This window comes from Streptomyces sp. NPDC054887 (assembly GCF_053610585.1).
Genome location: NZ_JBSGYQ010000053.1, coordinates 1 through 51,677, shown reverse-complemented (window position 1 = coordinate 51,677; position 51,677 = coordinate 1). Strand labels below are relative to the sequence as shown.

Annotated in this window: 46 protein-coding genes, 1 tRNA gene and 3 pseudogenes; 26 read left to right on the top strand and 24 right to left on the bottom strand. The window is 68.5% G+C overall.

Annotated elements, in window-relative coordinates; all coding sequences use genetic code 11:
• Positions 1-383: 383 nt before the first annotated feature.
• Positions 384-986 carry a hypothetical protein gene (locus ACWGH0_RS26060; RefSeq protein ID WP_453406663.1) on the bottom strand — a complete coding sequence of 201 codons (603 nt, stop codon included), beginning with the start codon at positions 984-986 and terminating at the stop codon, positions 384-386.
• A gap of 356 nt (positions 987-1,342) precedes the next feature.
• Between ACWGH0_RS26060 and ACWGH0_RS26055 the strand changes: the two genes are divergently transcribed.
• Both ACWGH0_RS26055 and ACWGH0_RS26050 read left to right on the top strand, forming a co-directional pair.
• The gene (locus tag ACWGH0_RS26055) at positions 1,343-2,182 is read left to right on the top strand and encodes a hypothetical protein (protein WP_453406662.1); all 840 of its coding nucleotides are present in this window, start codon (positions 1,343-1,345) and stop codon (positions 2,180-2,182) included.
• A gap of 378 nt (positions 2,183-2,560) precedes the next feature.
• A complete protein-coding gene (locus ACWGH0_RS26050; protein WP_453406661.1) occupies positions 2,561-3,373 on the top strand; it encodes a hypothetical protein in 813 nt (270 codons plus the stop codon).
• A 301-nt stretch (positions 3,374-3,674) separates the two neighbouring features.
• On the opposite strand, the gene ACWGH0_RS26045 is transcribed toward ACWGH0_RS26050, so the two are convergent.
• Positions 3,675-4,538: an NAD(P)H-binding protein gene (locus ACWGH0_RS26045; protein WP_453406660.1), complete on the bottom strand. Its 864-nt coding sequence runs from the start codon at positions 4,536-4,538 to the stop codon at positions 3,675-3,677.
• An 87-nt stretch (positions 4,539-4,625) separates the two neighbouring features.
• Between ACWGH0_RS26045 and ACWGH0_RS26040 the strand changes: the two genes are divergently transcribed.
• The 5 genes and pseudogenes from ACWGH0_RS26040 (at position 4,626) to ACWGH0_RS26020 (ending at position 8,277) form a co-directional block, all read left to right on the top strand.
• A complete protein-coding gene (locus ACWGH0_RS26040; RefSeq protein WP_453406659.1) occupies positions 4,626-5,222 on the top strand; it encodes a TetR/AcrR family transcriptional regulator in 597 nt (198 codons plus the stop codon).
• Positions 5,223-5,544: 322 nt separating this feature from the next.
• Positions 5,545-6,039, top strand: coding sequence for a GNAT family N-acetyltransferase (locus ACWGH0_RS26035; RefSeq protein WP_453406658.1), 495 nt, complete (start codon positions 5,545-5,547; stop codon positions 6,037-6,039).
• Positions 6,040-6,286: 247 nt separating this feature from the next.
• Complete coding sequence (locus tag ACWGH0_RS26030) at positions 6,287-6,757, top strand: hypothetical protein (RefSeq protein ID WP_453406657.1); 471 nt, start codon at positions 6,287-6,289, stop codon at positions 6,755-6,757.
• 26 nt (positions 6,758-6,783) lie between these two features.
• Positions 6,784-7,635 (top strand): annotated as a pseudogene (locus tag ACWGH0_RS26025) (IS5 family transposase).
• Positions 7,636-7,680: 45 nt separating this feature from the next.
• Positions 7,681-8,277: a hypothetical protein gene (locus tag ACWGH0_RS26020; RefSeq protein WP_453406656.1), complete on the top strand. Its 597-nt coding sequence runs from the start codon at positions 7,681-7,683 to the stop codon at positions 8,275-8,277.
• Between the two features lie 615 nt (positions 8,278-8,892).
• Here the strand turns inward: ACWGH0_RS26020 and ACWGH0_RS26015 are convergent.
• Positions 8,893-10,947, bottom strand: a complete 2,055-nt coding sequence (locus ACWGH0_RS26015) for a neutral/alkaline ceramidase (RefSeq protein ID WP_453406655.1) — start codon at positions 10,945-10,947, stop codon at positions 8,893-8,895.
• A 363-nt stretch (positions 10,948-11,310) separates the two neighbouring features.
• Here ACWGH0_RS26015 and ACWGH0_RS26010 point away from each other — a divergent pair, with 363 nt between their 5' ends.
• The 3 genes from ACWGH0_RS26010 to ACWGH0_RS26000 are packed head-to-tail and all read left to right on the top strand — an operon-like array spanning position 11,311 to position 13,189.
• Entirely contained in the window at positions 11,311-12,744 is a 1,434-nt protein-coding gene (locus tag ACWGH0_RS26010; protein WP_453406654.1) for an FG-GAP-like repeat-containing protein, read from the top strand.
• A 26-nt stretch (positions 12,745-12,770) separates the two neighbouring features.
• A complete protein-coding gene (locus tag ACWGH0_RS26005; protein ID WP_453406653.1) occupies positions 12,771-12,923 on the top strand; it encodes a hypothetical protein in 153 nt (50 codons plus the stop codon).
• A 26-nt stretch (positions 12,924-12,949) separates the two neighbouring features.
• The gene (locus tag ACWGH0_RS26000; protein WP_453406666.1) at positions 12,950-13,189 is read left to right on the top strand and encodes an FG-GAP repeat protein; all 240 of its coding nucleotides are present in this window, start codon (positions 12,950-12,952) and stop codon (positions 13,187-13,189) included.
• Positions 13,190-13,562: 373 nt separating this feature from the next.
• On the opposite strand, the gene ACWGH0_RS25995 is transcribed toward ACWGH0_RS26000, so the two are convergent.
• A complete protein-coding gene (locus tag ACWGH0_RS25995; protein WP_453406652.1) occupies positions 13,563-14,366 on the bottom strand; it encodes a HEAT repeat domain-containing protein in 804 nt (267 codons plus the stop codon).
• A 341-nt stretch (positions 14,367-14,707) separates the two neighbouring features.
• Here ACWGH0_RS25995 and ACWGH0_RS25990 point away from each other — a divergent pair, with 341 nt between their 5' ends.
• The 4 genes from ACWGH0_RS25990 (at position 14,708) to ACWGH0_RS25975 (ending at position 17,926) form a co-directional block, all read left to right on the top strand.
• Complete coding sequence (locus ACWGH0_RS25990; protein ID WP_453406651.1) at positions 14,708-16,072, top strand: MBL fold metallo-hydrolase; 1,365 nt, start codon at positions 14,708-14,710, stop codon at positions 16,070-16,072.
• A 36-nt stretch (positions 16,073-16,108) separates the two neighbouring features.
• Positions 16,109-16,474 carry a rhodanese-like domain-containing protein gene (locus ACWGH0_RS25985; protein WP_453406650.1) on the top strand — a complete coding sequence of 122 codons (366 nt, stop codon included), beginning with the start codon at positions 16,109-16,111 and terminating at the stop codon, positions 16,472-16,474.
• Positions 16,471-17,214: a sulfite exporter TauE/SafE family protein gene (locus ACWGH0_RS25980; RefSeq protein ID WP_453406649.1), complete on the top strand. Its 744-nt coding sequence runs from the start codon at positions 16,471-16,473 to the stop codon at positions 17,212-17,214. The genes ACWGH0_RS25985 and ACWGH0_RS25980 overlap by 4 nt, the downstream gene beginning before the upstream one ends.
• Positions 17,215-17,350: 136 nt before the next feature.
• Positions 17,351-17,926, top strand: coding sequence for a rhodanese-like domain-containing protein (locus ACWGH0_RS25975; protein ID WP_453406648.1), 576 nt, complete (start codon positions 17,351-17,353; stop codon positions 17,924-17,926).
• 113 nt (positions 17,927-18,039) lie between these two features.
• Here the strand turns inward: ACWGH0_RS25975 and ACWGH0_RS25970 are convergent, their stop codons facing one another.
• The gene (locus ACWGH0_RS25970; protein WP_010358257.1) at positions 18,040-18,321 is read right to left on the bottom strand and encodes a metal-sensitive transcriptional regulator; all 282 of its coding nucleotides are present in this window, start codon (positions 18,319-18,321) and stop codon (positions 18,040-18,042) included.
• 908 nt (positions 18,322-19,229) lie between these two features.
• On the opposite strand from ACWGH0_RS25970, the gene ACWGH0_RS25965 reads away from it, so the two are divergent.
• Positions 19,230-19,988, top strand: coding sequence for a hypothetical protein (locus ACWGH0_RS25965; RefSeq protein ID WP_453406665.1), 759 nt, complete (start codon positions 19,230-19,232; stop codon positions 19,986-19,988).
• A gap of 76 nt (positions 19,989-20,064) precedes the next feature.
• On the opposite strand, the gene ACWGH0_RS25960 is transcribed toward ACWGH0_RS25965, so the two are convergent.
• A complete protein-coding gene (locus ACWGH0_RS25960; RefSeq protein ID WP_453406647.1) occupies positions 20,065-20,238 on the bottom strand; it encodes a hypothetical protein in 174 nt (57 codons plus the stop codon).
• Positions 20,239-20,401: 163 nt separating this feature from the next.
• On the opposite strand from ACWGH0_RS25960, the gene ACWGH0_RS25955 reads away from it, so the two are divergent.
• Positions 20,402-20,836 (top strand): VOC family protein, encoded by a 435-nt coding sequence (locus ACWGH0_RS25955; RefSeq protein ID WP_453406646.1) that lies wholly within the window; start codon positions 20,402-20,404, stop codon positions 20,834-20,836.
• A 965-nt stretch (positions 20,837-21,801) separates the two neighbouring features.
• Here ACWGH0_RS25955 and ACWGH0_RS25950 read toward each other — a convergent pair.
• From ACWGH0_RS25950 to ACWGH0_RS25940, 3 genes are all read right to left on the bottom strand, one after another.
• Positions 21,802-22,338, bottom strand: a complete 537-nt coding sequence (locus ACWGH0_RS25950; protein WP_453406645.1) for a DUF4240 domain-containing protein — start codon at positions 22,336-22,338, stop codon at positions 21,802-21,804.
• 513 nt (positions 22,339-22,851) lie between these two features.
• The gene (locus ACWGH0_RS25945; protein WP_453406644.1) at positions 22,852-23,184 is read right to left on the bottom strand and encodes a hypothetical protein; all 333 of its coding nucleotides are present in this window, start codon (positions 23,182-23,184) and stop codon (positions 22,852-22,854) included.
• 547 nt (positions 23,185-23,731) lie between these two features.
• On the bottom strand, positions 23,732-24,118 hold the full coding sequence (locus tag ACWGH0_RS25940; RefSeq protein WP_453406643.1) for a nuclear transport factor 2 family protein: 387 nt from the start codon (positions 24,116-24,118) through the stop codon (positions 23,732-23,734).
• Positions 24,119-24,361: 243 nt separating this feature from the next.
• Between ACWGH0_RS25940 and ACWGH0_RS25935 the strand changes: the two genes are divergently transcribed.
• Positions 24,362-24,435 (top strand) — tRNA-Ala (locus ACWGH0_RS25935).
• Between the two features lie 170 nt (positions 24,436-24,605).
• Here the strand turns inward: ACWGH0_RS25935 and ACWGH0_RS25930 are convergent.
• Complete coding sequence (locus ACWGH0_RS25930) at positions 24,606-25,412, bottom strand: pyridoxal-dependent decarboxylase (protein ID WP_453406642.1); 807 nt, start codon at positions 25,410-25,412, stop codon at positions 24,606-24,608.
• Between the two features lie 666 nt (positions 25,413-26,078).
• Between ACWGH0_RS25930 and ACWGH0_RS25925 the strand changes: the two are divergent.
• A pseudogene (locus tag ACWGH0_RS25925) lies at positions 26,079-26,849 on the top strand (MFS transporter); the annotation flags it as partial.
• 528 nt (positions 26,850-27,377) lie between these two features.
• On the opposite strand, the gene ACWGH0_RS25920 reads toward ACWGH0_RS25925, so the two are convergent.
• Together ACWGH0_RS25920 and ACWGH0_RS25915 are read right to left on the bottom strand one after the other, a co-directional pair.
• On the bottom strand, positions 27,378-28,124 hold the full coding sequence (locus ACWGH0_RS25920; protein ID WP_453406641.1) for a hypothetical protein: 747 nt from the start codon (positions 28,122-28,124) through the stop codon (positions 27,378-27,380).
• A gap of 293 nt (positions 28,125-28,417) precedes the next feature.
• On the bottom strand, positions 28,418-28,930 hold the full coding sequence (locus ACWGH0_RS25915) for a hypothetical protein (RefSeq protein WP_453406640.1): 513 nt from the start codon (positions 28,928-28,930) through the stop codon (positions 28,418-28,420).
• 385 nt (positions 28,931-29,315) lie between these two features.
• On the opposite strand from ACWGH0_RS25915, the gene ACWGH0_RS25910 reads away from it, so the two are divergent.
• Positions 29,316-29,726, top strand: a complete 411-nt coding sequence (locus ACWGH0_RS25910) for a WhiB family transcriptional regulator (protein ID WP_453406639.1) — start codon at positions 29,316-29,318, stop codon at positions 29,724-29,726.
• Positions 29,727-30,061: 335 nt separating this feature from the next.
• On the top strand, positions 30,062-30,589 hold the full coding sequence (locus ACWGH0_RS25905; protein WP_453406638.1) for a hypothetical protein: 528 nt from the start codon (positions 30,062-30,064) through the stop codon (positions 30,587-30,589).
• Between the two features lie 532 nt (positions 30,590-31,121).
• Here ACWGH0_RS25905 and ACWGH0_RS25900 read toward each other — a convergent pair.
• The 4 genes from ACWGH0_RS25900 to ACWGH0_RS25885 form a co-directional block, all read right to left on the bottom strand.
• Entirely contained in the window at positions 31,122-32,036 is a 915-nt protein-coding gene (locus ACWGH0_RS25900) for a hypothetical protein (RefSeq protein WP_453406637.1), read from the bottom strand.
• 82 nt (positions 32,037-32,118) lie between these two features.
• On the bottom strand, positions 32,119-32,253 hold the full coding sequence (locus ACWGH0_RS25895; RefSeq protein WP_453406636.1) for a hypothetical protein: 135 nt from the start codon (positions 32,251-32,253) through the stop codon (positions 32,119-32,121).
• 138 nt (positions 32,254-32,391) lie between these two features.
• The gene (locus tag ACWGH0_RS25890) at positions 32,392-32,943 is read right to left on the bottom strand and encodes a hypothetical protein (RefSeq protein ID WP_453406635.1); all 552 of its coding nucleotides are present in this window, start codon (positions 32,941-32,943) and stop codon (positions 32,392-32,394) included.
• 118 nt (positions 32,944-33,061) lie between these two features.
• Positions 33,062-33,703, bottom strand: coding sequence for a Crp/Fnr family transcriptional regulator (locus tag ACWGH0_RS25885; RefSeq protein WP_453406634.1), 642 nt, complete (start codon positions 33,701-33,703; stop codon positions 33,062-33,064).
• Positions 33,704-33,880: 177 nt separating this feature from the next.
• On the opposite strand from ACWGH0_RS25885, the gene ACWGH0_RS25880 reads away from it, so the two are divergent.
• The gene (locus ACWGH0_RS25880) at positions 33,881-35,920 is read left to right on the top strand and encodes a CHAT domain-containing protein (RefSeq protein ID WP_453406633.1); all 2,040 of its coding nucleotides are present in this window, start codon (positions 33,881-33,883) and stop codon (positions 35,918-35,920) included.
• A complete protein-coding gene (locus ACWGH0_RS25875; RefSeq protein ID WP_453406632.1) occupies positions 35,913-37,238 on the top strand; it encodes a hypothetical protein in 1,326 nt (441 codons plus the stop codon). Before ACWGH0_RS25880 ends, ACWGH0_RS25875 begins: the two co-directional genes overlap by 8 nt.
• Before the next feature lie 408 nt (positions 37,239-37,646).
• On the opposite strand, the gene ACWGH0_RS25870 is transcribed toward ACWGH0_RS25875, so the two are convergent.
• The 4 genes from ACWGH0_RS25870 to ACWGH0_RS25855 form a co-directional block, all read right to left on the bottom strand.
• The gene (locus ACWGH0_RS25870; RefSeq protein WP_453406631.1) at positions 37,647-38,030 is read right to left on the bottom strand and encodes a hypothetical protein; all 384 of its coding nucleotides are present in this window, start codon (positions 38,028-38,030) and stop codon (positions 37,647-37,649) included.
• A 74-nt stretch (positions 38,031-38,104) separates the two neighbouring features.
• Positions 38,105-38,950, bottom strand: a complete 846-nt coding sequence (locus tag ACWGH0_RS25865) for a hypothetical protein (protein ID WP_453406630.1) — start codon at positions 38,948-38,950, stop codon at positions 38,105-38,107.
• Between the two features lie 44 nt (positions 38,951-38,994).
• Positions 38,995-40,140, bottom strand: a complete 1,146-nt coding sequence (locus ACWGH0_RS25860) for a hypothetical protein (RefSeq protein ID WP_453406629.1) — start codon at positions 40,138-40,140, stop codon at positions 38,995-38,997.
• The gene (locus ACWGH0_RS25855) at positions 40,137-42,428 is read right to left on the bottom strand and encodes a hypothetical protein (RefSeq protein ID WP_453406628.1); all 2,292 of its coding nucleotides are present in this window, start codon (positions 42,426-42,428) and stop codon (positions 40,137-40,139) included. Before ACWGH0_RS25855 ends, ACWGH0_RS25860 begins: the two co-directional genes overlap by 4 nt.
• Before the next feature lie 454 nt (positions 42,429-42,882).
• Between ACWGH0_RS25855 and ACWGH0_RS25850 the strand changes: the two genes are divergently transcribed.
• Positions 42,883-43,161 (top strand): hypothetical protein, encoded by a 279-nt coding sequence (locus ACWGH0_RS25850; RefSeq protein WP_453406627.1) that lies wholly within the window; start codon positions 42,883-42,885, stop codon positions 43,159-43,161.
• A gap of 350 nt (positions 43,162-43,511) precedes the next feature.
• Complete coding sequence (locus ACWGH0_RS25845) at positions 43,512-46,487, top strand: AfsR/SARP family transcriptional regulator (protein ID WP_453406664.1); 2,976 nt, start codon at positions 43,512-43,514, stop codon at positions 46,485-46,487.
• Here ACWGH0_RS25845 and ACWGH0_RS25840 read toward each other — a convergent pair.
• The 3 genes from ACWGH0_RS25840 to ACWGH0_RS25830 are packed head-to-tail and all read right to left on the bottom strand — an operon-like array spanning position 46,484 to position 49,280.
• Positions 46,484-47,464, bottom strand: a complete 981-nt coding sequence (locus ACWGH0_RS25840; RefSeq protein WP_453406626.1) for an aspartyl/asparaginyl beta-hydroxylase domain-containing protein — start codon at positions 47,462-47,464, stop codon at positions 46,484-46,486. The two genes, ACWGH0_RS25845 and ACWGH0_RS25840, sit on opposite strands and share 4 nt — an antisense overlap.
• A 5-nt stretch (positions 47,465-47,469) precedes the next feature.
• Complete coding sequence (locus tag ACWGH0_RS25835) at positions 47,470-48,237, bottom strand: TSUP family transporter (protein WP_453406625.1); 768 nt, start codon at positions 48,235-48,237, stop codon at positions 47,470-47,472.
• Between the two features lie 53 nt (positions 48,238-48,290).
• Positions 48,291-49,280, bottom strand: a complete 990-nt coding sequence (locus ACWGH0_RS25830; protein ID WP_453406624.1) for a TauD/TfdA family dioxygenase — start codon at positions 49,278-49,280, stop codon at positions 48,291-48,293.
• Positions 49,281-49,467: 187 nt separating this feature from the next.
• Between ACWGH0_RS25830 and ACWGH0_RS25825 the strand changes: the two genes are divergently transcribed.
• The gene (locus ACWGH0_RS25825) at positions 49,468-50,160 is read left to right on the top strand and encodes a helix-turn-helix domain-containing protein (RefSeq protein ID WP_453406623.1); all 693 of its coding nucleotides are present in this window, start codon (positions 49,468-49,470) and stop codon (positions 50,158-50,160) included.
• A 575-nt stretch (positions 50,161-50,735) separates the two neighbouring features.
• Here the strand turns inward: ACWGH0_RS25825 and ACWGH0_RS25820 are convergent.
• Positions 50,736-51,236 carry a GNAT family N-acetyltransferase gene (locus tag ACWGH0_RS25820; RefSeq protein ID WP_453406622.1) on the bottom strand — a complete coding sequence of 167 codons (501 nt, stop codon included), beginning with the start codon at positions 51,234-51,236 and terminating at the stop codon, positions 50,736-50,738.
• A 175-nt stretch (positions 51,237-51,411) separates the two neighbouring features.
• Here ACWGH0_RS25820 and ACWGH0_RS25815 point away from each other — a divergent pair.
• Positions 51,412-51,591 (top strand): annotated as a pseudogene (locus ACWGH0_RS25815) (hypothetical protein); the annotation flags it as partial.
• Positions 51,592-51,677: the final 86 nt, after the last annotated feature.

Sequence of the window (51,677 nt, the reverse complement as noted above, 5' to 3'; positions counted from 1 at the left end):
ACCACTCCTCCCGGTCTGACCAACGAGCCAGACCCGTGGAGGGGGTCAACTTTCAAGCGCCGCTACCGGTCCACTTTTCAGCCGTCGCCGACAGACCGATCAGCACGACGAGTGGCGGATCCTGAGCGGCAGCACCCACTCACATCGATCAAGAGCGCGCCTGGTTCCGCTGGGACGGGGGCCCAGCAACAAGTTGAAGCTCAAGCCAGTGTTGTCGGGCTGCCGCAGTCCACAACCGGCGGAGCCAATCCCCGTAACTCTCCTCCAGACCCCACACACCCACGCGTAGCGGGAACGCTGACGGTACGCCAAGGACGCGGCTTCAAGCCTCTAACAGCCCTAACGGCGCAGAATGCCGGTGCGCGGCCAGGCTCGAAGGAGCCCTAGTAGGGGCCGCCGCGGAAGAACATGCTGCCGTGGTGGCGCGGTCGGTCGCCGCGTTCGTGGGCAGCGTCGGAGCGGTCGGCCGGGGTCGAGCACCGAGTCAGGGCCCGGAGGGTCGCCAGACCCGCCAGCACCTCGTGCCGGTTGCCCGCGGACTTCATCCAAGCCGGCAGCCGGGCGAACATCCCCCGCGTAGGGGAAGCGTGACGCTCGCGCAGCCGGGCACCGACGTAGGCAGCGAGGGCGTCAACGTGCTCATCGTCGTAGGCCCACAGGATCCGTCCAGCACAGCGGGTCTGAAGCCACAGCGGTCGCCGGAAGAAGGGGTCCTCGGTACCGCCGGGCACCGCGCCGACCAGGCCGGAACCCCGCTGCGCGGCTGTCCATTCGGCGACCGCGCCGCAGCCGGCGCAGGTGAGGCGGCGGGGCTGGAAGAGCAGTTCACCAAAGTTCTTCCGCGCCGCGAGGCGGGGCAGGGGCACGACGAGCGCCTGGCCACCGCACCTCGGGCACACCACGAGGATCCGGCTGGTGAACCGGGCGAGCCACTCGCCATGGTCACGGTGGCGGACTGGCTCGGGATGCGCGGACTCGGAGCTCATAACAGATACCTTGCCAGGCCCGCCCTGCACCGAACGACCGGGATTTTCCCGGCTCGGCAACAAGCGTGAAACCGGAACCGGAACCGGCGCTGGCGAGCCGGCGGGCACGTCAACTTCGGGCGTGTGTCGAAAGCCCTGGGCAGGCCGGGCGGCGCGTGCCAGCATGACGCCGTGACGCAGATCAGCAAGGGGGAGGACCTGCCAGCCCCCGGACAGTCAGGGCAGGCCGGACAGGTGCCGCTGGAATCCCGGCCGGAGTCGTCGGCAAGTTGTCGGGCCCGGGGACGGACACGGGTTCGGGCTCGAGGTCGGGCTCGGGGCCGAACGCCGGTGCGGGACCAGGCTCGGGTTCAGACATGGGTACGCACCGGGGTGCGGGCTCCGCCTCGGACGGCGCGTCGGCCGGGTCCGGATGCGGCGCGCGGGGTAAGGACCGCGCGCGGCCTCCGCGCCGGATCGACCTCGCGGACGGGGGACAGTGGGCGGGGCTGATCGCCCAATCGCCTGCTCCGTCCGCCGGGACGGCCCTGTCCGCCGGGACAGCCGCAGCCGTGGGGATCCTCGGCGGGGAGTTCGAGGACATCGTGTACGTCGGCAGGGGCGACGCCAAGTTCGCCATGGAGGAAACGCCTCCGCCCGGTTACGTCCTGGTCGACGTCGCCCGGACGGGCAGGGGCATCTTCTGGATGGACTCCCTCGACTGGAACGGCAAGGAGGCCGTCCACCTCGGCAGAAGCTTCCCGCCCCACCGGTTCGACAGGCGGGTGATGTGGTGCGACACCCTGTACCCCCTGCGCTTCCGCGTCCAGTGCGACAGCCGGGACGAGTGGGTGGTCGTGATACGGCCCCTCAGCGCGGTGCGCGCGCTCGGCGAGGGGGCCACCGGGCAGGGCTCCGACGTCCTGCTCCACACCGGGCCCGCGGGCGAGCTGGTCTCCCGGATGCGCTCGGCGGAGGGATCCGAGTGGCTGCGCGTCGAGGGCCACAGGCCGCGTCGCCCCGGCGCCCCGGCCCCATACCCGGACACGCTGGCGAGCGAGACGGGCCGGCGCCCGAAGGACGCACGGGTGCTCCCCGAGGGGCCCCTGGTCCTGGCGGTCGTCAACGGGGACGGCGACTGGTCGCTCGAAGTCCGGCCCGCTCGCCCCGCGGAGGAGAAGAAGCCCAGCCTCTGGAACCGTCTGCTCGGGCGCTAGCGAGCTCGTTCAGGTGAAGTCCCCTAAATATGGGGGAGTATCGAACGGCGGTGCCGGGGCCGTCACGGAAATGTTCCCAGGGCCCCGGTTCTCGATCCGGCGCATGGCGGGACGCGCGCCGACGATCTACCGGGTAGCCGATGTCGATGAGAGCGGGGCGCCCGCCTTCGCGCAGGCCGTCACCGCCGCCCTCCCCGACACCCGGCGCCCGAGAGCGCCGCACTCGTCACGACCAGCGCCCGCCCGGTGCCACGCAGCCGCGCCGGACCCGTCGGCCGGGCATCGCGGCGGCCCTCGCCGCCCCCTCCTCCGGAAGGGCCGGACGAGCGGAGATCCGAGGGGCTGACCGGGACGGCAGCCCGCTCTACGATCATGCCCATGTCGACCTCCATTTCCACCCTCCCGGTGCTCCGAGGCCGGGGCGGGGCCGTCCTGTCCGCCGAGGACATCGGACTGGTCCTCGACCTCCCGCGCGAGCAGGTCACCTTCACCCCCGACGGGTTGGGCCGGATACGCGCCGAGGGCCGCTCGGTCCTGATCGAACTGCGGGCGAAGGCCGGGGCGACGCCGCGCGTCCACCGCATCGACGACGTGGACGAGGCGGCAGCCACCACCTTCGCCGACGGGGTCAACGCGATCCTGGCGAACCGGACGGACAGCGACGACGTCGACGGAGCCCCGTTCGCCGTGACCCGCTCGCTCGCCCCCACCTGGCGGACGAGGTTCCACCGCCGGATCCTGCGGGGCACGCTGTGGCACCTGTTGGCGCTCGTCGCCCTCTGCGTGGTGGCCGGCTCACTGGGCAAGTGGGACCTGGTGCTCCTCACGGTCCCTCTCGGCGGCTTTGCCTGGCTGGGCCTGTGGCTGGGCCTGTACGGGGTGATCCGCGCGCGGCGGGAACGCTGGCTGTACTGGTACGGCGTCATGGTGACCGCCACCCGGGCCACGATGTCCCGCGGGGCGTACATCTACCCGGACGCGACCGGGACGTACCGCGGCTTCCTGCACGGCGAGGCCGGTCCCACGATCACCGTGGCCCACCCCCCGGAGGACCCGGCGGACGTCCTGGTGCCGGCGTCGCCGCTCACGCACCTGGTGAACACCTACGCGGGCGCCGTCCTGGTCGTCTGCTGCAGCGCCATGACTGTCCTCCACGCCGTGATGGCGGTGGACTTCCTCCTCGACGGCTAACCAACGGCTAACCATGCACGAGCTCTCAGTGCGGCGCCTACAGGCATCCCATGGGCAACCTGTTCCAGCTTGGGGGCACGCTGCCTGCTTGAAGGGCACCTGCAGGCGACGTGCACACCCTTTGCATCAAGTTTCCCATCGGCATCGCGCACTTGGACCGCAGGCTGCGCGCTCTGCCGGTACGCCGAAGCCCAGGCCGCTGTACCTCCCGCACGCACGCCCCAGGCACATTCCGGAGGCGGCGGCCGGTGCCACAGCGGACTGGGGCCGCGCCCAGAAGCGCAGATCGCGGTCAACGAAGTTACGACCCCTGCGACCCCTCGGTGAAGGCGGTGGCGTGGTCGGCGGCCCACTGGCGAAACGTTCGCGGCGCCGTACCGAGGATGTCGGCCACCGCAGTGGTGATGTACGCGGGCTGTCCGACCGCCGCGCTCCACGCGGCGAGCAGCATGTCTACGACCCAGCTGGGTGCCGTGCCCTGTGACAGGCTTCGGAACTCGTCCGGCGTCATCTCCTCGAATGCGATCCGTTTCCCCAGGGCGTCACCGATGACGCCCACCTGCGCGGCCTGGGTCAGCGATTCGGGGCCTGTAAGGACGTAGTCGCCTCCGGCGTATCCGTCCTGATAGAGCGTCCGCGCCGCGACGGCTGCGACGTCGCGGTCGTCAACCGGAGCCGACTCGGCACCGCCGTAAGGCCACCGGACGACCTCGTCGGTCCGGACCGCAGATGCCCACCAGGCCAGCGAGTTCGACGCGAGCATCCCCGGTCGGATGATCGTCGACTCGAGTCCGGTGGCCGCGATGAACCGCTCGATGTCGGCGTGCAGCACCGCCATGGGATTGGGCTGCTGGAAGAAGGGGTGTGGCGTCTGGTGCGGGGAGGAGAGGAAGGCGACCCGCCGCACGTGGGCTGCCAGCCGCTCGACGACTGCCGCGGCGGTCTGAGGCGGGGCGGTCCAGACGAGGAAGACCGCACCGGCGCCATTCAATGCCGGGTTGAGCGACTCGGGCACAGTGAGGTCGCCGATGAACACCTCAACCTTCGCCGGCAGCGTCGCCGCCGCCTCGGAGCGATGGGTGAGAGCGCGGACCGCGACGCCCGCGTCAAGGAGTTGGTCGACGACGACGCGGCCGATCCGGCCCGTCGCCCCGGTTACAAGCACGGGAGCAATGTCTCTCTGGTTCACGCCGCTCATGAAAACGTTACTCGGTTAAAAACGCAACCCGGCCACTAATGTTACGGTGGTCAGATGAGCGAGCCGACGGGGCTGCGGGCCCGCAAGAAGGAGCGGACGCGCGACGCCATCGGCGACGCGGCAATCTCACTGTTCCTGGAGCACGGCTTCGACCGCGTCTCGGTCAACGACATCGCCGCGGCGGCCGAAATCTCCAAGCCGACCCTCTTCCGCTACTTCCCCAGCAAAGAAGACCTGGTGCTGCACCGGTTCGCGGACCACCAGGGCGAGGCAGCACGCGTCGTACGTGGCCGCAAGTCCGGCATCGACCCGGTGACGGCGCTGCACCGACACTTCCGGGCCGGCCTCGATCGGTACGACGCCGTCACCGGCCTCAACGATCACCCAGAGGTGGTGGCGTTCCATCGGCTGGTGTTCACCACACCGAGCCTGGCGGCACGGCTCACGCGGTACCAGCTCGAGGACGAGGAGGCACTGGCGGACGCCCTCGGCGAAGGCATCCAGGCACGCCTGCGAGCCGCCCAGGTACTCGCGGTCCAACGGGTGCTCGCCCGGACCAACTGGCAGAAGATCGCCGACGGTCGAACCGCCCACGGCGTTCACCCCGAGGCCGTAGCCGACGCCGACCAGGCATTCAACCAACTGCGGTAGCAGGCGACATCCTCGGTCGAAGAACCCTCCGCAGCCTGGTGCACGTCCTGCCACCGGCCCGGTCAGGCCGCTTCCACGCTTGTTTCGATCCGTGTCGGCGTCCTTTGGTCATCACTGGAGGCGGCGACGGTCGAGGTCACGAGAACTCCAGCGGTGCGGCGACCGCAGCAGTGCGAGCAACTCACCCGGGAAGGCGGGAGTTGCCAGGTGACAGCCTCCTGCTTCCTGGCGGTCTCGCGCCCTTCGCGAAGCCGCCTTTCGACTCCCGGTCCGCCCGGTAAACGGCTCGCGCGAGGTAGCGTCCGGGATCTACCCTGCACCGGTGATCAGCCATGGACTCCGGGACAAAACAGGGCGACGCGTCGCCCTGCACGAGGTGGACGACGAGAACTGGCGCGCCGTCGCGGACCTCGCTCCCATGGACGACCAGCGCCGGTACGTGCCCGCCCTGGCAGCTCGCTACCTCCTGCTGTCTATGCGCGAGGGTGTGTGGCGCTCGCTTGCCGTCTGCGCCGACGACACGGTGGTGGGGCACATCATGTGGGGTCGCGACGAGGACGGCTCGTACTGGATCGGCGGGATGCTGATCGACGGTACCCAGCAGGGCAGGGGAGTGGGCCGTGCAGCGGCGCGCACCCTCATAGCATGGTTGGCGGCCCATGAGGACTGCTGGGTTGTTCGCCTGTCGTACCACCCCACCAACACGCCGGCCCGGGACCTGTACGCCTCCTTGGGGTTCCGGCCGACGACGGCTGCCGAGGGGGACGAGGTGGTTGCCGAGCTGCACGCAAGGTCGGCCGGCGCGACATCGCCTTGAACGGGTACTGACCGGGCCGGTGTTCCCAGCTTCGTGTGCAGCACCAAGTCCGGTGTGATCCGCGGCGCGCGGGGCCCGCGCCGGCCATTGCGAGCCGTGTCCCGGGGCGGATCACCGCCCAGACCTGGGGGAACCCGAGGGCCCCCGCCTGGCGGAACACCGTCTTCAAGCACGTCCGCCCCCAGGCCGTCTCTTTGGATCACCGACCGGCATACTGGGCGTCATCCAACGGCTGGAAGCAGACAGCGTGCAATTCGACATATTTCGCATCGGCGCAAGCCTTGCGACCGCCACCGTGATGGCATTCGCCCCGTCCGCTTGCGGGACAGCCAAACCCGCCCCCACTCCGAAGGCCGTCACTCATGGCGAATTGGTCGGCCGGTGGGACGGGGAGGGGGAATGCGGATCGCCGATCGTCCGCCTACGCGACGACTACACCTTCTCCAGCAAGGACTTTCCGGTCCAGTGGGACGGCCCCGTGCCGGGTTCGCAGGTGACACGTCGTTCAAGCGACGGGAAATGGCATGGGGTCAACAAGGACCCCGGCCTGACGCCTTATCTTGTACTCCGTTTCAGGAATCACAACGACCATCAGTTTCTACCGTTCTATCTGGAGCACGGAAAGCTGTGGATGAACGGGACTGTCCACGCGGACGGCGGGGACCCCTATCCCTACACATGTCACTACAAACGCACTTCCGCCGACCCTGAGGCCTAGGTGGCTTCGTTTGGATCAGTTGGTCGATGGTCTGGGTGTGGCCGTTGACTGCTGCGCAGTGGGCGCGGATTGATCCCTTACTCCCAGATCGCACTCCGAAGCGGGAGGTCGCTGGTGAGACCACCGTGAGGTGATCGACGCGATTGCCTACAAGTTCCAGTGCGGAACGCAGTGGGTTCACCTGCCGGAGAAGTACGGCAACTGGCGAGGTGTCTACGACCGGCTTCGGATGTGGGCCGTCGACGGCACATGGGAGCGGGCTTCCACCGCCCTGGAGGCTCAGGCCGACCCGGACGAGGACCTCAACTGGGCCGTCTCGGTGGACTGCACGCTCGTGCGGGGTCACCCGCACGCGGCCGGGGTCCGTAAAAGGGGGCCCCTGCCAGCGAACCCGACGACCATGCCATCGGCTGGTCCCACGGCGGGCTGACCCACGAAGATCCACCTTGCCGCCGACGACCGCTGCCGGCCACTGGCTTTCCACCTCACCGCCGGGCAGGCCGGTGACGCGCCCGCCTTCACCGGCGTCATAACCAGCCTGGGCGTTCCCCGTCGGCGAGGACGCCACGTACCAGGCCGGACCTGGTCTTGGCCGACAAGGCGTACTCGTCCCGCGTGATCCGCGAGCACCTGCGCAAGCGGGGCATCCGGGCAGTGATCTCCGTCCCCGCCGACCAGCGCGCACACCGGCTACGTGGGGCAGTCGCGGCGGCAGGCCACCGGCCTTAGACCAGACCTACAAGCAGCGCAACACCGTCGATCGGTGCATCAATCGCCTGAAGCAGTGGCGCGGCATCACCACCCGCTACGAGAAGACCGCCACCATCTACCTGGCCGGACTCCACGTCGCGGGCATCTTCCTATGGTCCGCCCGGTGATCCGAACGACACTGCCTACACCCGTAACGGCCCAGCGGGCGGTGTATGACCGGCTGGTCCGACGGTTTGAGCAGCAATTATGATGCGGGCTGCGCCGTTCGAAGATCTGGGGGATTCATGGGGTACCCGTTCGATCCGAAGGAACCGCTGCCCGTTCCGTTGTCTCCGGGTGCGGCGGCGGACGTGCTCGAACGGCGCCGGGCGCTGCTGCCCGAATGGATTGACGCGAGTCGGGCCCTGGTCGTCCGGCTGGGTGAGCTGTCCCGGTGGGAGCCGCCCGAGGTGCTTCTGGAGTCGCCGAGCCACGGGCTCACACACATGAGCACGATCAGCTCCAGTGGAGACCTGACTCCGTTCGAGATGATCGGTTACAAGCCCTTCGACCTGTATCTGACCGTGTACTGCGCCGAGTACATGTTCAGCGATGTCGGCGGCAGCTGGGTGCTCGATGAGGACGCCGGGTCGCCGACCTTGGGTCGTTTCGTCATCGGCGGGTACGACGGTAATGCGACGGTGGACGTGTACGCCGCTGTGACCGCTTTCCTCGACGAGCCCGAGGGCCGTCAACTGAGCTCGCTCCTGGAGTCCTTGCAAGAATCGATGGGCGCACCGGTGGGCGTCTGGGACACCTCGTACCCGTGAGGTGCATTCTCGCGGATGCCATCGCGAGGACGTTGCCGATGGGGGAACCGGTCGACTGCCGACAGGCCGGGCCTGTAGTACGTGACGTGTTCAGGTGGCCTGGGCCCTGGCCGCTGCCGTGCCCTTCGCGTCCGCGCCGTTCCCGTCCGGGCCACTAGCCCGGGCCGCCGCCCCGGGCCGAGCCGCCGCTGCCGGACGGCCCGGCCGCGCGTCGGCATCCTGGCCTCCGCCGCATCACTGCTGTCTGCCCGTGCCGCAGGCCTCACCCGGACCGCCGAGGAGCCGGCGGTCGCCGCGCAGGCCCGCCAGTAGGCTCATCGGCCTCGGCCGACGCGCCCACGGCCGCGGAGGCCAACGTGATCCTGAAGACGTGGCGCACCGGCATCCGGTCGCCCGTGCTGCCGTGCGGCGACGCGTTACCGGCCACTGGATGCGGCGCGGCTGCATCCAGGCCCTGCTCGCTGCCGCTTCGACGCGTCCCGGAGAAGGAAGATTGCCTGGTCGCACAAGCCGACCCGCTTCCGGGGCATTGCGGCCTGACCGCGCCACCGGACAATGAGCTGCGCTGACAGGGACCTGTGATGGAGTCGAAGCCGCGCTGTGCGTCGGGGCTTGTCAGCGCACCGTGAAGGTGGGTGATGTGCCGGTGAACGGGGTGATGGCGCCGGTGATGCTCCTGGAGTCGCCGTGGTAGACGATGCGGTGGCTGCCCGGGACGGCGCCTGGCGGGATGTCCCAGGTGACGGTGACCCGGGAGGCGGCGAGCCCGTCGCGTTTCCAGTGGAAGCGGGTCGCCCAGTCGCCGTCGTCGGCCACGGTGTACCAGGCCCCGCCGGGCTCCTGGCGCTGTACCTTGAGAAATGTGTGGCCCCGGTGCAGGTCGTTGCCCGGGTGGGCACCCGCGAAGACGACCTCGACCCGTTCACCGGCCCGGTAGGTCTCCCGCGCAGGAACCAGCACGTCCCCGAACTTGCGAAAAATGGGCGGGGCGTCGAGCACGACACCGGGCTGCAGGGCGAGCACTGTGGCGGACAGGTCCGGTGCCCCGGGGCCGGGGGACAGGTGGGTGCCGTCGCGCAGTGAGGTGGCCAGTGCGGCCGCGGTCTGCTGGAGTGCTGGGAGCTGCCAGCGGCCGAACAGTGTGCTCCCGCCCTCGTAGTGCTGGGCGTCGTACTCTTCGGGAGTGGTCACGTAGTGGAAGTACGCGTTGGCGTACCCGGCGACCAGCACGTCGTCGAGTGGTGCCCCCACGATGGCGGCGACCGTGCGGCGCAGCCGCAGGCCCGCGCAGATGGTGACCTCGCCCGGGATGCCGATGAGATACAGCCGACCGATCCTCACCAGCATCACGGGCACCCGCTCCTGCACCCAGGGGTAGACGCGGTTCATCTCCCCCAGGGGCACTACGACGTCCTTGGGCGCCTGCGCCTGTGCGAGCTCGGGCGAGACCGTGTACACGATCGAGTCGGAGATCGCGTCCCAGAAGGGGTTCTCGCCCTCCTGGAATCCGGGGAAGGCCGGACCGTCCTCCATGCTGCCGGCCGCCATGGACGCGCCGACGCAGGGCTTGGAGGTGCGGTGGGTGTGTCCGTCACCGGTGAACTCGGGGCGCACCGTGACGTCGGAGAGGTCGACGTACACCAGCCGGGAGTCCACCGGGCCGGACAGCCGGACGCCGGGCCGCTCCAACTGGGCTGCGGCGGCCTGGTACTGACGCAGTCCGCTGGCGCGGGCGCGCTCGAAGTCCTCCGGCGTGGTGGGTGGCTTCAGGTCGAGGTTGGGCGACATGTCACCGCTGTTGGTCTGGGCGAACGCCGACACGAACGCGGGGGAGCCGCCGGCCAGGTAGTCGACGTCGTGCACCTCGCGCTCCCAGTGGTAGGCCGCGTACCCCTTGTTGTCCGCGCTGATGAGCCGGCTGTCCCCGGACATGCTGGTGCTGTGCACCGGGAACCAGTTCACGGCGCCCACCGCCCGCCCGGCCCGCTCCACCCGCAGCAGGGTGGTGAGGGGGTCGACGGCGTCCGGGAAGTGGTCGCGTTCGGCCTTCGGGTTGCGCGCGAAGGCCGCCGGGGAACGGTTGACGCTCGCCCCGGTCAACGAGCTGTGGCTGAGCACCAATTCGGACGGTGCCAGATCGTCGTGGGCCCGCTGCGCGGCCTCGAACAGGCCGTCCGCCACCGCCTCGAAGGTCTTGCGGTGGAACCCGAACGTCGTCGTGTTGTACAGCAGGTGGTGCGAGTAGCCGCCCGGACCGGCGTGGGTGTGGGTGGCGGTGATCAGCACGTTCTGCTCGGTGTACAGGCCGCCGTACCGCTCGGCGAGCCGCCGCAGCACCGCCTGGTGCACGCTCGAGAAGATCATCGGCGAGTCGGCGACGATCAGCATCACCCGCCGCCCGCTCGCCCTGTCGGCCACGACGAACGCACGCGCCCGCAAACGGGTGTGCAGCCCGGCGGCCTGCTGGTCGAACCGGCCGTAGCCCATCATGCCGACCTCCGCCACCTCGCCGGTGGCGTCGGCGAGCCCCCGGCCGACGAGGTAGCCGGCCCCGTCCGCGGGCACGGCGGAGGCCCGGCCGGCCATCTGCGTGCCCACCAGCCCCAGGCCGGTGACGGCTCCCGCCCGCAGGACCGTGCGCCGGTTGTGAACGGGACGTTCCGCGGACATCTGCTGCTCCTCCGGCTCGGCCGGCCCGGCGGCACACGGGCTGAGCACGGTGCGGGAGTACCCGCCCCTCTCGCAGCCCTACCGGGGACCTGACGCTTCGTAAGGGGAATCCCGCGACCTGACGACCGCGCGAACATGAACGGTGTTCACGTTCCGCGTCGCCATTGGTACACCGTCCGTCACGGGTGCCGCAAGAGGTCCGACGACACAGCAGTGCCGCATGTCTGGGTAGTCGGGAGGTGAACGGCCGCTGTGCTCGATGAAACGTCCGCGTCTCGTAACACGGTTCCTGCGGTGTACAACCTTCACTCGAGGTGATGGGTCTCCTGTTGCGTCACACACATGTTCCGTTCAGGAGGCTCAGTGCCCCGCCGCACTCTCACCATCGCGATTGCCGTCACCGCGCTCGCGACTCCCCTCGCGTTCTTCGCCACCTCGCACACGGCGTCGGCCGCGCCGGTGCCGCCCCGTACGCCGGTGACCGACTTCGACCACGACGGACACGCCGACCTCGCGGTCGCGGCGCCCTTCGCCACGGTCGGCGGTGTGGAGAAGGCCGGTTACATCTCCATCGTGTACGGCACTGCCTCCGGGCCGGGGGCGGCGCGTCATCAGATGATCAGCCGGGCTACGCCCGGCGTGCCCGGCGACCTCCAGGGCAGCTTCGCCTTCGGTGCCCAGACGCTCCCCGGTGACCTCGACGGCGACTCCTACACCGACCTGCTCGTGGTTGGCGGCGGCAACGACGAGGGCCAACCGACGGTGCTCTGGGGCTCCAAGGACGGCCTGTCCGGCCAGAACACCGTTCTGCCGTACCACCCCTCCGAGTTCGCCCTCGGTGACTTCAACGGTGACGGCAAGCGCGACCTCGTCGTGAACTCCGACCCGAGCGACGACCCGAACTACTCCGGGATGACGATCCAGTACGGGCCCTTCACCCGGGACGGCAAGACGCGCACCCGCGACAGCATCACCACGGACGACAGCGGCAACTCGGGCCTGCGCTCCTTCATCACCGGTGACATGACGGGCGACGGCGTCGACGACATCGTCACCACGCACGGCTTTGAGGAGATGCAGCACGAGGCCCACTTCTGGAAGGGTTCGAGGACCGGCGTCAGCCACACCTCGAAGTACCTCGGCACGGCGTACAGCGGCACCGTCGGCGATGTCGACGGCGACGGCTACGGCGACCTGATCACCCGCGACAACGGCCACCTCACCGAGGACGTCGACCACCGGCCGGGCAGCATCACCATCCAGTACGGCACCTCCACCGGGCCGACCAACACGGGCAAGAAGGTCATCACCCAGGCCACCACGGGGGTTCCCGGGGCTAGCGAGACGAACGACGCCTTCGGCGCGTCCCTCAGCGCCGGTGACGTCAACGGCGACGGCAAGGCGGAGGTCGCGGTCGGCGTTCCCGGCGAGAGCCTCGACGCCGCCACCGGTACCGGCGCGGTGATCCTGCTCAAGGGCGCGTCCAAGGCCGCCGGCGGCATGACCGGCAAGGGCGCGATCGCCTACAACCAGTCCACCGCGGGTGTTCCCGGCGTCTCCGAGTCGGGCGACGACTTCGGCCGCCAGGTCAGCCTTGCCGACCGGAACAAAGACGGCAAGGCGGACCTGACCGCAACAGCCCCCGGCGAGGACGGTGCCTTCGCCGACTCGGGCGCCCTGTGGAACCTCTACGGCACCGCGAGCGGCCTGACCACGACGGGCGCCGGCACACTCAGCCCCGCGAAGCTCGGCGCTCCCGAGGCGGACGCCAAGTTCGGCCACACACTCGGCGGCTGACCCAGGACGACGAGTTCGGCTCCTCGATGAGCGCGGGCGACGTCAACGGCGACGGCTATGCGGAGGTCGCGGTCGGCATCGCCGGCGAGGACATCGAAGCGGTCGCGGACGCGGGGAGCGCGGTGCTGCTCAAGGGCTCCCGCACCGGTCTGACCGGCACGGGCGTGCAGGCCGTCTAGCAGTCCACGACCGGCGTGCCCGGCGCCTGCGAGACAGGGACACGTTCGGCAGCCAAGTCCTGCTGTCGGACACCAACAAGGACGGCAAGGCCGACCTGACGGCGACCGCGCCCCTGGAGGACGGCACCTACGCCGACTCCGGTGCCGCCTGGCACCTGCGGGGCGCGGCCGGTGGCTTGACGGTCACCGGCATCACATCGTTCGGCCCCAAGGCGCTCGGCGCGCTGGAGAGGGTCGTCATCTTCGGCTCGTGGCTGGCGCGCTGACCCGTCCCTGCACGGCACCCCCCGGGCAGTGGTGGCGCGTCGTAGGGCACCAGTTCGCCACGCTCCAAGTGCCCTCAGCAACTGGCCCGCCCGGCCCGTCGGCCGACCGGCCTGCACTCAGCCCACCAGCGGCAGCAGCTCGGGAAGCAGCCCGTCCCAGGCCCCTCGTTCGCACAGAGCGAGCCCACCGCTTCGACGATGTCTTCGGACCGTCAAGCGCGCTGGCCGCCGCATAGTGGTTGAGCCGTGTCCGGGGCGGCGCGCACTGAGCATCTGCGGCGCGGTCCTCGCCGGCCGTGGTCAGGCATGTGATCTGGGCAGGCGTCGGGCGTGCGGGCTCGGCCAGATGACCCATCCCGAAGAGTGTCAGTGATCACTGTGTCTCGCGGACAGCTTCGACTGCTTCCCGGACGTCCGCGTCCGGGTCGTTCGCGAGAGTGTTCAGCAGTTCGGCGACCCCGGGCGTGGACCAGCGGGCGACTGCCCATACGAGCTCTTCCCGCACGCTGGGGTCGGGATGTGAGGCAAGTCGGGCCAGCTGGGCCAGGGGGCCTCGTCGGCGCATTGCGAACCAGTGCAGCGTCTCCCGCAGCACGGCCGGGTCTCCGGGCTCGCCGGCTGCCGTGACCCGGTCGAGCAGCGCTCTGGCCGGTGGCGGTGGACCGTCCAGTGGGTGCGGCAACCGCTCGCGCAGGCGCCGCGCCCCGTACCCGCCGCGCACCCGGCATCCGTAGCAGGTGCAGGGGCGCACGCCGTGCGCGTCCGGCTGGTAGCGCCAGCCCACCACCTGTGGCGCGGTGCGGATCCGGTGCACTTCACGCGGGCGGATCGCCCGGGGCACGAACACCTCCCACCCCCGCGGATCGTCCAACACGGCGATCCGCCGCACCGCCTCGGCCGCTGGGACGGCGGCCTGGGCGTCCCGCATCCGGTCGGCGTAGCGCCCGACCAGCACGTGCTGGTCGTCGTCCAGTCGCACGTGGACGGCCACGAGCCCTCCCCGGCTGCCGAAACGGGCCAGCTCACGCAGCCACTGGTGGGTGAGGGTGTACGAGGGCAGTACCGGAAAGCAGTACACCCCGCGCGTACCGCCTTGTCCGCAGCTCGCGGCGCGGATCCCGGCCCGTCGGATGCGCGGCGCGTTCGCCGCCGAGGTTATGTGCACGAACATCGCCATAGCCGGATGCTAGGTGACCGGTTTCCACGGCCTCCGCGGCCCATGATGGAGAGCGATGCCGAACCCCTGGTTGGCCAGGGCCTGCGGACGGCGGCGGTGGCGGCGTCGAAGTCGGTGACGGCCAGGCGGACGGTGCGGTCGTAGGACACGGTGCGCTGCCCTTCGGTGCGGCGGAAAACCCGGTTCCCTTGATACCCCGCCGGGTACCCGGCGTAGGCAATGCCGCACTCGGGGATATCAAGGACACTCAGAGGCAAAGGAATACCCCCTGGGGTATCCCTGTTAGGGTTGGTGTTAAATACCCCCGGGGGTACATCGTTGTTTGTGGAGGAGCCGCAGCCGTGTTCTTCGTCGACACCCTTGAGTTCGAGGGTCTGGGCAACCGCAGCTACCTGGCCGGCGGGCCCGCTGCCGCGGTGGTCATCGATCCGCCGCGCGATATCGACCAGGTGATCGCCGCAGCCGCCCGGCGCGGGGTGCGCATCGCGTACGTGGCGGAGACCCACGTGCACAACGACTACGTCACCGGCGGCCTGGAGCTGGCCCGCGTCACCGGCGCCCGGTACCTGGTGCCGGCCGGGGCGCAAGTGTCCTTCGCCCGCACAGCGGTCGCCGACGGCGACATTGCGGGCGTGGACGCGGGTCTGGTGCTGCGGGCGATCGCGACCCCCGGGCACACCCCGCATCACACCTCCTACGTCCTGGAGGAGGACGGGCGCGGTGTGGTGGCGTTCACCGGTGGATCGCTGCTGATCGGCACGGTGGGCCGCCCCGACCTGGTGGAGCCGCGGCTTACCGAGCAGCTGGCCCGGGCCCAGCACGCCTCCGCCCACCGCCTGGCCGCCGAGCTGGACGACGAGGTGCCGGTGCTGCCCACCCACGGATTCGGCAGCTTCTGCTCTGCCACCCCGGCCGAGAGGGACGCGACCACGATCGGCAGGGAGCGCACCAGCAATGACGCGCTCACTCTGGATGTGGACACCTTCGTTGCCCGGATGCTTGCCGGGCTTGAGGACGTGCCCGCCTACTACGCGCACATGGGCCCGGCCAACGCCGCAGGCCCCGCACCAGTCGACCTCACCCCGCCGAGGCGTGCGGACGCAGGCGAGATCGCCTCCCGGCTGGCCGCCGGTGAGTGGGTGGTGGACCTGCGCAGCCGCATGGCCTTCGCCGAGGGGCATGTGGTCGGATCGTTCAACTTCGAGGCCGAGGGCAAGCTCGCCACCTACCTGGCCTGGCTGATCCCGTGGGGCAAGCCGGTCACCCTGCTCGCCGACACCCCCGCGCAGATCGCCGACGCGCAGCGGGAGCTGGCGCGGGTGGGCATCGACCGCCCGGCGGCCGCGGCTACAGGCGACCCGGCCGGCTGGGTCCATGAGGGCGAGCAGCTCGCTTCTTTCCCGCGTGCCCGTTTCACCGACCTTGCCCAGGTGCGCGAGCGCGGCGACGAGGTGGTCGTCCTGGATGTGCGCCGGGACTCGGAGCGCGTAGGCGGCTACATCGACGGCTCGGTCCACATCCCGATCCACGAGCTGCACGGCCGTATCAGCGAGGTGCCGGACGGGACGGTGTGGGTGCACTGCGCGGGCGGGATGCGCGCGGCGATCGCCGCCTCCCTGCTCGATGCCGCCGGACGGGACGTGGTCGCCGTCGACGACGGCTTCGACGCCGCGACGGATGCCGGGCTGCCCCTGGCCTTCGGCTGAGTTCGGCCGTTCCCCTCGCAAGGAAGGAAGCGTGTGATGTTCCTCTTTCGCCGAAGCGGGCCCCGTGTCACGGTCGACGAGGCACGCAGCCGTACCAGCGGCGACCGGCCTGACGCCGTTCTGCTTGACGTCCGCGAGGAGCCCGAATGGGACTCGGGCCATGCCCCGGGCGCCGTCCACGTACCGCTGACAAGACTGGTCGCCGGCGCCACCCCGCCCGCCGAGGCGCAGGGCCGTCCGCTGGTGGTGATCTGCCGCAGTGGACAGCGCTCGCAGCAGGCCGCGAAGCTCCTCACCGAACGCGGAGCGCACGCGGTAGACGTCGAGGGCGGCATGAACGCGTGGGCCGCCGCCGGACACCCGGTCGTCGACGAACGCGGGAACAGCGGCCAGATAGCGTGACCGTACTCGTTCTCGCCCTCATCGCCGGGGCCGTCATCGGTTTCGCCCTCGGAGCCCTCGGCGGCGGTGGCAGTGTCCTTGCCGTGCCGGCACTGATATACCTGCTCGGCTTCACTCCGGCCGCCGCCACCACCGCCAGCCTGATCATCGTCACCGCCACCTCCGCCACCGCCCTGTACGCCCACACCCGCGACGGGAACGTGGCATGGAAGACAGGGGCGCTGTTCGCCGCGGCGGGCATCGTCCCCGCCTTCCTCGCCGGCGCTGTCGCCGGGCGCCTGCCCGCAGCGGTGCTGACGGCTGCGTTCGCGGGCATCGCCGCACTGGCGGCCCTGCGTATGCTGCGACCGTCCGCGTCCGGGCCGCCGGACCGGATCCGTCCCGGCACGGCGGCCGGTGCCGGTGCCGGACTCGGCGTCGTGACGGGCTTTCTGGGGGTCGGCGGGGGATTCCTCGCCGTGCCCGCCCTGGTGAGCGTCCTGGGACTGGCCATGCGGCGGGCAGTGGGCACCAGCCTGCTCGTCATCACGGTGAACTCACTGGCCGCGCTCGCCGCTCGCACGGGCACCACTGGCGGGCTCCACTGGGAGATCATCGGCCCCTTCACCGGAGCCGCGATCCTCGGCGCCTGGGACGGCAAGCGCCTCGCGACGAAGATCTCCGGCACCACCCTTCAGAAGGTCTTCGCCGGAGTCCTGCTGGCGGTGGCGGCCTTCATGCTCGTTGACGTGATCGTCTGAACACAAGCGCCGCCAACGGCTCAGACCAGGGACCCGGAGGGCTTCTCCAGCCGGCCGCGCATCTCAAGACCGCCCTCAGCCCAGCTCCCGCCAGATCAAGCCCAGCACACTCCGACACGCAAGGATGACATCTGCCATGACCACAACCACGGCTCTCGCCACCGACGAGGCGCGCACGCGCCTGCACGAACTGACCATCATCGACGTACGCACCCCGGGCGAATACGCCGGCGGCCATCTCCCCGGCGCGCTCAACATCCCCCTCGACCAGATCCGGCGCGCGCTGCCCGACATCCGTCACGCCACCGACCGCGGCGACGTCCTGGTCGTCTGCGCCTCGGGCGCCCGCTCCGAGAACGCCTGCAAGACCCTCGCGGAGAACGGCATCACCGCCGCCACCCTGTCGGGAGGCACCGGCGCCTGGGCGGCCGACGGCCACGAGCTCCACCGCCCCCAGGGCGCCTCCCGTGCCACCTGGGGAATGGAGCGGCAGGTGAGGCTGACCGCAGGAGTGATCGTGCTGCTCGGCCTGCTGCTCGGGCTCGTCGTCCACCCCGCCTTCCAGCTCCTCTCCGCCGGCATCGCGGGCGGTCTGGTCTTCTCCGCCCTGACCAATACCTGCGGCATGGCCGCCATGCTCGCCAAGCTCCCCCACAACCGTCCCCGCGCCGCCGACCTCGACAGCACGCTGGCCGCACTGCACAACCGCTGAACCACATCACAAAGGGGAGGGACCCGTCTCCGGCTCCCTCTCCTTTCATATGCCAGGCCATGTGGCCAACCGCTCCGAACCGGGCGGGCGATCGGGCACCGCGGCACCACAGCTCAGGCCAGAGAAAGGAACAGCTTCTCCAGCCGAGTACGCATCTGCTCCCGGTCACCGGAAGCGGCCATGTCCGCATCGGTCAGGCAGTGCTGCAGACCCGTGGCGATGATCGCGAAACCGGCCTTGTCCAGAGCCCTGGACGCCGCGGCGAGCTGGGTGACGACGTCCTCGCAGTCCCGCCCCTCCTCAATCATCTTGATCACACCGGCGATCTGACCCTGCGCCCGGCGCAGCCGGTTGACCACCGTTTTCAGTTCCTCAGCCGCCATCGCCAGTTCCACAACCCACACTCCTTCGCGATACCCCCTTGGGTATCGTACCGAAGGGGTAACCCGAACCCGGCAAAGGAAAGTCCCTGCGGCTCCGACCACCACTGCCCTCACTGCCGATCAGGCCCGCGTCTTCTACAGCAACCTCGGATACCACTCCGGCGAACAGCTGATCATGGATCTCCCGGGGCGGCCCTCCTCGGCCAGGTCTCCGACGGCCTGTGGACGGCCGTCAAACCTTTGACCGACCAGGTGCAGGTCGTGCATGTCCCCGGCGCCCCGCCCCGATCGTCTCCGGCATCCTTCCCGACTGCCGCGTCTCCCCGCACATGCGCTTCACCCAAGGGCGCCTCATGCTCTGAACCGCACCGTCCGGCCCCAGCCCCGGTCCCGGCCCCGCCCCCACGCCACGGGCGGGGCGCTGCGCGTGCCGGCGCCTGTCAGCGCCGCGCCTGACCCGACGCCCCCGCCTGCCGCCGGCCCCCCAGCACCCGCACCACGTAGCCCCGCCTCAATCGACAACGTTCCGCAGCCCCGGGGGCCCTCCACGCCGAACGCCCTACCCGCCCCAGGCCCCTGGGGCGTACCGCGGTGCCCCCAACCCGCCTGCCGGCGGCCGGAGCCCCTGTGCTTGGTCGCGGCCGGTCCCAACCCACCGCCCTCAACCCGCCGACGCGATAGGGGAGCCCGCCGCCCGCACCCCCGCCACCGGGCACCACCTGTCGGCGTACGCATGCACGCGCACAGTCGCGTACGGACGAACGGGCCCTGGCGCTGGATTTGTGACGGGCTGCCCGGGCCATTCCAAATGATGGGGGGCCGGGTGGCTGCGGTGCCGATGACGGGTTGCGACCGGTAAAGTGGTGATCTTCGGTTGGGGGAAACCCTCCGGAGCCCCCCTTCACGGCGGACCGATCATGATGAACCTTCACGACACTCCCGCACGGCTGCGCCTCGACCGTGCTCTGGACTGCCTGGACGTCACCTTCCGCGCAGCGACCGCCCGCAGCGACGAGACCCAGTGCGAATGCCACTGGGGCAGCCCCCAAGAACTCGCACAGCTGAAGATCCCCGACGTGGTGCTCGATCCGGACCTGCTGCGTCGCACCTGGGCGGCGCCCGACTGGAACGACCACGGCGCTGTGCTGCGCCGTATCCTGCCCCAGTTCGCCAGGGCACTGGTCAGTGGCCAGGTGGAGCCCTTGTTCGGCATGGACGAGGTCGGGCACGCGTTCGCTCGCGGCCACTGGCAACACTGGCCGGCGCACCAGAGCGCGGCGGTGTGGGAGTTCCTGCGTGCCTGGTGGGCCCATACCCTCGCCGAACCGAACCCCGCCGTCCCCGCCTACGAAGTCCTCGCGTTGTGTGTCGAGGCCTCTGCCACGCTCGGTCCGTGGCTCACCACCTGGGAGGCGCACAAGGACCGCGTCGCCGACCAGCACCTTGCCCAGGCGGCAGCTCGCTGGGAATACGACCTCCTGGGAGACCAACTGCCCTGGGACACGCGGGAAGACGAGACCGCCCTGCGCACCGAGCTCGAAGCCTGGTTGGTCCATCACGCCCCTGCACGACTTCGAGCCCAGGGTGCTCCCGAGGAACTGCTGCACCGCATACGGCTCATAGGGCTCACCGGCCCCGCCCGCTGGCAGGACCCGCACTGGCCCGACCACGCCTACTGAGCCGGCTTCACCACGCCGCCACCCGGCTATCCGAAGGGGTACCCCATCGGGCCGCGAGAGGACGGCGGCGGGCGGGTCACATGTTGCCGAAGAACCGCGTCCACCAGGTGGGCCGCGCTGCGAAGTGCTTGAGTGCGCTGGGGCCCTCGTAGTCGCTTTCCAACAGTTCCTCGGGGACGCTCACGTAGCCGAGCTCGGCCAGAGCCCGCTTCACGGTGGCGAGGTCGGCCAGGTCCAGTGCCCCTAACAATCCGTTCCTCACCTGGGGCCAGAACACCCCGGTACTTCGGGGCCGAAGAGGCCGTCCTAGACAACCGGCTCAAGCCCATCCAGCGGGGCACCGAAGACGCCTGGAGCGCGTGGTGTTGCTGTAAAAGGCATGGTTGGCATCACCAGGCAACTACCGTAAGCGCATGGAACAACGCATCACTTTGATCACGCTAGGGGTCTCGGATCTCGCCCGCGCCAAAAGCTTCTATCAAGCCCTGGGCTGGCAGGGACAAGAAGTCGAAGAGACCGTCTTCTTCCAGGCCGGCGGCCTGGGACTCGTCCTGTGGGATCGCGGCAGACTCGCCCAGGACTGCGGCCTGGAGCCCGGCACGGCGGCCGGTTTCGGCGGCATCGCCCTGGCACACAACGTCCGCTCCCAGGCTGAGGTCGATGCCCTGCTCGCGGCAGTGCAGGAGGCCGGCGGGACCATCACGAAACCCGCGGCTATCAACGCCATCGGGTATTACTCCAGTGCCTTCACCGATCCCGACGGCCACGCCTGGGAGATCGCGCACAATCCCTCGATCCCCCTCGCGGAGGACGGCTCCATCACCCTTCCCGACTTCGGCAACCGATAGGGCCGCACGCTCATCGGTACCCGGCCCCGGACTCCACCCGATACGCCAACACCTCACGCCCAGGGCGGCGTTACCCCGCCGCCCAGCAACATTCGGCGCCGGCCGCACACCAGCCCCCTCCCGCCCCCGCGCACCCCTTCTACCGCGCGGGGGCCCCGTACCCCCGGCGCAGACCCTGCGTCGCTTCCGCCGGGCACAGATCCCGGGCCGCCCTCGCGACCCGCCCCCTGTCCCGGGCCTGCATCCGGGCAGCCCGCGGCGACGGCCCTTGCCGGTCCAACCCGCCGCCCGCACCGCCCCGGCCGACGGGTTGCCACCACCCGGGGGCGGCCAAAGCCCAGCTTCCCAGCGGCATTCAGCACCGCCCACCCGCCACTTCCTGCCTGCGCCCCGGACACTCCTGCACTGCTTTACTGCACGCCCCGCCGCCCGGAGCATTCGCCGTGCAGGTTCTCGCCGCCGCCCTGGCCCACCTCGACTCCCCGCCGCCGGCGGGGCCGCTGTCCGACCACCCGGCCCTGCGCGACCGGCTGGGGGCGCAGCCCCGCCCAGCTACGGCGCCCTCGACGCACAGCCGGCCCGCGGCGCGTTGGCCGTGGTCCTCCGCGAGAGCCCGCCCGAGGCATGGATGGAGGAGATCACCCCGCCCGGGGAAGACGACGAGGACGAACAGCCACCTGGACATGGCTGATCACCGCCATCACCGACTACCGGCGCCGCCAGCACGCGGGGCCCGACATCCTCGGACCACGCCCCCAAGGCCTTGACGCCGAGGGATGGGACCACCTCACCGACGCCATCGACCTGTACACCCACGCCCGCATCCAAGCCCGCCCTTCCGCCGCCCGGGCCCTCCCGCCTCCGGCCTCGCCCACCTCACCCCCGCACACCCCAACCCCACCACCGGCCTTCGACCCGCTGATAAGCGGCCGGGGCTTTGACGGACCAGGTGCCCGGCTGGCCGGTCATTGTGGGTAGAGCACCGCGAGCCGGGGCAGAAGGGCGGCCACTTGGGCGTGGTTGCCGAAGTCGAAGTCCCAGGCGGGATCGAGAGCGGGATAGTCGATCGTGAAGGCACCGTCGGGCAGATCCGTACCGGTTGCCTTCTGGTAGGCGTCCCAGGCGATGCTCAGGGATTGCTCGCCCTCCAGCTCCATTCCTTCGGTTGCTGCCGCGTTAACAGCGGGCAGCTCCGCGAGGCGGTCGGCGTCCGCGACGGCCTGTTCGAAGGCTGTGCGGCCCTGCGCGATCAGCCACCCGCGAAAGTAGTCGAAGCCGTCGTCGGAGCATCCGCCGTTGATGAGGTAGGCCGCAGCCCACAGCGGGGCTTGATAAGAGGCGGCCATGAGATCCCACAGAATCTGCTGGGCGTCGAGGATCTCCCGGGGCTCACAGGTCGCCAGCAGCGCGGTGGCTTGATTTGCCACGTCGTCGGCATCGCAGGAATCGACGGCCTGGACACGAGCTTGTTCGATGAGGTCCCAAAACTGTTCGGTATGCATGACGGCACAGCATGGCACCCGGGTCGGACAACGAGAGGGACCCGAAGTCGCCTGTACCCGGACCTCTGTGACAGCCGAGCACCGGCTTGGCTGTCGACGACCGCGGCAATCCGTTCCGCTCGCACATCCACTGTCCCAAAGCAAGGACGTCCGCGGCGTCACACACGGGCAGGCCCCCGGCTTCGAAAAGGACGGCAAGGCTCAGCGTCCCCCAGCAGGCCCACGTAGGCGATGGGGGGAATCCGGGGCACCGTCAACCTTCCCGTCAACGCGGCAGCCGCCCCGAACGCGAGATTCGGGGCGGCTGGATTGCGGGGGCTGACAGCTACGAACGTGAACGGAGTTCCGCTGGGGCGCGGCCGCCGTGTCTTTGTGCACCCAGTACGGAGCTCGGAGAAGGACAACTGCAACTGGGGCTCTGAGCCGAGATCAGTCCGCCAGCGGCTGAGCGGTAGACGGGGCCTGGTCCGGCTGCTGCTCGTCGTGGTGTACTTCGACGCCGCCCTCAGCGGATCACCACAAAGAGATGAACGGTGACATCGTTGGATGCCATTCGAGGGCTATCAAGGGCAGCACACACAAGCGCACGACGGTCAGCGCCCAGCCGAGCCGTCGTAGCCATATGTGGTCGCGCGAGAGTAGGACCAGACTGAGCACGACGGAAGCCGTCACCCCTATGCTGAGCCAGGGCATGTAGGGAACGTTCGCCAGGAAGACGTAGGCATCGTCGCGCCAGGTCCACAGGCTCCTGGCGATGAGCAGGGCCCAGATCGCCTCCACGGTGACGAACCAGAATCCACGGGTGGAGAGTTGGAACGTTTTGCGCAGTGTCGCCGCTGATGGCATCAGTACCACTCCGGCTTGATTCGGTAGATCCGGAACTTCATCTTTGGTTCGGCTGCTCTCTGTGGGGAGAAACTTCAGTACTTGTAGTTCTTCGTGTACGGGTCGACATAGATCTTTCCGTGGCGGGCTGTCGTTCCGGCAGCTGCTGACCACTGGTCCCTGCCGACGTAAGGATGGATGGTCGCCGATGTAGGCGCCACCCCGGGTGCCCGGCGTCCAGGCGTGGGGCTTCGGGAAGTGGGTGCGACGTTGGCAGACCGGCACCATCTGGCGATACTGGCCGCTGCGTCGTACACGGTCTCAGATCGCTGACCTTTCGAAGCCTCGGTGCCCCCGAAGTGGAGGCTCTGGCACGACTTCCGTGATTCCGCCGGTCAGTACCCCATCGCGTCACGTGTGGCAGCCTGCATGGCCCGGTCGCCTCGAGCACCGCGCGATCGTCAGGCCCTTCGTCAGCCCGGCCGTGCGGCCCCATGGCTGCATGGTGTGCAAGCTCGGCCACCGGCCTTCGGGCAGGAGACGCCCTGTCAACGAAGAAGCTCCTCGGTCACATGCCCTGGGGCCCGACCGGTGTCGCCTGGTGGTAGTACAACTGCCAGGTGGCTCCCGCACTGTGCTTGCGCCAGAGCGAACTGCGTCGTGCCCGGTCCCCGCCGATCGTGGTCTCGTAGGTGACGTGCACCAGCCCCGGCGCCAGCAGGACGCCAACCATCGCCGAGGGTTCATAACGCGGGCCGTCCTTGGCCGCACCGTCCATCACGGGCAGCTCGGCGAGCAATTTCTCCAGAGTCCACCGCCGGCCCGAGACGCCGACCTCTACGAAGTGCGGGTCGAGAAGCTGCCGGGCCAGCGACGGCGACATACGCACTCCGGGGTCCATCAGGCGCAGCTCACCGGCGATCGCTTCGCTTACGTCGTTGGTCTCTCCGCTCATGCACCAATTCTCATCCAGGCGGTCAGGGACATCGCAACCCGGCTGCGTACACGAGAACCTCCCAAGACAGGGGCGCAGCGTGGTCAAGCGCCCCCGGCCCTTGACGAGAGTGAACCAGGGACCCTGGTAGGCGACTTCGCCCGAGAACATCGGCCAGCGCACAAGGTTGATCGCGCCACCGCCGGGCGCACTGGCGAACAACTGCGGCTGCATGCGGGTTGCCCGTATGATCGGGGGCGGGATGGGGCTCGTAGCGCAGTGGTTGTCGCGCCTTCACCGCATGTGGGAGGACGCCGGTTCGAATCCGGCCAGCCTCATCCCACTCCAACCCATGCCGGCAGACCACGTTTCCGTGAAAGTGCCCGGCAGGCTGGCGAACAACTCCGGCAGCCGGTCGACAGGTTGGGTACCGACTGCGGGGCGTGGCCCACCGGATCACCCACCCCCGGCTCCGGCTCGAGCCGGCGGTACAGAGCAACGGCGGGGGTCACGGGGCCACCGCCAGCCGGGCGGCGCCAACGTCGGCGACGAACGCGTCGAGCGCCGCCCGCGTGACATGCCCGACGGTGACGATGCGCGCCAGCGACCCCGTGCACTCCAGGTGCCACTTGTCCACCACCCACCCCGGGGGCCGGTCGAACGTCACGGTCAGCGAGCCGGGGAAGAGACCCGGGTGCGTACCGGCCTCCTCCAGCCGCATGTGCGGGTAGAGGGCCGCGTCCTGGCAACGCCGGATGAGCGCCGCCATGCCGGTGCGCCCCAATGCCCGCAGGCGCGCCCATAGCAGCACAGTGGCCAGCCCGCTGGGGGAGCAGGCCACCGTGCGGTCGCTGGCGGCCACGTACTCGCCCCCGTCCTGTGCGGGCAGCAGATCGCGGCGCACCAGGTAGATGCCCGCCGGCACGGGCAGACCGAGGACCCTGTGGCCGCAGATGTTCACCGAGTCCGCGCCTTGTGCGAACGACCAGTTCGGCACCGGATCGCTGTGCGCGGCGACCAGGCCCCCGCCCGCCGCGTCGACGTGCACGTACACCGCCCCGGCCACCGAGGCGGCCTTGCGCAGGGCGACGATGTCATTGGCCGCGCCGCGCAGGGTCGTGCCGCACGTGGCCACCACGATCGCACCCGGGCCCTTCCCCAACATGGGGCGGAAACGGCGCCGGAACAACGACTGGATCCTCAACCCCTCGGTGTCCATCGTGCCCTCGGGCAGCGACCCCACCGTCACCAGCTCCATCCCCAGCAAATCGCAGGCCCGCTTGACGCTGTAGTGCGCCTGATCCGAGGCGTACACGCAGGCAGACGGCAAAGCCCGGCGGGTCGTGGCCAGGGAATGCAGGATTGCCTCGCTCGACGACGCCACGTATCCGCACACCTCATCCACCCCCGCACCGGCGGCAGCGGCTAAGCACTCCACCACCGCCCGCTCATACGCCTGGGCCCCCACGTTGAAGGCATCCGGGGAGTCAGGGTCGCCCACGTTGTTGCAGAAGACGCCCAGCAGCGGAGCCAGGTCTTCCAACCGGAAGTCGAGATTGCCGGGAAACCCGAGGACCCGTTGCCCCTCCTCACGCAGCGTCTGGACGAGCTACAGCAAACGGTCGGTGTCGGCCGCCGCATCGGACGGCTGCGCCCCGATGGCCAGGGCCGCCCGGACGGGAACGGGTCGGATATCGCGCACATCTCATCGGCTCTACGGGCATCGGCACGGCGGGTGTCTCAGCCCATCTACGGCCACCCGAGACAGCGGTGGCCGCGCAGCCGGTGCGCGCACCGCCGGGCGGGAGGAAGCAGCACACAATTACCTTCCCCTCCCGCACCGTGGACCGCTCAAACCCCTGCTCCTGGTGACCTTGACCTGGCCGACGGCAGCTGCTGACTCTCGCTTCCGTGCCCTGGCGTCGTCTCATGAAGCGGCGTTGTGACCGCGTGTCCGCCCTGTTGAGCGGGTTTCGTCGCAGCAGCGCTCGGCGCCCTCGCCGTTCTCGGCACCCACAACCTGCTCTTCGCGGCCATGTGCGCGGTACTGGCCGGTGCGGGGTGCCCGCCTCTGGAGCGCGGCCTGCGCTCTTTGTGGCCGACTCTGCTGCCGGACGCCGCACACGTCCGCACCGCCTACACGCTGGACTCCTCCACCCAGGAGATCGTCTACGTCACCGGCCCCGCTCTCGCCATCGCCACGGCGGCCTATCTCTCCCCGAACGCGGCCCTCGCCCTGGCCGCGGCCGCCACTCTCGCCGGAACCCTTGCCTTCTCGACCACGCGTCCTCCCCGCTCGTGGCGGGGCGCACCGCGCCGCCGGGACCGGCTCGGCGCGCTGCGCCCGCCCGCCGTGCGCCCCCTATTGGCGGCCCTGGTCTTCTTCGGCGCCACGATCGGCGCCCTCGACGTCGCCGGCATCGCGGCCGCCGACCACCATCACGCCGCCTGGCTGGCCGGCGCCCTGCCCGCCGTTTTCTCCGCCGCCGGACTCGCCGGCGGCATCCTCTCCGCCCGCTACCAGCCCACCACCGCGCCCACTCCCCGTCACCTCGTCCTGCTGGCCGCCGGATACGCCGCCTGCTGGCTCCCCCTCCTCACCCCCGCTCCGCCGCTGGTGATCCTCGCCCTGGCCGTCCTGCCCGGCGCCCTGCACGACCAAGACGCTGCCCTGATCCAAAGCTCCGTCGGGAACACCACGACGACCGACGGCCGTTACACGGCCGAATTCACCGAGATGAGCTGGACATGAGCCCGCGCAATGGCCGTCGTCCTCCACGCGGGATACCTGCCCAGCACCGGTGGCTGCACGAGCTGATCCTGGCCACCCTAGATTGCCTCGCCGCCACAGCCGCCGCGGCAACACACGGCTTCGAGCACCTCGCCGCCTACCACCTTGCCCCCACCCAGCTGCGAACGGCGCGCACGGAAACGGTGCGGCTGCTGGACGACCACTGGCCTGCCCTGCTCGCCGTGGCCGACATCCTTCACACTCACGGCACCATCACAGCCACCGAAGCAGCCACAGCCCACACCCAAGCCAGCACCCCCGCTCCCACGATCGGACCCGTGGACCTCGCCCGGCTGGACGCCATCACCCGCGCGAGCGCTCCCGGGCAGGGCACAACGAGGCCTCGCTCACCACACCAGCACCCCCGCCTTCCACCCCCCGAACGACGCCTACGACGCCCTCGGCCCACACGCCAACAGACATCCCGCACGCGGCCCCGGCCCTACGCCCCGCACCCAGACCCGGTGAGCACCACCGTGTTTCGTGGGCTCAGGCTGTGCGACGCGGCGGCCAGGGGTAGCCGAGTTGCCGCGCGAACTCGGCTGAGCCGCCGCAGACCTCGAACGCCTGGCGCGGGTCGGCTGCGAGGAGTTGCTCGGCGAACAGCTCGGCTTGGGTCGCCGCCTCGTCACCGCAGAGCGCGAGGATTCGTCGAAACTGCAGCCAGGGGCGGTCCTGGCCTATCGCCGAGCGGCCTGGATGGAAGAGGAAGACGTTGACCTGGTCGGGCTCCCAGGGCCATGCGGACACGGCGCCCAGTTCGCACTCCCACCGGGCGAGCCGGTCAGCGCGCTCTCCAAGGTGCTGCTCCAGCAGCCGTGCAACGGTGCGCGCCGGCCATTCCCAGCTGCGGTCAGCAGTGGCCCGCTCGACTTCTCTTGTGTACTCGTGAGCCTCGAAGCGGAACCCTGGCAGGTCGACGTCGTCCTCGGCAGGACTGCGCCACCCGTCCCACAGCACATGATCGCCGTCGCGTCGCACGGTCACATACAGAGCGCCGCAGCACCCTTCGGTGCATGATGCCTCGGCCAGCCGCACCTCGTGCGGCTCCGACGTAGCCAGGAGAGGCCCGCCCGGCAGCAGGACGTCCTCGGGCTCCTGGCCCCGACCTCCTGTGAACGCGTCGGCCAGGATGTCCCTGCCGTCAACCAACGCCCGCACCTCCACGCTCCCGCCCCTGCGCGCCGGGGAAGGAACAACAACGCGAAGGGCAAGGCCATGCTCGCCATCAGTCATTGGAGGATTGTCGAACGCGCCGCCGGCGCACGTCGCCCCAATTCTCACTAGCGGGTTCGCTGGCACAGGCCCCGTGGTGCCGCAGGCCCACGCCACGGACGATGTGGCCAAGCTCCCGACCACAGCAACGCCGCCTCTGCGCACCGACAAAGACCGCAACGAACCACGAACAGTTCCTGCAGCCCGCGTCTGGCCATGCGCGGCGACCCGACGGGTCCCGCGCCGGCCACGGCCAGCTGGAGGCGGCACAGGCTCGGTGCAGGGCCGCCTCTGCGGGAACCTGTAGGCAGCCCTTAGGCGCCTGCCGCGACCTTCTCCTTTGCCTTCTCGGCGGCCGGCTCGGGAGCCGTGGAGGCGTCGGTGTCCGCGGGTGCGGGCGCGGTGTACATCACCGAGTTCTGCTTGTTCTCCTTGTCCACGGTGCCCTTCTTGACGCTCTCCAGGCTGTTGCGCACGACCTGCACGGACGTTGACCGGCCGTACTTCTCCGAGAGCTCGGTGTGGACCTCGCGGGCCAGGTGAGGGTGCCCGGGCTGGGTCAGCAGGATGCGCAGAACCACCTCGTGCAACGGCGACTCAACGTTCTTCGCAGGCGTCTTGGCGACTGCCGTGTCCGCTTTCTTCGCGGGCGCCTTGGTAACGGTGGCCTTCTTCTTCGGAGCGGCCGCCCCCTTGGCCGACGCCTTGCTGCGCGCCGTCCGCTTCCTTGCACCGGCAGGAGCAGCGGTCGCCTTCCCTTCCTGCCGCGGCTGCGGCACAACCTGCGGTGCGCCGGCCTCGGCCGGATCGTCGGTCTCCTCGGCCACTGGTGCGTTCTGCGACTGCGCCACCAGCCACTTCTCATCGCTCTGCAGCTGCTTCAGACGCCCCCGCAGCTCGGCTTGCTCCTCACGGTTCGCCTTGAGATCGGCGGCATACTGCTCCGCATACCTGCTCTGGATCGGGGTGCTCTCCGGCTTCTCGGCCAGAGCAACTCACTTTCCTCGTACGTGGTTGGTTGTTGCCGCCGGATGTTACCCACCCCCGGGTGGCCGTAGTGGACTTCCCGCACCATCTGCACCCCCACGGGGACATGGCAGCCAGGCCACCAACCCCGGTGGTGCACCGCTCCACACCCAACACCGGGGGAGTGGTGCTCCCGGTCGCAGCATAGGCTCGTGACTGAGACGAGCTGATGGGGGAGGGGACAAGATGACGAGTTCGAGTGCCCAGTGGAGTGCGGGCGCAGCCTGCCGCACCTCCGACCGGGAAGACCTGTTCGCAGACGCCGCGCGCCAGAACCGGGCCAAGACGGTGTGCACCCGATGCCCGGTCCGCATCGCCTGCCTGGCCGAAGCCCTCGACAACCGAATCGAGTTCGGCGTCTGGGGCGGCATGACCGAACGCGAGCGCAGAGCACTGCTGCGCCGCCGACCCCACGTGACATCGTGGCGCCAGGTACTGCAATCGGCGCAGTGCGCCCACGAGCAGTCCCGAGCCAGCAAAACCGGCCCGGGCCACGGACGCGGACCCTCCGGCAGCGATTACGGCGGTGTCGGCGGTCACTTCGGCAGCGGATACAGCGGCGGCGGGTTCAGCGGTGGTTTCGGCGGCGGCTATTAGACCCGTTACCGCCACTGGGGGCGGCCACCCCAGCCGACCAGACAGGGCACCGTGAGCTGGATTGGGCTCCCCTCATGCCCACAGTGGGAAGCGTGAACGCAGAGGGCACGGGCGGGCCAGCGCGTGAACCAGCCGTGCCAGGCGAGGAAGTCGCCCCTATGGGGCGCCTGGGAGATGCCCCAGGGGCCGCACGGGCGCCTCCACAGGGCCTTGCAGAGCGTACCGGCAGCGACCGGAAGAGTGCAGCCGCACCGAACTCCACCACCGCGGCACCCCGTCGGCCATACGCTGAACTCTCCGGGCGGCTGGCGGGCCGTCGCATCTCCGGGGAGCCCATGGCACCGCGTACGCACACCGACGCCGCCGACCGCACGCCGGACCACCCGCCGAAGACCCCACCCCCACCGAAGCAGCCCATCAGCTCGCCGCGCCCCGAGCACCAGGCCCCGCCCGGCGCCCCGCTGGCCACAACGGCACGGCGCGGGGTGGCTATGCGCAACCGGCGCGGGGTGAACTGGGCGATGGAAGCCGCCCCCTGGACGGTCGCAACAGCTCGGCGCCGGGTCCTGGACCAGCTCGAGCGGTGGGGCCACCGTCCGGACAGGGGAGACGTCGCCACCGTCATCGCCAAGCTGGTGGGCGGGGGCCTCGAGGACGGCAGCCGCCGTATCAGTGTCCATCTCTCCGACCAGGACGGGCAGGCTTGCATCGTCGCCCTGTCCCACCAACCTGCCCTGGCGGCCGGACAGCAGTGCGCGGGCGACGACGTGCTCACCGCGTTGAGCGCCATCCCCGTTGTGTCCAGCTGCGGCACCGACACCGCGCCCGACGGCCGCCGCCTCTGGGCCGTCATCGACCTCTGACGCGGCAGGTTCTTCAGCCCGCTAGCAAGGGGCGTCGTGGCCGTGTCCGCCGCTCTCGAGCCGCTGCAGCTCGGTTGGCAATTCGCGTGGGCGAAAGGAGCCTGCTCGGAGCCCCCACCGCCGACTCGGCGCCCCTGCGTCTGAGCCGGGACCGCAGGCTGTTGGGCGGGGCCAATCCCTTGCTCTGCCCGGCGCTCGCGCTTCTCGTCCTGCAACAGGTGCCAGTTGGGCCGCTGGGTATCCATCCTCCAGCCCGCGGCCTGGTGCGCACAGCGGCGCCTCTGGGGGCCTCCCTCAACTGCATCTTGCGGACCTGATCCCATGAGCCGGATTCGCCGTGGTCGAGCGCCACGACAGCCAGGCGAACCCGGCCGGCAACGACCTTCATGAGGCGGTGGCGCGCATCTGGTCGACTCGGCCGGGTTGCTGCCGCACTACGATCCAGGCGGAGTCACCCATCTCGAGGTCTGGTACGTCGGCTGTGGCGAGCTGCCGGTCAGCCGACTGGGCGACCGACCGGCGGCGGGGAACTTCAGCCCTGCAGCCAGTCGGCTATCGCGGCAGATATCTGCGACGCCTCGGGATAGGGCAAAAAGAGCCACTGCCCGCCGGGATTGAGATCAATGAAGTACGTGCCGCTCGCTGTCTCGATCCAGTCTTGGCTGGAGTACCTGACGGACATGGCCGCCGACAGGTCGACTGCTCGTTGTTCGATGTCCGGTGCCTTCAATGGCCGCCACGATGTGTGAGCGGCGGCGCTCCTGCGCCAGTCCAGGGGGACGCCTTCTGCCGGGATCTGGAAGGCCCAGGCCTCGTCGCGCACCGTCACGACCCGCAGATGCCGTACGGCCCTGACGCGTTCTTGCAAAATGAAGGGTGCGCCCGCCAGGAGTTCTGCGACCGACGGGTCCTGCGCGTTCACGGGGGCCGCGAAGACGATCCGCGGATCGCCCTGCTCAAGCCAGTAAAGCGGGGGCCCGAGGGGTTTGGCGATGAGATGTCCTGGCAAAGACGACATTTCGGACGCGTCGTTGGTGACCATCAGCGGCGGCACATCGATACCTGCCCCAGTGGCGGTCCGGCATTGCACGATCTTGTTCTCGGCGGCGAGCAACGCGTCCAAGGACGTCAGCCACTCGCAGGCGGGGTTGCGCAGCAGCGCCACGAGCAGCGTGCGCCATGCGCCTTGCACCGCGGCCTGCTTGCTTCCCCATCTCATTCCAACGTCCCAGTCGGCCGGCGCGGGGCGCCGGATCCAGCCACGGTGGGCGTCCTGGAGGCGGGCGGCTCCGTGACCGTTCGCGGTCTCCACGCCGAGCCGGGTTGCAGAGACCACGAACGGGATGCGCTGGACACCGGCCGCGTCGAGGATGACCAACGGGCGTCGCGAGGAAATGCGGTCCGCCACCTCACGTACGTGCGGATCGGATTCCTCACCGATGATCACCACTGGGGTGCGTGGGCCGGCGTGACGGCGGCCCACAGCGCCGCAGGATTCGCTTACTGCCCGTGCCACAGCGCATACCCCGTCAGCTGAGGGTGAACGGGTCATTGTCCGTTGTCTCGACCGACATGGTCGTCGTCCTGCCCGGAACGTCGGCGAAGTCGACGGCCTCGGCCATCGTGTCGTAGAGACTCGGGGGGAGCTGCCTCTCCCTGGTCACGGGTGCGTCATCGAGTCGATCGGTGTTCATATGACTGCCTCTCTTTCCTGGTGATCCCGAATTGTGCCGATGAGGTGCGAACGGAAGCCGGATAGCGGTTGCCCCGTCGCAGGTGCAGCGGGGTTGCCTTGGCCGGGTCTATGCGGCCGTGAGCGACCCCGATCCGCCGTCCGTGCGGTCGTCGAAGATGTCGTCGGCGAAGACGAGGAGAGACGATCCGGTCCCCTTGATGAAGGCGTAGTTCAAGGTTCCTCCCACGACGGCCCCCACGAAGGGGATGAGCCGGCCCACCACGCGGGCGCTCAGCCGTTTCAGCACCTCCTGCGCCACCTTGATGACCAGGTACTCCAGGCCCTTGGCGCTGGCTTCCACGCCGACCGACAACGCGACGATCTTCATGAACTCCTCGAAGCTGACCGCGTACCGGCCGGTGCGGTGGTAGATCACCGCCAGGGTGACCTTGAACTGCTGGGCCACGGTGTTGGCGATGTCCGCCGGAATGCCCAGTGCCAGCGTCAGGCCTCCGCCGGACCCGGCAGCGACACCCGTGGCCGCCGCCAGGCGGGCACAGTGGTCGATGTACCCATGGATGCCCCGCTTGTCGACCTCTTGCTTGATCTTGAAGGAGTCGAGGTTTCGATGGATGAACTCGAAGGAGCTACCCAGTGGTCCAAAATCTTCTGCGCCCATCAGCCCTCCCTGGCAGCGGCATTCGCAGATTTCCTGATCGCTGACATGAGGTTGCCGGTTCCTTGGGCTCGCCGTCTCCATCAGAAGACGGAATCGCGGCGATGCGGTGCGGTGGCGACTACGGACTCCTGCTCCCCAGCTGCCGGATCGCGATGCAGTCGGGAATCTCCACCCACCGGTATCCCGTGCGGATGACACCGTCCTGGGCGAGCGCGCGCAGGGCACGGCTGACACTCACCTCGGCGGCTCCTATCAGCGTGGACAACTCGTACTGCGTGAGCGCGACACGGCAGGGAGCGCGGCCGCCGTTCTCCTCGCACCACTCCGCCAATACCCGGCACAGCCTCACCTGTACGGGTACGCCAGCGAAGTCGACCCGCCGTCGTGTGGCGGCCCGCAGCCGCTCGACGACCTGCTGACTGACGGCGGCCAATGCCAGTGGGTGCCGGTGCAGGAAATCCCGGAACTCCTGCTGGGAAATGGCCTGGACTTTTGCAGCACCGACAGCCGTCACCGTGGCCACGCGTCGCCGCCCGTCGAGTGCCGCCATCTCTCCGACCAGATCGCCGCTGTGGCGTACTGCCAGCAGCGTCGACCGGCCGTCGGCGGTCGTGGCACTGACCTTGACGGACGCGTCGACGAGCAGGATCGCATGTGTGGTGCTGTCCCCTTCCGTCAGCAATTGCTGCCCGCTCGCGTAGCGGCGCCGGGACCCGAGAGCGAGCAGAGCATCTCCGGCTTCGGCGGGAAGTGCGTACATCAGGCTGTTAGGTGGCCACGGTCCACGCCGGCCAGATGTGCTGGAGCTCGACAAGGCCAACGCCTCCTCTCGTTAGCGCCCGTTGGCTGTATCCCTTCGACTACGCTATGACAGGACTTCGGTGCAATCGGACACTTCTGCCTTACCGCAGATCGTCCAGCGCCAGGGGGAGGGATTGTGAACGACGGTGTGGCCGACCGTGCCTCTCGACTCCTGCAGTACGGCGTCGAATTGAGCGGCCGGGATGCGCTGATTGAGGCGGAGATCGCGCTTCGCAAAGCTGCCGGCCTGTTCCCCGTGGAGGACCTCCGGCGGTCCACCTGTCTGGAGAAGCTGGGCAAGGTCCGCGTTGCCCGCGGCAAGCTCGAACAAGCCGCCGTCTCTTTCCGATCTTCCTTCCTCGTGGTGGCCGCCAACGCGTATCGCGATTACAGGGGCTCGCTGGAGGTGCGGCGGCTTGCCGCGTCCTGGCTCGGCGAAGCGGTGAGCCTGTCCGTGTCCTTGGCGCTGATGGCGTCCAACCCGAAGATCACCGCTGCGGCCATGCGGCAGGTCATGACCTGGAAGGCGATCACGGCTGCACTCACCAAAGTCGAACCGCCGCGAGCCGGCCCGATCCTTCCCCGCCTGTCGGAGACCCGGAGCCGGCTGCCGGCCGATGGCGTCCTCCTGGAGTTCTTGCGCTACACGCCTTACGACTTCACCGCTGCGCCGGGATCGGCGGGACAACTGCCCGACAGGTACGCGTGCTTCGCCCTCGGGGGCGGGGCCTACGACCGGCGGGTCACTCTCGTCGACGTCGGGCCCGCCAAAGAGATCGACGACTGCGTTGCAGACGTGCGGGAGGAAATGTCCGGTCTGGCCTCCTATCATGGCGGTTGCTTCTCCATGCCCGTAGCAGAGATGCGTCGCCTGTTCGAAGCCGAGGACGACGGGTCTGACGGGCCACCCGTGACCGCACAGATGCAGGTGACCTACAGCCGCTCGCATCAGCTCATTGAGCACACGGTCACCATCGACGCCGTCTCGTTCCGGCAGCTGATGTGGGACCTCAACAACGGCGCGAGTACGTTTCCACAGGAGCAGTTGCATCGCCTGTACGGACTGCAGGCATCGGTCGGCAAGGCCGAAAACCTCGACTCTTCCCATCTCCCGGAACCGCCCGCCAACGGGAGGGGTCGGGCCTCACGTGCTCTGGCCGCAGCCGTACTCGAGCCACTGCGCCCCTTCGTTTCCCGGGCTCGCCGAGTCATCGTCGCTCCCGATTCCGAGCTGTGGCTGGCACCGTTCGCCGCTCTGCCCAAGGCCGACGGCAGCCCATGGCTGACCGATGCCACCCTTACCTTCGTCAACCACGGTCTGGAACCGACTACGGACGACTCGCTGACGGTCGGCACCGGGGATCCCCTGGTCGTCGCGGACCCGGCCTTTGGAGCACCGGACGGCAAACGGAATCGGACCGTATTCACGCCGCTTCCGCACGCCCGCGAGGAGGGGAAGATCGTGGCATCACTCCTCGGAGTCGGCGTCACGACGGGCCTCGACGCCACCGACCTGCTGCTGCGCAATGCCCGATCGCCGCGGGTTCTGCATCTGGCCACCCACGCCTTCGCCGTCCGCCGCCGGGAAGTCTCCAGCAGGGGCCTCGAGGTCAACCACCTCGGCCGATTCCACGGATTTGAGCTCCTCACGCGCTCGGACAAGCCGTGGCATCGCTGCGGAGTGGCGTTGGCCAACGCGGCGCTTTGGGCATCCGCAGGTGAGGGCCTGCCGAAACCGGGTGACGGTCTGCTCCTAGGATCCGACATCGCCGGACTCTCTCTAAAAGATACGGCTCTGGTCGTACTCAGCGGATGCGAGACCGGTCTCGGCGCGGTCGGGGCGGGCGATGTGCCCTGGTCGGCTGGTCATGCCTTCCGCCAGGCCGGAGCCAAAGTCGTCGTCATGAGTCTGTGGCGCGTTCCGGACGGAACAACCCGCACGGTGATGCAGGAGTTCTACAGCCGTCTGGCCGCCGGCGCCTCGCCGGCGCACGCGCTTCAGCAAGCGCAGAGGAAGGCTTGGTCGCAAGGACTACACCCTCGGCACTGGGCCGCGTTCGTCTGTCTCGGCGTTCCTGCCCACACCCTTCGCCCCTTTGCCCTTGTGCCGTCCCAGCACCGTCACTGCCGTGGAGTGGCCAGACGCCGGAGGGGGTTGCGTGGACCACGTGGCTGAGGTGGACCTTGTCCTCGTCGACGACAGCAGCCGTTCCTTCGACACGGCTCCCCAAGAGGTCGACATCGGCGCCGTCAAGTTTCAGGGCTGGCAGATCCATGCCGTCACGCCGGTGCCCGCAGATTTCCGCGACCATGACGTCTACGTCATCAAAGTGAACACCGACCTGGTCCTACGTCCCTTCACCTCACCGCCACGGTGGATAGAGTTCGGGTTCACATTCGAGGACAGCGGAGTGTACGTAACCGACATGGTGCCGAGGGCCGTCGGCCTGCCCGAACCCGCCCGCAGTTACGCAGTGACCAGACATCTCGCCTTCATCGCCAATCCCGACGCCATCTCCCGGACCGGCTGCTCCGGGGACATGGTGATGAACGACCTTGTCGTTCCGGCGCTCACACCGACCATCGAGGCGCTCGGAATCGGCAGCACCTCAGTGCGGTGGCGCCACACAGGGGACACCCACGGGATCCCCGTTGGCTCGCGCAGCGGTTGGCTCCTCCTGCTGGTCCCCTCCGGCCTGCGTGAACTGAAAGTACGGTCCGACGCCGCCTACGCACTGACACCGTTCCAAGACATGGGGTTCTCGCCGAAGGGCAGACCCGCAGCGTTCGTCGTCCAGCTTCCCTTAGGCAAGCCCCCCGAACTCCGTCGGACCTCGGCTGACGCCACTGGCCGGCGTCAGATCAGGCTCGGCTTCGCCCTCGACGTCCAGGGCTACAGCACCCGTTCCGGCCCTCTGCAGAACGAGGTCCAGGCACGAATGGCCCACCTCGTCCGCCAAGTACTGCACGAGGCCGGTGTTGCCGATGAGCGGACAGACGTCCAGCCCACAGGCGACGGCATGAACGTGGTCCTGCCTGCCGAAACGGACTGCGTCGATCTCCTTCCCCGGCTGATGACTGGCATGGCCGAACATCTGGCCAGGGACAACAGTGGTCACGCGAACAGGATCCGATGCCGTATGGCGTGCGACATCGGGCCTGTCGTTCGCTCGGCGCTCGGCTTTTCCGGCCCCACGGTGGTGAGGTTCTGTCGCCTGGTCGACAGCCGACAGCTGCGGGATGCTCTGGAGAACGACGAGAAAGCCGACCTCGTCGTGGCGATTTCCGACTGGCTGTACGACAACGTCTTCCGCCCCGGATATGCAATCGCCGACCGCGGTCCCGTCGACGACCGCGCCCTGCGCGACGGTACCCCTGTTGGAAGTCCTTTCGACGAATCAGCCTTCACACAAGTTCTCGCCGTGGCCAAGGGGTACCAAGCCACCGCATGGCTGTGGAGCGGAGACACCGCACGAAAAGTCCGCACAGACTGATCCACAACGGGGTCGGAACCCTCACCCCGGAAGCCCCGACAAACTGTGCAGCCACGGTGCGACGCAAAATGTCGGGGTCCCCTCGCCCGAAGAGGTCGTTTCCAGCGTGTGCCACCGCAGCGCCCAAGCGCTCGGACGGCAGGCGCTGCGGATACACATATCGCTCCGCCGCCTCACGGACCGCGCCGGCTGTGGATCGCTGCGTACAGCCCGTCCCGGCTCCTGGCGCACCGCCCAGTCCGGCCGGCGGCAATCGCATCGCACTCGGTACCCCCGCACGACCACCGCTCCACAGCCGCCTCCACTCGGCAGAGGTCCACATGCCACCGTCCCCGGCGGGCTACTGCCGGCACGTGGAAGTCGGTTCTCACGTGAAGCCCAGCGGTCGTCCAGCTGACGCACAAATAGTCAGCGGTTTTCGTTCTGCACTGCCTGCTTCAAGCCGGGCACAATCTGTTCGATCGTGGTGTAGCTCGTAGTGCAGCTGGGCTCGTCGGTGAAAATGAGTCGGTTATCTTCCCTCATCGGCCTGACCCCGTACGCCTCGTACACCGTCTCGCCGTTCAACGACACGGCGAAGTCCAGGTCCACCACCTCGGCGAATTCGTAGCGGGCTGTTTCCACGAAGAACCGGGCCCGTCTCACGGCCAGTCGGGCGAGCAGAAGGGCCCGGATGGGGCGGCCACTCCACTGCTCGGACGCCAAGAATTCGGCGCGGAAGGCCAACAGGACACCAGGCTCCAGCCACTCGCCCTGGTAGGAGGCTCTTGAGTCGAACTGCAGGCGCTGCACTGCCCCAAGGCCGACGGACAGCCGCAACGGGAACCTGGAACCGAATGATTTCCCCTCGAGCAGGAACGGGTTGGTCAGATCCAGCCGCTGGCGAGCAGGAGCAGACCCACCAGCAGCAGGATGACGGCGGTCACCGCTGTGGGAACTGTCGCTGCCCGCCACCGGGCTTTTGGGACGCTGCTCACGACCTCCGGACGCAGCTCCGGAAGCGCCTCGGCCCGCATCGCGCAGTCGCCGACCATGCCGCCTTCGACGAGTATGGCCAGCGACCCACCTCCCGGCGGCAACGTGGTGACGTCCTCCGCGCAGGAGACCAGATTGAGCAGATGTGCCTCCCCGTTCTTGCCGGACAGCAGCGAGGACAGCCGAACCAAGAAGGCAGCGTCGGCGCCAGGCGCCGTTCGGCCGGCGATCCATCGCTCTCCCAGACGGGCGGGGACATCGGTGTCCTTGACGGGCGGGAAGGGCTTCAGGGATGCCAGCGCGGTCGTGAGCCTGCCGGTGAGCTCCTTGCGCTCGGCGGCGAGCTCCGAGGGGCGGGCGGCCAGCAGCCGGTCCACCTCAGTGCTGGTACAGATACCGTCCAGGAGCTCGGACAGCGCCCCGCGGCCCTCCGGGTGACCGGCGATGTCGTCCAGCCAGCTCGACGCGAGCGCCAGCACCGCGGCTCGGTCCTGCCCGGCCTCCACTGCACCCCCCGGGCCGGGGGCAGAGCCTTCGAGGACCAGGGTGTAGAAAATGAGGGTTCCTACGGAGTCCGTCCGGGTGGAGGGGACCCCACTGATCAGCACTCGCCAGCGACCGTTCGACGAGACGGCGAGCAGGCAGGGTCGCTCGGTGGCGGTGTACTCCGAGTATGGGTCCCACCAGCGGCTATCGGGTGCGGGGCCGAGGAAGCCGTAGTCCAGCCTGCGCGGCACGCCCCGGGTTCGAAGACAAATGTGCACGGTAGTCCCTTCGGCGGTCAGCTCAGATGGTGCAGACGGGGCCCGCTCTCCCGCGCGGCCAGGGCGGTGAGCACGTCGAAGAGCGACTGGGTGGTGCGCTGCGACTCTGTGAACAGCAGGGCGTCGCTGTCGGCGGCGCGCTTGCGACGGTCGCGTTCGCCGTTGAAGCTCAGCCACAGGTCACGGAAGAAGCCCTCCCTCACCTCCGCATAGCTTCGGGAGTGCAGGGCAACGGTCTGCCGCGTTGCCGTCGTCCGCTCGCTCTGCGCCCGCGCGGTGTCGACCAGTTGCCGGCACAGAAGGGTGATGAGGTCGTCCAGTCCCTTGCGGACCATCTGGCCCGGTGGCCGGACCCGGTACTTGGGCACGAGGATCTCGCCGCCGGGCGATGCCTCGGCGCGCAGCCAGCGTGCCGAGACCAGCTCCACACAGCCGAAGGTGTCGATCGGGAGGTAGCGGATCGCCGCGTGCGGGGCCGCCTCACGGACCGTCTTGAGTACTTCGCTGAACTGATCGACCACCTTCTCCCGCAGCGCGCCCGCTTGATCCTGCAGACTGCCGCTGTCCGACAGGTACGTCTCGCACTTGACCGGGCACAACACGATCATGGCCGGCTCACCGGCCAGCTCCCGCCGGTTCTTCGCCCATCTGAGAACGGCCTGGTTGATCTGAAATACAGACAGGTGAGCGGTGAGCAGATGCGCATGGTCGTCACCGGCGTCCATGAGCAGCACCGAGTCGATCGGGAGGATGAGCACGGAACTGTCGGCGAGGAACGCTTCGCACTCGGACCACTTCTGCTCGTCCTCGGTGCCTTCGCCGGCCCCTTCCAGCCATGCGCCCGGATAGTCGAGGATGTTGAACCGGATCTGCAGGCCTTGTCCCCGCGCTTCGAGCAAAAGCCGGAACCACGAAGGATCGCTGGTACTGGGCACCAGGCCGGGCTGGAACACACGGGCCTTGAGCGATCCGGAGACCAGGTTGTAGGCGGCGGCCAGCCGATGAGCCGTGGGCCGGTCCGCAGTGAGCAGGTGTACCGAGGAGTCCCGGGCCAGCAGTTGCTGGCCCTCGGTAAGCAGACTGGCGATCAGGGTGCTCTTGCCCACACGGCTGGGGGCCAGCAGCCCGATTTTGTACTCGAAGACCGAGTGGTCGTCCGTCACAGCTGCTCCTCTTCGACGATGCTGGAGATGTCCTGCGCAACGCGAACCACACGCGCGAAGCGGCTGTTGGCCTCGTCGATCCCCTGGAACTCCTGCGGCCACAGGTCGTTGCGGTACGAACGCACGAACCGCCGAAATTCCTGGACTGAGGTGCCGGATCGGATCAGGGTGTCTTCGAACTGCTCCACCAGCGCGTGAATGACGGCTGCAGGAACTGCGGCTTCCTGCGACAGCGACTTCTGGATCCGAAAAGCCGCCTGCTCAGCGAGACCGCCGAACAGCTCGTACAGGTCCTCCGCGCCCTCTTCGCTCAAAGCGACCGCTACCTGCTGCATCTGCTCGCCGGTTTTCGGGTGGCTGACCTGGAGATTCAGCGGGGCAAGATCGGGGCGTACCCGGGGGTAGAGCAGAGTGCGGTACTCCAGCCGTACATCCAGCAGGCTGTTGACCGCGGAAGCCAGACCCGGGCAGGGCTGAGAAGAGCGGGCGAACAGTTCCGCCAGCTCGGCGAGAACCTCGCGGCCGGAACCCGCGACAGGAGAAGCGGTGGTGCCATCGGAGCCGGAGGCGCCGTCCGCCTTCCTGCGCTTGTCACGTTGGAACAGTGCCCCGCACTCGGCCTCGAAGACGGCGGCCGCACGGTCCCAGGCAGCGGTGAGCCGCGCCGTGAAGAAGTCGTCCAGCGCCGAGAACCGGCGGCTGATCTCTACCCGGATCCTGCTGAACTCCGGCCCCGCAAACGCGGCCGAGTGACCTTCGGTGACCATGCAGGTCAGCGCCTCCGCCCGCCATGCGTCCGCGCCCTTTCCGAAGCCGTCCTCGATCCATGCGAGTACGCCCTCATAGGCCTTCCCAACGGCCTCCCCGAAGCCCGGGTCCATCATGGAACCGTGCGCCTCCGCCGCCAGCTCCGCAGCCAGGCCGCGCAGTCGCCTGGCGATACCGCTGCGCAGCTGCGCAGCCTTGGCGTCGTTGACTTCCTCCGGCACTCCGGCCCGCCGTGCCACCTGGTCGAGCGCCCGCCGCAGATCGGTAAGCTGCAGGCGCGTACGGTCACGCACAGCCGCGGCTTGGGCCCGGGTGCCGGCGAGTACCTCGGAGTCCATGACCGGAAGCCCTTCCGCCATCCGCTTCAGTAGCGGACTGAGCAGCTCCCTGCCGACCCGCTCCGGATCACGTACATCGGTCTCGAAGACGGTGAAGAAGCGGTCCGGCTCACCGCCGTTGACATTACGCAGCAGGTCGCCGCGGAGGTTTGCTGCGAGATGGGGCTTGTCCGGATCGACGTTGTGCACGAGGTAGGTGAATTCTCCGGTGCTGCGCACGAACCCTCGTACCTCGTCCAGAAGGCTGAGTCCGGCGGTGTCTGTCTCGTCGAAGAACGAGGAGGTGTCGGAGGAACGCTTGACCACCAGCACCGCGTCGACCTCATTGCGCAGCCCGGCCACATGCCGCCGGTCGGCATCGGCGGCCACCTCACCCAGGCCCGGCAGGTCCACAATGCCGATCCTGGCCACATCCTGGTGCGGAAAGGCGCACTCGATGCGGGCCTCGCGCACAGCGGCATAGGCACGCCTCACCCGCCCAGCCCCCTCGGTGATCTCCTCATGGGTCGGATAGGCCACGAACCGCCGCACCTGTTCCAGCGGCACTGTCTTGACCCCGCCGGTCAGCAGCGCCTCGTAAGACTCCAACGCACCATGCAGTTCACGCAGCCGGGTCAGCAGCAGCCGATCCCGGGTATCCGGCAGAGCTTCCGGATAGACCCAGCGACCGAATTCGGCGATCGTACGCGGCGTAGAGGCGAGACCGAGCGCCACGTGGAGCGGGGAGATCACCTCGCTCAGGAAACTCTCCGGGCTGTGCATCTCCAACTCAGCCCGCCGTACTGCAGGTGAGTGGAAGATGCGGCTGCGGACCGCAGTGACCGGGATGCCGTGACCAGTCGGGATCTGGTCGTCGTCGAGGCCTGAGACCGACTGCAGCAGGGTGCTCTTGCCCATGCGCGCCGCGCCGCTCACACCGATGTTGACTGTGGTCCGGGTGAAGCGGGAAGCGATCACTCTGAATGAGTCCGCTGCTTCCGCGACAGCCAGCCGGGTCTCTGGAAGATGAGGAAGTGTCAGGGCTGCTGCCAGTTCGGCGTCCATGGTGCTGTGCATCCTCAGATCGGCGAGTGCGCCGTCCAGCTCGTCCAGGCGCTCGCCGAGCGTGCGCCAGCGCGCAGTCTCATGCGCCACCTCGGGTAACTGCCGCAGCCTGGCCCGCAGCAGGGCGTCGATGAGCATTGATACGACTGACATGTACCCCCCAATCGCGCAGTGGCATCACTCGTCCCCGTGCATACGGATCCGGTACGCCACTCCCCATCTCGCAGGCAACGTACCGGCGCAAACACGCCTCCGTCCGTCGTTCTGCAATTACCGCCCGAAACGGAAGAACTGCACTGGCCCAGCTTCCACAAGCTGCACTTGGAGAACAGCATGTGGCGGCGACGCTTGAAAAGCGGACCAGTGGCGACGCTTGCAGGTTGACGCCCTTCAGGGCGCTGGTTCGTTGAGTCAGGCCGGGGGAGCGGTGATCAGCGTGGAGGACTGGGCGGAAATCCGAAGGCTTCATCGGGCCGAGTAGATGCCCGTTCGGGCGATCGGGAGGAAGCTGGGGATCGAGAGGAACACTGCCCGCAAGCGATCGCCGACGACGCGCCGCCGAAGTGTCAACGGGCGCCGAAGGGGCTTGATCGTGACTGTGGTCAAGCCGCAGATTCGTGAACTGCTTGAGCAATGTCCTGATATGCCGGAGACGTTGACCGCCAAGCGGATCGGCTGGGACCGCGGGCTGACCGTGCTCACGGACCAGGCCAGGAACCCGCAGCCGGGCGATGCCCAGAAGCTTGGCTCCACAGGCCTACCACCGCACTTCACCCCGGTCGACTGCCGCAAGCGTCATGCGGTGGAGTGCGGGATCAACCGCCTCCAGAGTTGCCGTGTTGTTGCCACGCGATGCAACGCGTGGTTGTGACCCTCGGCCAGCACACGGTGGGAGCCACGTTCCACGTCTGCGGTAGATCGCTGCCGCAGAAGACGCAGGCGAAGTCATCCTCGCGCACGATGCTGTGCTCCTGACAGCCGGGGCCGCCGGAACACCACCTCGTCGGTGAAGCCGGAAGGCCGTCCGAGCCCTGTGTTGGCCACAGCGCGAGTGACTTCCCGCCAAGAGCTGATGTCGGGGCCGGGCCGGGCGAGTACCGGCTATCGGAGTGCCTGAACGCCAGGCTCGAGCCCCATGATCAAGATCACATCTTGTGACGACTGTGTCACAGGCGTGGTAAGTCTTGGGGTGTTACACGTACATGCAAGGGGGAAGAAGTGATGCATTCGTCACCTTCGGGGGACGGGGTGCTGGAGTTTCGGGTGCTCGGGCCACTCGAGATCCGTATGGATGGACAGGTGTGGGAGTTGTCGGCCCCACGTCTGCGGACCGTCCTGGGGGCCCTGTTGTTGCGAGCCGGCGAGGTGGTCCCCGTCCAGCACCTCGTCGACAGCACCTGGGAAGACCTGCCGACTGATCCTGCCAACCAAATCGCCACCTGCGTTTCGCGGCTGCGGCGTACATTCCGCGAAGTCGGCGTCGGGCGAGATCTGCTCATCACCCAGCGTCCCGGCTATCGTTTCGCTCCGGAGGGTGTATACCTCGACACCCTGGAGTTTCGTCATCTTCGGGAAGAAGCCCGCAGGCACAGCGAGGGGAACGACTCCGAACGGGCTTTGTCCCGGCTGAAGGCAGCGCTGTCCTTGTGGCGCGGGCCCACTTTGTCCGGCATCAGTTGCCAGGCGTGGCAGCCTGAGCTCCGACGCTGGGAAGAGGAATACATAACTACCCGTGAGGCCTGCGCGGACATTCAGCTCGACCTCGGCCTGTACGAGGACCTCATCACCGAGCTTTCGGCATTCGCGCAGCAGTACCCGCTGCTGGAGCGCCCGCGAGCCCAACTCATGTTGGCCCTGTATCGGTCCGGCCGCCAGGCTGATGCCTTCCAGCTCTACCGGGACACGGCCGCGCTGTTGCGGGAGGAAATCGCCGTGGCACCGGGCGAGGAACTGAGGCGCATGCACGAGCGCTTGCTGCGCGGCGAAGCCGTATCCGCCTCGGGTTCCGCCCATGCGACACCTCGGCGCCGCACTTCACGCGTCGAGCCCAATGCGCGAATGGCCCCTGCGAGCGCTCCGTGCCAGTTGCCAGGCGATCTAGCGGAGTTTGTCGGCCGTGAGGATGAGATCCGCACGGTGCGCGCCGTACTCGTTCCCGGCACGGCCACGGTGCCGGTGTCGGTGATCGTGGGCCCCGGCGGTACCGGCAAAACCGCCCTCGCCGTCCATGTGGCCCACCAGCTGCGGCCTGTGTTCAGCGATGGCCAGCTGTACGTCAACCTCCGGGGAATGGATCGCCATCCGGTACCTGCCGAGGAGGTACTTGCTCGATTTCTGCGGGACCTCGGCCTACCGGGGGCTTCCATACCCGGCTCATTGGACGAACGCGCCGCGCTCTTTCGGAACTTGCTTGCCGACCGGCGCATACTCCTCGTCCTGGACAACGCAGGAGACGCCAGCCAGGTCAGGCCCTTGCTCCCGGGTACGGGAAGCTGCGGTGTACTGGTCACGAGTCGGACGCGGCTGACCACCGTTCCCAATGCCCAGGTGCTGGAGCTGGGGGTATTCGGGCAACAGCAGGCCTACTTGCTCCTCAATCGGCTGGTCGGAGAGCAGCGGCTGTCGGCGGAGCCTGCTGTGGCCTCCCAGCTGATCCAGTTCTGCGGCCGGTTGCCCTTGGCGGTGCGCATCGTGGGGGCGAAGCTGGCGTCCAGGCCTCACTGGACGCTGCAGAAGGCAGCGTCCCGTCTGGCCGACGAGCGGTGCCGACTGGATGAACTCGCCCACGAGAGCTTGGAGGTGCGCAGCAGTCTGGAACTGTCGCACCAGGGTCTGAGCCCGGCGGCCCGTAAACTGCTGCGCCGGCTGTCGCTCCTTCGGGCCCCGGACTTCCCGGACTGGATCTGTGCCCCGCTGATGGACATGCCCCTACGCGATGCCGAAGACCTTCTGGAGCAGCTGCTGGATGCTCGTCTGGTAGACGTGACCAGCCCGGCAGGGACCGCCCAGCCCAGGTACCGCATGCATGACCTGGTGAGACTTTTTGCCCTTGAGCTCATGACGGAGGCCGAACCGAGGACGGAACAGGTAGCGGCTCTTGACCGCGCCGCTGCAACCACACTGGCCCTCGCCGATCAAGCACACCGTGCCGTGTGCGGAGGGGACTTCACCGTAGTACACAGCTTAGCCGCCCGGCCCCCGGTCTCCGCCGACGTGGTCAACAGGATGGCCGCCGACCCACTTGGCTGGTACGAGTCCGACAGGGGGACCATCACCTCGCTGTGTGTGCAGGCGGCAGAGCGAGGAGCGGACGAGATCGCATGGGACCTTGCCGCTACCTCTCGATGCCTGTTCAGCGTGCGCTTCCACTTCGACGACTGGCGGCTCACTCACGACCGCGCGCTCGCAGCGGTACGCCAAGAGGGAAATCAAAGGGGCGAGGCGGCTCTGTTGCTGGGCTTGGGCGACCTGTACCTCACGAAACGGCAGTACGACCAGGCAATACCCCTTCTGGAGCAGTCGCGAGAACTGTTCCACACCGTGGGCGACAGGCACGGCTACGCCTTGGCACTGCGCAAGGCCGCCTGCGCCGACCGAATCGGGGGCCGCACCGCGCGCGCCCTCGCCCGCTGGCAGGAGTGCTTGGAGATCCTTAAGGATGTCGGAGACCTAGAGGCACAGGCGCAGGTGCTTCGGTGGGCTGCCCAAACCCACTTGGAGTTGGGCAGGCAGGACGAGGCTGAGACGTTCCTGCGTAAGGCTGGCAACATTGTCGAGGCCTTTGAGGGGCGCAGTGCCGCGCAGGTCCGACTCAGCCTGGCAGACCTCGACCTGGCGCGCAACGAAGTCGTGCGGGCGGCGGAAGGATACGCACGCAGTCTGAGCGCCACCACCGCACTTGGTGACCTCAGTGGACGTTGCGCCGCGCTTCTTGGGCTCGGTGCCGTCCAGGCGCGCAGCGGCGCCCTGTCCAAGGCGGAGGAGCACTTCAGCGAGGCTCTCGACCTCGCACGCAGCATCCAGGATCCGCTGCTCGAATCCGATGGATTGCTCAACCTGGCGCGCTCCCGCCAGGCCGCCGGCGACCTGGCGGACGCGGCGGTGCTGTTGGAGCAGGGCGCGGAACTGTGCCGTCGAATGGAGGCACCAGGCCGGCTGACTCAGTTCCACCGCGCCATGCAAACACTCGCAGGCTAAGTCCCAGATGCCGCGTGTATCCGGGTGCTGTAGGTGTTGCAGCCCTCTCGCGCTCGGAGCACCACCGAGGTCTGATGACGCTCCCCGACATCGACTTGCAGGGTCCGTTCATCGCTCCACCCACGCATCCGGAACTCGCCCTGGCCGATGTGCTCCAGCGAGCAGAACAGCCGGTCCGCCACTACCAACCGCGGTGTTCCTGCGGACATGCTTATCTCCGCCGTGACAATGCCCCTGCCCGTGGAGCGCGGGAAGTGATGCCCTGGCTGCTCCCAGTTGGTGAAAGCTTCGGGCATGGGGAACCGGCACTGGTAGTGCAGTAGTTCCTGTGCCGTGAGACGGACCTCGGGACGCCGCACCAGGGCAGCCGGCGCCGTCACCATGTCCCGCAGCGGCGCGGGGAACAGCTTGCCCAGTTCTGCGGTGTGGCACATGTCGATGATCAGGTGGAGCAGAGCGTGTGGTTCGTCGTTCACCAAGGCGTGTGCCCGCCAGGCGGCGGCGAACCACAGAGTTCCGGGGCGCCAGGTGTGGCTTTCCGCAACGAAGAAGGTCCTCGCCCGCTCGCCGCTGGTGATCGGCAGATGGAGACGGCAAAGCCCCCAGGGCGGACCCATCTTGGGGGATTGCAGTGCGGTAAACCGAACACCGGGGGGCAGTTCTACAAGGCGTACGCTCCGCAGCGGCGCCGGCATACCCTCCAGGATTTCCCGCATGGCCGGAAGGTGTGACAGCCAGGATGTTTCCTTATAGCCCTGAAGGCTGGGCCCGCCCGGGTCGGTGCGGTGAGGATCTCCGCCGAGGCTGTACAGCGGCAGCACTCGCCGCCCGTTGACCGCCGAGAGAGGGGACCCGTACCGCACGGCGAGCCTGGCGAGCTCGGCGTGCAGCCGGTCCGTGTCGTACGTTCCTGTCAGTTCCGCGCTGTCGGGCAGGTTTCTCCCCAGCGGGTCGTGAATCCGCTTTACTCCGTCCACACGCCTCATCCGAACTGGTCGATGGAGAGTTTCACAACCATGCCCGTCACCACGACCAGCAGTACGACGCGGACGAAACCGGAGCCTCGTCGCAGTGCTGTCCTGGCTCCCAGGGTGGCCCCGGCGATGTTGCACACGGCCATTGCGGCTCCCAGGAGCCATAGAACCTGGCCCTGCGCGGCGAACACCACGAGTGCCCCAAGGTTGGTTCCTACGTTCACTACCTTGGCGAGCGCAGAGCTCTGCAGGAACTCCAGAGACAACAAGCTCGTGAAAGTGATGATGAGGAACGTTCCGGTGCCGGGCCCGAAAACACCGTCGTAGAAGCCGATTCCGCAGCCTGCCAGGCCGACGACGGCCAGTTGGCGGCGTCGGCTCACGGCCTCTGACTCCTCAATGGCACCGAAGCTTGGCCGGAGGGTGACAAAGGCGGCTACAGCTATGAGCAACGCCATGATGAGCGGCCGGAACCAGTCCGCGGGGAGGCTGGACGCGGACAGGGCCCCGAACCCGGCCGCCGGAACGGCGAGAGCCGCGGCCGGGAGAGCGATGGAGCGATCCAGTTTTGTTCGCCGTGCGAAAGTCACAGCCGCGACCGTGGTGCCTGTGATTGCGGTGAGTTTGTTGGTTCCCAGAGCCGTCGCCGGCGACAGCTGGGGGAAGGCCACCATCAGGGCGGGGATGAGTATGAGCCCACCGCCTCCCACTACGGCGTCCACCCATCCGGCGGCCGTCGCGGCGACCAGCAGGCCCCCCACTCCTATGGCGTCCAAAGGGATCTCCCTGCACTGTTCCTCGAAGCGGTCAGATCTGTCCGGTGCATCGCTTACAACACGCCGGTGATCTGCGTGAGCGCGGGCAGCACGCGGGCCCGCGGCATCATCCTCTCCGCCCAACGAGGCATCGCGCGAAGGGAGTAGCACCGGCGCAGCCAGCGGTCCGTGCCGTCGAAGCGAGGGGTGAAGGCCGTTCGCCCGTGCGCCGCAATGTGGTTGTCCACCACCACCAAGTCACCCGGCGACAACACGATGTTCTGACAGACGCTTTCCAGTGCCCCAGAAAGAGCCTGCAGCGCCTCGGACGCCTCAGGGTCAAGGCTCGTCGTGGTGTGTGAATTGAAGCGCATGAACAGGTGCGACTCGTGCCCGAACAGCACCGGATGGGGACCCGACGTCGGCCGCGGGCCTTCAATGTTGCGCGAGAACGAGGTCGGGTAGGCACTGTGGAAGATGGGCGCTCGCAAGATCTCGCGGTGTGTCACGCTCAGCAGAGCGTGTGCTTCACGTATGGACGCCACCCGTGTGGCTGCGACGGCCTCGTGGTCCTGGCGCAGGCACAGCAACCCCAAGAAGTCGGGGCGCAGGGGGTGATGCACGTTCTCCGTGTGAAAGTCGAAGGCCACCGAACCGCTGTTCTCGATGCGCTGTTCTTCGCCCGGGACGGGGTGGACCTCATGAATGAGTGCCCCGCCCTTCTCGTCCTCGTAGCCGATCAGGGTGCCGAGCAGGTCGGCCACCAGCGTCAGCAGCCCAGTCGTGCCATGATTCACCAGCCGCTGTCCACCGTGCTCCTGAGGTGTACCCGGCAGCTCACCCAGGGGCAGGCCCCGGACCAGGAAAAAGCCCTGCTGCGCCGTCCCGGCGGAGAAGTCGACCAGAGCACGACGTAATCCGTCGGGTATATCCAGCAGCAGGTCGGCCAGGTCCGCGGTCTCAGCCCCCTCAAGAGCGGCCGCTTGAGTGGCCAACTCCCACATCTTGGTTCCTTCGGCGTCTTCCAGCCGGTACTCGGTGCGTGCCAGGGTGTCGAGATTCATCACATGCTCCTCGCCAGACGTTTCATCAGCCCGGCCTGCCGGGCGAGAAGAACGCTAGGAGCCCCCGATGCCGTTTCGATGTCAAAGCTCTGTCCGCGCGATGTTCGAGAGCAACATCGCGGATCTGTAGTGTCCGCGAACATCCCTGCTCGATTCCGCGGTACTCAACCGCACGAAGGAGGTAGATGTGCCGGCCCTGCTTCACGGCTCCGACGAACGCGAGCGCGTCTCGGACCGGGCCTTTCGAGTACTTGGGGCCATGCGCGAACTGGGAAGCGGCCCCCACTCGCTGCGCTCGATCATCAGCCGGAGCGGGCTCAGTCGTTCCACCGTGCAGCGCCTCATCCATTCGGCCATGAAGAACGGAGTCATCTGGCAGCCCCGCCACGGGCACTACGCCCTCACCGAACACCAAACCGGCAAGGACTTGCCTCACCAACTGGCAACCACGCCGGCAGAAGCGCGCCACCTACTCGGCATCCTGCACACGCACACCGGACACACGGCTGCTCTGCACGCCACGGTACTGGCTGACGTACCCGTGCAGATGTGCGTCGGTCGCGTACAGAGCCCGGGGGCAACACCCGCCCAGCCGGCGATCGGCCAGCCACGAGCACTGGAGGCCGACGCTGCCGGGCACGCCATACTTGCCTACCTCGACCTTCCCCACCCGAGACCGCAAGAACGCCATGTCATCCGAAGGCGCGGCTGGGCCGTCTCCTCGGACCCGGCCCGCGGGGCGAGAATGCTCGCAGCACCCATCCTCAGGTTCGGCATCCCAGTCGGCTCCCTCAGCATCACCGGAGAGGCCACAGCCATCGATTCTGCGGTCTCCACATGTGCCGTGGCACTTACCCGCGCAACCGCCCGCCTGAAATGAACCCCCGACCACGGATGCACGCACGGCTCGCCCGAGTCCGGTGTCGGCTCTGGTGCGACCATGACGAAGGGCGCCCCGATGGCTTCGTTGACCACTGGCCTGGGCGCCCTTCTGGCGGACTCCACGTTCGCCGACTGATCAAGGCATTCTGGAACTGACCGGACTGTCTGATCGCCGCGGCGTCGACTACGGGCAGGACTCCGCGCTTTCGCCGCTTCACGCCCCGCATGGCGCACCTTGGGCAAGACCACCACCGAGGCACGGCATCGGCTCTACGACCGGCCGCTGCGCCGAGGAGTTCTACGGCGGCGAGCCCACTCAGCAACGGTAACTGCTCGCCCGCCGCGGCATCGCCAAGCCCCCGAAATCGCCCAGCCTCCAGTGGTACGAACAGCGAGTGCGGCCCGGATCGCTACAAGGTCCACCACTTGTGGATCGATACCAAAGCACCACCCTTGCCATCCCCGCCCACGCGGTGATCTGGTCGAGATGATGTCACTGGCACCAAGCCCGGGCCCGCCGCCGCCACTACAGGCGGCGTGCCCACTCATCCGCCGAAGCGCTAGGAGCGTGGGTCAGTATGTGTCGGTCCAGGCGATCTCGAAGTACCTGACGCGTTCGTCTTGTCTGGCCGGCCGCATGCCGGCTGCCATCATGACGTGCTGGGACGCGATGTTGTCGTGGTCGGCGTCGCCTTTCACACAGGTGGCGCCGCGTGCCCGCGCGAACCGCAGCAGTCCGCGGAGGGCTTCGGAGGCATATCCCTTGCCTCGCGCTGACGGGATGAGGCCGTAGCCAATCGTGACGTTGCCGTTCGCATCCGCAGGTCCGTGGAAGCCCAGGCCGCCGATCGTCTGACCGTCCTCGCGGCGACGGATCTCATAGTTGCCGAAGGGCTGGGGATCACCGGTGCTCGCGCAGGTGCCCAGGAAGCGCCTGGCGGCGAACACGTCCCCTTCGGTGGGGTATCCGGGCGCCCATCGGGCACCGCTGTCCGGCGCGCCCGCCACCACTTGCTCAGCCTCGCTGACCGTCATCGGATGAAGCACGAGCCGCGCTGTCGCAAGATCGCCCATGGCAGGAGGACTATCACGCGGGACGACCGGACCACACTTGGATTATCCGACCGGGCAGCCACCCGCCTCCGGTTGATGACCGTAAGTACGGAAGGATCGCGGTATGCGCGGTGGAGATGGGCTGTTCGAAGTCGAGCCGGTGGAAAAGCAGCAGCCGCAGAGCCCTCCGGTGGGCGTGGCCAAGCGGTTCAGGGCCTTCGACCCGCACCAGGTCCTGCTGCTGCCCCCGTCACTGCACGACTGGCTGCCCCAGGACCACCTCGCCCGGTTCGTCGCCGACCTGGTCGACGACGTGCTGGACCTGGGGCCGCCCGACACGCCGGAACCACCGGCCTCGCCGCCCTTGCTACTGAGGTTTTCGGGTTGTCGTCGGGTAGTGACGGTTCATGATCCCTGCGGTATGCCGGTGGGATGCGCTATCCGGAGGGTGGGGGCCTGACC

What these genes read in the sequence shown, in the direction of transcription:
- ACWGH0_RS26060 (WP_453406663.1), bottom strand. Translation starts at nt 986, where the DNA reads ATGAGCTCCGAGTCCGCGCATCCCGAGCCAGTCCGCCACCGTGACCAT.
- ACWGH0_RS26055 (WP_453406662.1), top strand. Translation starts at nt 1,343, where the DNA reads ATGGGTACGCACCGGGGTGCGGGCTCCGCCTCGGACGGCGCGTCGGCC.
- ACWGH0_RS26050 (WP_453406661.1), top strand. Translation starts at nt 2,561, where the DNA reads ATGTCGACCTCCATTTCCACCCTCCCGGTGCTCCGAGGCCGGGGCGGG.
- ACWGH0_RS26040 (WP_453406659.1), top strand. Translation starts at nt 4,626, where the DNA reads ATGAGCGAGCCGACGGGGCTGCGGGCCCGCAAGAAGGAGCGGACGCGC.
- ACWGH0_RS26020 (WP_453406656.1), top strand. Translation starts at nt 7,681, where the DNA reads ATGACCGGCTGGTCCGACGGTTTGAGCAGCAATTATGATGCGGGCTGC.
- ACWGH0_RS26015 (WP_453406655.1), bottom strand. Translation starts at nt 10,947, where the DNA reads ATGTCCGCGGAACGTCCCGTTCACAACCGGCGCACGGTCCTGCGGGCG.
- ACWGH0_RS26005 (WP_453406653.1), top strand. Translation starts at nt 12,771, where the DNA reads ATGAGCGCGGGCGACGTCAACGGCGACGGCTATGCGGAGGTCGCGGTC.
- ACWGH0_RS25995 (WP_453406652.1), bottom strand. Translation starts at nt 14,366, where the DNA reads ATGGCGATGTTCGTGCACATAACCTCGGCGGCGAACGCGCCGCGCATC.
- ACWGH0_RS25985 (WP_453406650.1), top strand. Translation starts at nt 16,109, where the DNA reads ATGTTCCTCTTTCGCCGAAGCGGGCCCCGTGTCACGGTCGACGAGGCA.
- ACWGH0_RS25975 (WP_453406648.1), top strand. Translation starts at nt 17,351, where the DNA reads ATGACCACAACCACGGCTCTCGCCACCGACGAGGCGCGCACGCGCCTG.
- ACWGH0_RS25965 (WP_453406665.1), top strand. Translation starts at nt 19,230, where the DNA reads ATGAACCTTCACGACACTCCCGCACGGCTGCGCCTCGACCGTGCTCTG.
- ACWGH0_RS25955 (WP_453406646.1), top strand. Translation starts at nt 20,402, where the DNA reads ATGGAACAACGCATCACTTTGATCACGCTAGGGGTCTCGGATCTCGCC.
- ACWGH0_RS25950 (WP_453406645.1), bottom strand. Translation starts at nt 22,338, where the DNA reads ATGCATACCGAACAGTTTTGGGACCTCATCGAACAAGCTCGTGTCCAG.
- ACWGH0_RS25945 (WP_453406644.1), bottom strand. Translation starts at nt 23,184, where the DNA reads ATGCCATCAGCGGCGACACTGCGCAAAACGTTCCAACTCTCCACCCGT.
- ACWGH0_RS25940 (WP_453406643.1), bottom strand. Translation starts at nt 24,118, where the DNA reads ATGAGCGGAGAGACCAACGACGTAAGCGAAGCGATCGCCGGTGAGCTG.
- ACWGH0_RS25920 (WP_453406641.1), bottom strand. Translation starts at nt 28,124, where the DNA reads ATGACTGATGGCGAGCATGGCCTTGCCCTTCGCGTTGTTGTTCCTTCC.
- ACWGH0_RS25910 (WP_453406639.1), top strand. Translation starts at nt 29,316, where the DNA reads ATGACGAGTTCGAGTGCCCAGTGGAGTGCGGGCGCAGCCTGCCGCACC.
- ACWGH0_RS25905 (WP_453406638.1), top strand. Translation starts at nt 30,062, where the DNA reads ATGGCACCGCGTACGCACACCGACGCCGCCGACCGCACGCCGGACCAC.
- ACWGH0_RS25890 (WP_453406635.1), bottom strand. Translation starts at nt 32,943, where the DNA reads ATGGGCGCAGAAGATTTTGGACCACTGGGTAGCTCCTTCGAGTTCATC.
- ACWGH0_RS25885 (WP_453406634.1), bottom strand. Translation starts at nt 33,703, where the DNA reads ATGTACGCACTTCCCGCCGAAGCCGGAGATGCTCTGCTCGCTCTCGGG.
- ACWGH0_RS25855 (WP_453406628.1), bottom strand. Translation starts at nt 42,428, where the DNA reads ATGCTCATCGACGCCCTGCTGCGGGCCAGGCTGCGGCAGTTACCCGAG.
- ACWGH0_RS25845 (WP_453406664.1), top strand. Translation starts at nt 43,512, where the DNA reads ATGCATTCGTCACCTTCGGGGGACGGGGTGCTGGAGTTTCGGGTGCTC.
- ACWGH0_RS25830 (WP_453406624.1), bottom strand. Translation starts at nt 49,280, where the DNA reads ATGAATCTCGACACCCTGGCACGCACCGAGTACCGGCTGGAAGACGCC.
- ACWGH0_RS25820 (WP_453406622.1), bottom strand. Translation starts at nt 51,236, where the DNA reads ATGGGCGATCTTGCGACAGCGCGGCTCGTGCTTCATCCGATGACGGTC.